The following is a 56424-nucleotide window of genomic DNA, read 5'->3' as shown; positions in this document are numbered from 1 at the left end:
GGTGCTCACCTGCACCGATAACCAGTCGCGTAACCGCCGCTTCGGCATGATGCTCGGCCAGGGTATGGATGTGCAAAGCGCTCAGGAGAAGATTGGCCAGGTGGTTGAAGGCTATCGCAATACCAAAGAGGTTCGCGTTCTGGCGCAGCGTTTAGGCGTCGAAATGCCAATAACCGAGGAAATTTATCAGGTATTGTATTGCGGAAAAATTGCGCGCGAGGCAGCATTGACCTTATTAGGCCGTGCACGCAAGGACGAGCGCAGCAATTAACCGTAATGGAACCTGGATCACCTGAATGACCCGGCCAGCGAAGAACTGGCCGGTCATGATTATATCGTCTGGAGTCAGCAATGCCGTGTGAAGAACTGGATATCGTCTGGAATAACATTAAAGCCGAAGCCCGGGCTTTAGCTGACTGTGAGCCGATGCTCGCCAGTTTTTACCACGCCACGCTACTCAAGCACGAAAATCTCGGCAGCGCCCTGAGCTATATGCTGGCGAACAAGCTGGCTTCTCCGATTATGCCCGCCATCGCAATCCGAGAAGTGGTGGAAGAGGCCTACGCCGCTGACCCGGAAATGATCGCTTCCGCTGCCTGCGATATTCAGGCGGTGCGAACGCGTGACCCGGCGGTGGATAAATACTCGACCCCCCTGCTTTACCTGAAAGGGTTCCACGCGCTGCAGGCCTATCGTATCGGCCACTGGCTATGGAATCAGGGGCGTCGGGCGCTGGCGATCTTCCTGCAAAATCAGGTTTCCGTATCGTTCCAGGTGGATATCCACCCGGCGGCGAAGATTGGTCGCGGGATCATGCTTGACCACGCCACCGGTATTGTCGTCGGCGAAACGGCGGTGATTGAAGACGATGTGTCGATTCTGCAATCCGTGACCCTCGGCGGTACCGGTAAAACCAGCGGCGATCGTCATCCGAAAATTCGTGAAGGGGTGATGATTGGTGCCGGGGCGAAGATCCTTGGCAACATCGAAGTCGGGCGCGGAGCAAAAATCGGCGCGGGTTCGGTGGTGCTGCAGCCGGTGCCGCCGCATACCACCGCCGCAGGCGTACCGGCCCGTATTGTGGGCAAGCCAGAGAGCGATAAGCCCGCAATGGATATGGATCAGCACTTTAATGGCATACACCATACCTTCGAGTACGGTGACGGTATTTGATTGATTTCCCGGAGGCGATGCTGCGCATCTATCCGGGCTACAAAGCCGAGCGCTGTCTGGTAGCCCGGACAGGCGCTACGCGCCGCCTCCGGGAGAAAGCCAGCTCAGCTGCGCAGTACCGCGCCGGGATATCCCAGCTGGCGCCAGGCTTCATAGACCACCACCGACACCGCATTTGACAGGTTCATGCTGCGGCTGTCCGGCATCATCGGAATACGGATTTTTTGTTCTGGCGGCAGAGCATCAAGAATACTGCCCGGCAGTCCGCGAGTTTCCGGGCCAAACATCAGATAATCGCCGTCCTGATAGCTCACCGCGCTGTGCGCCGGCGTGCCTTTGGTGGTCAGGGCGAACAGGCGCTGCGGCTTTGCGCTTTCAACAAACGCGGCGTAATCGCGATGGCGCTGGACGGCGGCGAACTCGTGGTAATCCAGACCGGCGCGGCGCAGGCGCTTATCATCCCAGGCAAACCCCATAGGCTCGATAATATGCAGATTGAAGCCGGTGTTAGCGCACAGGCGGATGATATTCCCGGTATTTGGCGGGATTTCTGGTTCAAATAAGACGATGTTAAGCATGCTGCCCCCTTAATAGCGGGGGCAGAATAGCAGATATTTGGCTAACCCTCACCCCGACCCTCTCGCTGAAAGGGAGCAAACCGACGCCGGCCTGTGAGCCGGATGGCCCGACGAGGACGTTAACCCACCTGCCGGACGGTTCCTTCAGGGTTAGAGGTAACCGCCGCATTCCCCGCCTTAATAACATCAAAAGTCCGCAGCGCATCGGCGTTTTGCACCAGGGATTCACGACTGATTTCGCCGATGGTTTTCGTCCCGGTCAGCGTCATCGCCACCTTCATCTCTTTTTCGATCAGGTTCAGCAGATTGGCGACACCCTGCTTGCCGTGCGTGGCCAGCGCATACAGATAAGCGCGGCCCAGCAGCACGCTATCGGCGCCGAGGGCAATCATGCGCACGACATCGAGGCCGTTGCGGATGCCGCTATCGGCGAGAATCGTAATGTCGCCTTTAACCGCATCGGCAATCGCGGGCAGGGCGCGGGCGGAAGAGAGCACCCCATCAAGCTGGCGGCCGCCGTGGTTAGACACCACGATGCCATCTGCGCCGAAGCGCACCGCGTCGCGGGCATCTTCCGGATCGAGGATCCCCTTGATCACCATCGGGCCATCCCAAAATTCACGGATCCACTCAAGGTCTTTCCAGGAAATCGAGGGATCGAAGTTATTCGCCAGCCAGCCGATGTAATCCTCCAGGCCGGTCGGCTTGCCGAGGTAGGCGGAGATGTTGCCTAAATCATGTGGGCGGCCGTTTAATCCGACGTCCCATGCCCACTGCGGATGGGTCACGGCCTGCCAGTAGCGGCGCATCGCCGCGTTCGGGCCGCTCATCCCGGAGTGAGCATCGCGATAGCGTGCGCCGGGGGTCGGCATATCGACGGTAAAGACCAGCGTTGAACAACCCGCCGCCTTCGCGCGCTCCAGCGCGTTGCGCATAAAGCCGCGGTCGCGCAGAACGTACAGCTGGAACCACATCGGACGCTTAATGGTCGGGGCAACTTCTTCTATCGGGCAGACGGAAACGGTAGAGAGGGTGAAGGGGATGCCTTTCTCATCCGCTGCGCCGGCGGCCTGCACTTCACCACGGCGCGCGTACATCCCGCACAGCCCAACTGGCGCCAGCGCCGTTGGCATCGCCAGCTTCTCATTGAATAAGGTGGTTTCCAGGCTCAGATCCGACATATTGCGCAGAATGCGCTGGCGCAGGGCCACGTCGGAGAGATCCTCAACGTTGCGGCGCAGGGTGTGCTCGGCGTAAGCGCCGCCGTCGATGTAGTGGAACAGGAACGGTGGCAGGATACGCTGTGCGGCGGCGCGGTAGTCGCTGGCGGCGGAAATAATCATCACAAGTTCTCCCTGGAATTGTCGTTATGGTCACCGGGCAGGCGGGTAATTCGCGCCTGGCGGGCCTGGTCTTCATCAAAACGTTTGATGGTGGCGTGAACGAAGCCCAGATGGGCCATCATCGCCTGTCTGGCACCTTCCGGGTCACCGGCGACAATCGCCTCCATGACCGCCAGGTGCTGTTCGGTGAGGCGAGCGAATACCGGCGGGACGAGATACATCCGCTGGCGGCTCTCCTTGACTGAGGATTGTAAGAGATCAAAAAAACCGCGCATGGTTTGCAGGAGCACCACGTTGTGCGAGGCTTCGGCGATCGCCAGGTGGAAGCGGACATCGGCCTGCGAGGCCAGGTCCGGGTCTTCACTTTGGGTGGCTTCAAAGCAGAGGCGGATTTTCTCTTTTTCGGCATCGGTTGCCCGCATTGCCGCATGCCAGGCGGTGCTGGCTTCAATAGCATGACGGGCTTCGAGGATATCAAAGCTGTAATCGGGGTCGTCGGAGAGCAGCGTCTTCAGCGGTTGAACGATGTTTTGCTCCGACCACGCTTCGTGCTGCCAGCGCACGAAGGTGCCGCCGCCGCGACGGCTGAGCAGCACCTCTTCGTTGACTAACATCGCCAGCGCTTCGCGCAGAGAATTGCGCGACACGCCGAGCTGCGTTGCCAGCTGGCGCTCGGCGGGCAATCGCATGCCCGCCTCCAGCTTTTGTTCTTCAATCAGCGCCCGCACGCGACGGGCGACGTCGTCGGCAAGGCGTTTTGGCATCACTATCACGGGATCATCCAGGTTAAGACATACGCCTGCAGCGTGGTGATGACGCCGACCATACAGGTGAAAATCAGGCTGTGTTTGACGGTAAAGCGGAACAGATCGGACTCCTTACCCACCAGGCCGACCGCCGCACAGGCGATGGCGATCGACTGCGGGGAGATCATTTTCCCGGTCACGCCGCCGGTGGTATTTGCTGCGACCAGCAGGATATCGGAGACGCCAATCTGCTGGGCCGCCGTGGCCTGCAGCGCGGCAAACAGCGCGTTAGACGAGGTATCTGAACCGGTCAGGAATACCCCCAGCCAACCGAGGAACGGCGAGAAGAAGGTAAATGCATGGCCGGTGTGCGCCAGCGCCAGCGCCAGCGTTGAGGATAGACCGGAATAGTTGGAAATAAAGGCGAACGCCAGCACCATGCCGATGGAGTAAATCGGCAACGCCAGCTCTCTCAGCGTGCTGCCAAAGGTGGAAATCGCATCTTTTGGCTTCATGCGCAGCCAGACGATGGAAAGCAGCGCGGCGAACAGGATCGCGGTGCCGGTGGCGGAGAGCCAGTCAAATTTATAGACCGCGGCATATGGCGTAGCTTCGCTAACCACCGGCGGCATGCGCGCTACCATCTTGTCGAGGAACGGCACGGAAATATTAATCACAAAATCGTACATTGCGCCGCCGGGAGCGAAGAGCGCTTTGAACGGAGGCACGCTCCACAGGGTCACGGTGGCGGTCAGAAACAGGAACGGTGTCCAGGCGCGAATCACCTGTCCCGGCGTGTAGTGCGTGCGCGCCAGGTTCATATCGACCTGCGATGCGCCCATATCGCCGAAGCGAAAGATGCGTACCGGCTGCCAGCGTTTGAGGAACAGCGTCAGACAGACCAGCGATACCAGCGAAGAGATAATGTCCGGCAGCTCCGGGCCGAGGAAGTTTGAGCTGAGGTACTGAGCGATAGCAAAGGAGCCGCCGGCGACCATGACCGCAGGCCAGGTCTCTTTAATGCCGCGCCAGCCGTCCATAATCGCCATGATCCAGAACAGCACGATGATGGTCAGGAACGGCAGCTGGCGGCCGACCATCTGGCCAATTTCAAAGCTGTCGAGTCCCGTAACCTGCCCGGCGACCAGAATCGGAATGCCCATCGCGCCAAACGCCACCGGCGCGGTATTAACGATCAGGCACAGGCCCGCCGCATACAGCGGGTTAAAGCCGAGTCCTACCAGCAGCGCTGCGGTGATGGCGACCGGCGCGCCAAAACCGGCGGCCCCTTCAAGGAAGGCGCCGAAGGAGAAACCGACGATCAGCATTTGCAGACGCTGGTCCGGAGTAATCGATAAGATTGATGAGCGGATAATGTCGAACTGCCCGGTTTTCACCGAAATTTTATAGACGAAGACCGCGGCGATAATAATCCACGCGATTGGCCACAGGCCGTAGAAGAAGCCGTAGATGACGGAGGCCAGCGCGTGGTCAACCGGCATCTTGTAGAACAGCAGGGCGACGGAGAGCGCAATGACCACGGTCCAGGTCGCGGCGACGTACCCTTTCAGCTTGAGCTTAATCAGGGCAAAAAAGAAAAAAAGAATCGGTAGCGATGCGATAAGACTCGATAGCCAGATGTTGCCGGCCGGATCGTAATTTTGTTGCCAGAGGTTCATGCAGGTCTCCATCGGGCCGCCATGATGCCGTGCTGAGTCTTGTGCTCTTAGCAGGTCACATCATTTGTAAAATTGGCCCAGCCAAATTGCGATTGTAGGATTAACGACAAGGAATGGTTAATCAAATGTTATTGCTGAGCAATATGATTGTGACGGAAAATGATGGATATGTGAACCATTAGGGGGTTTAAGAAATAATTGGTAGGGCCAATTGGGGCGGTGAATAGCGTTAGAATCAGAATAGATCCCGGAGGCGATGCAGCGCATCTGTCCGGGCTACCGTCTCGCAGAGGGCTGTGAACCCGTAGCCCGGTCAGCGCAGCGCCACCGGGAGGCAGCGGCGCCGTTACACCAGGTTCGGCACATTTCCCGGAGGCGATGCAGCGCATCTGTCCGGGCAACCCTCGCGCAGAGGACAGTGAACCCGTAGCCCGGCTAAGCACAGCGCGAGCCGGGAGATTCACGGGATGAAAATATCAGAACTCGGTTTTTGAGAAGCCGGTCATCTCTTTGAGGCCCATTTCGCGTCCCAGCGCGGTCATCGGGTGGACAACGACCAAACCGCGTACGCTTTTCTTAAGCTTGCCCATATCGGCCTGCTCTTTTTTGGTGATGGCGCGGCGATGCGGCATGCTCATCAGCTTTTGCGCTTCTTTGCTCAGCTTCTGGCCCTGAACCTCACGCAGGCGGACGAGCTCCGTCTCAATGGTGGTTTTCTCTTTTTCCAGTTCGGCGTACTTGTCAGCAGCTTCGACCAGTGACAGCTCGGCCTGCTGGTGGCGGATAGCATCAAGACGATCGCTCAGGCGCTTAATTTCGTTTTTTTCGACTTCTTTCATGGTGGTTTAATCTATTAAGAAAGGGGCATTATCAGACTATAGTATGTGCTGTCGCTTGGGTTGTGGGTAGTTATTTATCAAAACGACGCCATTTTTTTACCCTTAACAGGCGTAACGGCACAATATAACTTATTGAAAATTATTCCTGTTTCAAGGCAGATTTGGCGAATACTCATTTCTGTGAAGTCTGTCGGCAGTTAAGCACGTTTTCCTCATCTGAAACGCTATTTTTGGCTAATCCTTAATAGGATCATTCCCCAGCAGAGGAGAGCGTGATGGCGAAAATAGGCGACGGCGTACCGCGTATTATTGATAAAGCCGTAGATTTTATGGCTTCAAGTCAGGCTTTTATGGAATATCTAAAAAAATCTCCGCGTTTGCAGCATATACCGCCGGATATTCCGGCTGATAAAGAAGCGCTGTTTCTGCGACGTCTTGAGTATTATCGTCAGCTTTATCGGCCGACGTGCGACCAGCAAGAGTCAGAATCAGAGCGTTGATTTTTGAAAGGCTTTTTTTAAGCTGATTTTAGAAATCAGCTCGGTCAGAGAAAGCATCATTGTTGAACGTACGACCTGCTGGTAGCGCAGCTTTTGCATTGCCAGCAGCTCCGCATCGCTATCATCGAATTGCGGCGTGGGCGGCAGGGCGGCGACGCAGTGCAGCTCGCCAAACGGTCCGAGGATCTCATCGTCGGTAAAACTGTACTCATTACCATCGTGATTCAACTCTTCGCGCATGGCCATCAGCAGTTCGGCATCTTCATATTCGGCGCGGCTAATCACCCCAAGGCCGTAGATCAGCTTCAGGCGTACGGAAAGGTCGCCCAGCGGCCCGTCGCCGTCCAGCAACGGCTCCACTGCGTATTTCACCGCGTAGTCGTCTTTACGGAATACCTGAAGCACCAGGATATTGACCGCTTCCGTCAGCAGTTCAACGGCAGCGATCAGGAAGCTTCGTACGGTTTTGCCAGCATTCAGACGTTCAAGCACACGGTTTTCAAATGCCTGTGTTTCTTCCATTATTGCCTGCATATCTGACATAAGTAATGGGCGCGGTTCGGACCGCGCCAGGTCTTGCCTCATTTGGTCGCGTTGTAGTCGTTAACGGCTTCCGCCACCACTTCGCTTGCCGCGTCCAGACCAGAAATCTGCGCCAGCGCGGCCTGTGGGCCTTTCTCGGCAATCAGCGCCGCCAGCTCCTGCGCCTGCGGATCGTCTTCGCTGCGGAAGTGCATCGCCGCGGCGATCCCTTTCAGCAGATTCCGGTGCGGCAGGCCGTATTCCAGCGTACCAAGCAGCGGCTTAATTAAACGGTCGCCCGCGCTCAGTTTACGCAGCGGCTGGCGGCCAACGCGCTCAACGTCATCTTTCAAATACGGGTTCTCAAAGCGACCGAGAATTTTCTGGATGTAAGCAGCGTGCTTCTGCGCGTCAAAGGCATAGCGTTTGATCAGCACCGCGCCGCTCTCTTCCATGGCCCCTTTAACCACAGCGCGAATCTTCTCATCAAGAATCGCGTCACGGATGGTCTGATGACCCGCCAGTTTTCCGAGGTAGGCGGTTATAGCATGTCCGGTGTTTAAGGTGAATAGCTTACGTTCGACAAATGCCATCAGGTTATCGGTTAATTCCATACCGGGGATGTTCGGCAGTTCGCCTTTGAACTGGGTCTTGTCGACAATCCACTCGCTGAAGGTTTCCACGGTGACTTCCAGCGGATCGTGAGTAGCGGAAGCCGATGGCGGAACGATGCGGTCAACGGCGGAATCAACGAAGCCGACGTTGGCTTCAACCCAGGCTTTATCTTCTTCGCCCAGGGCGTTAAAGACATGTCCCTTCAGCTGGGTGGTACCGCGGACCATGTTCTCGCAGGCGATGATGTTGAGCGGGGCAGTAACCCCCTGCGCCTTACGTTTGGCCAGGCCTTTGGCAATCGCCGGGGCGATGCGTTCCAGCACGACCGGGCCGACGGCGGTGGTCACCAGATCCACGCTGGCAATCAGCTCGACAACTTCGTCGCCGATGCTGCTGACGGCGTCAACGCCGGAAACGGTATCAACCTGCTCATTCTCGCCGACCACGTGAACCTGATAGCTATGACGGGCATTCAGGGCATCAAGCACGACCTGATTTACATCCGCGAACGTCAGCTGTATCCCCGCGTCCGCCAGCAGTTTGCCGATAAAACCACGACCGATATTACCTGCGCCAAAATGTAATGCTTTCATAGTATTAACCTTCAATTAATGTTTTTACCTGAGAGGGTTCGGGTGAGGCTTTTCCCTCACCCGAACCCTCTCCCCACGTATGAGGAGAGGCGGGCGTTGCCCGGCGCACTGCCGGGCTACAGGCTACGCTTTCAGCAGCGTCAGAACTTCTTCAACGCTGGTGGTTTTCGCCAGACGCTCAATCACCGACTCATCGTCCAGCGCGTTGGTCAGGCTGGTAATCACCTGGATATGCTCGTTATTACGGGCGGCGATACCGATAACCAGGCGAGCCACCTCATCCTCTTCTTCACCAAAGCGCACGCCTTCCGGGTACTGGCAGAAGACGATGCCGGTTTTCAGAACGCGGTCTTTGGCTTCAATGGTGCCGTGCGGTACCGCGATGGACTCACCCAGATAGGTGGAGGTCAGCTTTTCACGATCCAGCATCGCCTGGACGTATTCCGGTTCAACGTAGCCGCCTTTCACCAACTGTTCGCCGGCAAACAGAATCGCTTCTTCTTTCGTCGCCGCTTTACGGCCGAGGAAGATGTTCTCCGCGCCGAGTTTGAACAGGTTGGTGTCAGACGCGTCGAAGCTGTCTTTCAGGCTATCGCGAACTTTCTCTTCGTTATCCGTGTGGCGCTGCGCCGCAACCAGACGTTCGGTCAGGCTGGTGTACAGGCCGCTGTCGAGGAAGTTAGTCAACGAAATATGCTGCGCCTGCGGCACCTGGCGCATCGCACGCTCGGTCAGGTCGCGGTGGGTGATGACCAGGTCAACATCCGGCGGCAGGTTGTTGATCGCACAGTTGGTGACGGAGATATTACTCAGTCCGGCATCGTGCACTTTTTTACGCAGCACGCCTGCGCCCATTGCGCTGGAGCCCATACCGGCATCGCAGGCAACGATGATTTTACGCACGTGGCTCAGGTCGTTAGCCACGTCGCCCGCGGCCAGCGGAGTAGCGCCGCCTTTGGACTGCGCTTTCATATCCTGCATACGGCGGGTTGCGGCCTCGATATCATCTTCTTCTTTAACTTTGCTGGTTTTCAGCAGCACGGCTGAAACCACGAAGGAGACGGCCATGGCGGCAACAATCGCGGCGATGTTAGCGAAGTAGGCGCCTTTCGGCGTCATTGCCAGCACGGCGAGGATGGAGCCCGGAGAGGCCGGAGAAACCAGACCGCCGTTGAGAAGGGTCAGGGTAAACACGCCGGTCATACCGCCGAGGATAACCGCCAGAATCAGGCGCGGGTTCATCAGCACGTACGGGAAGTAAATTTCGTGAATACCGCCGAGGAAGTGGATAATTGCCGCACCGCCCGCAGACTGTTTCGCGCTACCGCGACCAAAGAACATGTACGCCAGCAGGACGCCCATCCCCGGACCCGGGTTGGCTTCAATCAGGAAGAAAATAGATTTGCCGAGATCGTGAGACTGCTGGATACCCAGCGGCGAGAAGATACCGTGGTTGATGGCGTTATTGAGGAACAGGATTTTTGCCGGTTCAACAAAGATAGACGCCAGCGGCAGCATGTCGTGCGCCACCATGAAGTTAACGCCCGCAGCCAGGATTTTCGACAGAACTTCAACCGCCGGGCCAATGCCGAGGAACGCCAGGATAGCGAGGATCATACCGATGATGCCTGCGGAGAAGTTATTCACCAGCATCTCAAAACCGGACTTGATCTTACCGTCTACCCACACGTCGAATTTTTTAATAGCCCAGCCGCCCAGTGGACCGGCGATCATGGAGCCGAGGAACATCGGCATATCCGCGCCGACGATAACGCCCATGGTGGTAATCGCGCCGACTACGCCGCCGCGCTCGCCGCCAACCAGCTTACCGCCGGTATAACCGATCAGCAGCGGCAGCAGATAGGTGATCATCGGACCGACCAGCTTCGCCAGCGTTTCGTTCGGTAACCATCCTGTCGGAATGAATAGTGCGGTGATAATACCCCACGCGATAAACGCGCCGATATTTGGCATCACCATATTGCTGAGGAAACGACCAAAGCTTTGCACTTTGATCTTGATATCGGATGACATAAAACACCCCTTCTTCTGTTTTTGCTATCGGCAGGCTGAAAGCCCGAGGCTTGTTGTTAATAAGGCGGCAGAGGTAGCCGGGCCCTGAGTGATAGTGCGAAATTTGGCACTGAATCGTTAAGCTGTCCAGTCGATGGATTTTTATGTGACTTGTATCACATGAATATAGGGCGGCGAGGGTCTTTTGTAGTGATCTTAGTCACAAAATGGGTGTGTAAAAAAACAACAGACCCGGTTTTAAGGGGGGGTAATGCATTTTTATGTGATTAAAATCACAAATTTACTTTGACGTTTTGTTATTTATTTGTGATGTATATCACAAAATATTTTCACCTGGATTTTCCCTGATGTGATCTCGCGCAGGTTATACTGCGTTCCGCTTGCTGATGCGTCATTCAGCAACGCGAGGGCTTAAAGAACATTTTAGTCGCTAATGGCGAAAATGAAACGGGTGAATTATGCTCAATTTGTCCGCCCTTTTTTTGTCGGGCCCGGCATACATCCTGGAAATAATTAGCGTAAATCCGAGGAAATTATGTTTCTCAATTATTTTGCGCTCGGCGTTCTGATCTTTGTATTTCTGGTGATTTTTTATGGAATCATCATTCTCCATGATATTCCTTATCTGATCGCGAAGAAACGTAACCACCCGCATGCCGATGCCATTCATGTTGCGGGTTGGGTGAGTCTTTTTACTCTGCACGTTATCTGGCCGTTTTTATGGATCTGGGCCACGCTTTATCGGCCTGAACGCGGCTGGGGGATGCAGCACCCGCGGGATGAGATGTCGCCGGAGGCGACGGAAAGCGAGGATGAACTTAGCGAACTGCGGCAACGGGTTATTGCGCTTGAAAAGCAGATAACGGGTATTCAGCCATCTACCCAATCCCCTACGGTGGAGAAATAACTCATGGATCTGCTGATTATTTTAACCTACGTGGCGATAGCCTGGTCGATATTTAAAATATTTAAGATCCCGGTAAATAAATGGACGGTTCCCACCGCGGCGCTGGGCGGCGTATTAATTGTTAGCGCGCTTATTTTATTAATGAACTACAACCATCCTTATACCTTCACTGCGCAGAAGGCGGTGATTTCTATTCCGATTACCCCGCAGGTTACCGGAGTGGTCAGCAGCGTTACGGATAAAGCCAATCAACGAGTTAAAAAGGGAGAGGTGCTGTTTACCATCGACCCGACACGTTATCAGGCGCGGGTCGACAGACTCCAGGCCGATCTTGTGACCGCGCTGCACAGTATCAATACCCTTAAAGCCCAGCTTTCTGAGGCTCAGGCCAACACCACGCGCGTTTCGGCGGAGCGCGACCGTCTGTATAAGGATTATCAGCGCTACCTGAAAGGAAGCCAGGCGCGGGTTAATCCGTTTTCGGAAAGCGATATTGATAATGCCCGGCAAAACTACCTCGCCCAGGATGCGATGGTGAAAGGATCGGTGGCGGAGCAGGCGCAAATTCAGAGTCAGCTCGACAGCATGGTTAACGGCGAGCAGTCTCAGATAGTGAGCCTCCGCGCGCAGCTGGCGGAGGCGAAATATAATCTTGACCAGACCACCGTGCGCGCGCCCAGCGACGGTTATATTACCCAGGTCCTGATTCGTCCCGGTACCTATGCCGCCTCGCTGCCTCTGCGGCCGGTGATGGTCTTTATTCCGCAACAGAAACGCCTCATCGTGGCGCAGTTCCGGCAAAATTCGCTGCTAAGGCTGGAGCAGGGCGACGATGCCGAAGCGGTGTTCAACGCGCTGCCGGGACAGGTCTTTCGCGGCAAGCTGGTGAGTATCCTGCCGGTCGTGCCGGGCGGAACATACCAGGCGCAAGGCACGCTGCAGGCACTGACGGTGACGCCGGGTACCGATGGCGTGCTGGCGACCATTGAGCTGGAGCCCAACGCTGCCGTCGACGCTCTGCCTGACGGGATCTATGCTCAGGTGGCGGTTTACTCCGATCATTTCACCCACGTTTCGGTGATGCGTAAAGTGCTACTGCGCATGACCAGCTGGATGCACTATCTCTATCTGGACCATTAGCGGGGTCAGTCTGGCATGGGGTGATTTCTCTCTCTGCTATTTGCCTGCGCCTGCGCCATACTTATTACTTTGTTGGCGAAAGGAGCAGGCAATGAAACTGATCGGCAGCTACACCAGTCCCTTTGTGCGCAAAATTTCCGTCATACTGCTGGAAAAAGCGATCCCCTTTGAGTTCGTCAACGAATTCCCTTACCACGAGACTAACGGCGTGGCGCAGTATAATCCGCTGGGAAAAGTGCCCGCGCTGGTCACCGATGACGGCGACTGCTGGTACGATTCTCCCATTATTGCTCAATACCTGGAGCTGCTCGGCATCGCCCCGGCTATGCTGCCTGCGGCACCGAAAGCCGCGCTGAAACTGCGTCAAATTGAGGCGCTGGCTGATGGGGTGATGGAGGCCGCGCAAACTCTGGTACGGGAGAAAGCGCGGCCAGCGGCGCAGCAGTCGGAAAGCGAACTACTGCGCCAGCGCGAAAAGGTCGCGCGCGGTCTCGATGCGCTGGAAGGCTATGCGAGTGACGGAACGTTGCGCCCTGATGAGGTTAATCTGGCGACCATCTCCGCAGCCTGCGCCATCGCTTATCTCAATTTCCGCCGCGTCGCGCCAGGCTGGTGCGCCACCCGACCGAAGCTGGTCCGTCTGGTGGATTCCCTCTTTCAGCGCGCCAGCTTTGCGCGCACCGAACCGCCGGTGAGTTGACCCAGGCAGGTAACAGTTTTCTCGTGAAGGGATTACAATTGCTGCTCATTTGTTGACTCCCTCTCCCGTCGGGAGGGGGGAAAATAGGCTCATTCATGACTACCGAGATTCGTGCGCTTTATACCCGGCTTCCGGCCATCGACCGTTTACTCCGCGATCCCGCATTCTCGCCGCTGCTGATGCAATATGGTCACTCCCAGACGGTGGCGCTGCTGCGCCAGATGCTGGACGAGGCGCGGGAAAATATCCGTCAGAACCAGGCGCTGCCGGGCTGGTGCGATGACTGGATGCAGGAAACGACGAGGCGGCTGGCGCTGACGCAGCAGAGCGCGCTGCGTCCGGTTTTTAACCTGACCGGTACCGTGTTGCACACCAATCTTGGCCGGGCGATTCAGGCGGAAGCGGCGGTTGAGGCGGTTGCCCGGGCGATGCGCGCGCCGGTGACGCTGGAATACGATCTTGATGATGCCGGACGCGGCCACCGCGACCGAGCGCTCGCCGACCTCCTGTGCCGTATCACCGGTGCGGAAGACGCCTGTATCGTCAATAACAACGCGGCGGCGGTACTGCTGATGCTGGCGGCGATCGCCGGCGGCAGCGAGGTGGTGGTATCGCGCGGTGAGCTGGTGGAGATCGGCGGCGCGTTCCGTATTCCTGACGTGATGCGCCAGGCGGGCTGCGTTCTGCATGAAGTCGGTACCACTAACCGCACCCACGCGAAAGATTATCGTCAGGCGGTGAACGACAATACCGGCCTGCTGATGAAGGTGCATACCAGCAACTACAGCATTGAGGGCTTCACGAAAGCGGTCGATGAAGCGGAGCTGGCCGAGCTGGGGCGCGAGTTGAATATCCCGGTGGTGGCCGATCTCGGTAGCGGTTCGCTGGTAGATTTAAGCCAGTACGGCCTGCCGAAAGAGCCGATGCCGCAGGAGATGATTGCCGCAGGCGTCAGCCTGGTGAGCTTCTCAGGCGATAAACTGCTGGGGGGCCCGCAGGCGGGAATCATCGTCGGCAAAAAATCGCTAATCGCCCGTTTGCAGAGCCATCCGCTCAAGCGCGCCCTGCGGGCGGATAAAATGACCCTCGCGGCCCTGGAAGCCACGCTGCGCCTCTATCTGCACCCGGAAAAGTTGGCCGCAGAGCTGCCGACTCTACGCCTGCTGACTCGTCAGGCGGATGATATTCGTCAGCAGGCCGAACGTATACGAACGGCTCTGGTCGCGCATTATGCTGATTTTGACCTGCGGGTTGAGCCATGCCTGTCGCAGATCGGCAGCGGCTCGCTGCCGGTGGACCGCTTGCCCAGCGCGGCGTTGACGTTGACTCCGCGCGATGGTCGCGGCAGCCAGCTGGAGGCCCTGGCGGCACGCTGGCGTCTGCTGTCCGTGCCGGTTATTGGCAGGATCTATGATGGCCGCCTGTGGCTGGACCTGCGCTGTCTTGAGGATGAAACCCGGTTTATGGAGATGTTACTGAGATGATTATTGCCACCGCCGGACACGTTGATCACGGCAAAACCACGTTGCTGCAGGCGATAACCGGCATCAACGCCGATCGCCTGCCGGAAGAGAAAGCGCGCGGGATGACAATCGATCTGGGCTACGCCTACTGGCCGCAGCCTGACGGGCGGGTACTGGGGTTTATCGACGTACCCGGTCACGAAAAGTTTTTGTCCAACATGCTGGCCGGTGTCGGCGGTATCGATCACGCGCTGCTGGTGGTGGCCTGCGATGATGGGGTGATGGCGCAGACGCGCGAACATCTGGCGATCCTCCAGCTTACCGGGCAGCCGACGTTAACCGTCGCGCTGACCAAAGCTGACCGCGTAGAAGCAACTCGGATCGAGGAGGTAAAGGCGGAAATCGATGCGGCGCTGGCGGAGTTCGGCTTTACCGGCGCGACCCTGTTTACCGTCGCGGCGACGGAAGGGCGGGGCATTGACGAGCTGCGCGAGCATCTCCTGCGCCTTGCCGCGCGCGCACATCCGCAGCGTCAGCGTTTTCGCCTGGCGATCGACCGGGCATTTACCGTCAAAGGCGCGGGGCTGGTGGTTACCGGGACGGCGCTATCCGGCGAGGTCAACGTTGGCGAGACGCTGTGGCTGACCGGCGTGGATAAACCGATGCGCGTGCGCGGTCTGCACGCGCAAAATCAGCCGGTTGAGCAGGCCCGGGCCGGCCAGCGTATTGCCCTGAATATTGTCGGCGATGCGCAAAAAGAGGACCTCAATCGCGGCGACTGGCTGCTCTCGGTACAGCCCCCGGAAGCCTGTGACCGGGTCATTGTCGAGCTCCAGTGCCACACGCCGCTTAGCCAGTGGCAGCCGCTGCATATCCACCACGCCGCCAGCCATATTACCGGCCGGGTGTCGCTGCTTGAAGGCGCGCTGGCGGAGCTGGTCCTCGATACGCCGCTGCGGCTGGCGGATAATGACCGTCTGGTGCTGCGCGATATTTCCGCGCGCCTGACGCTCGCCGGTGCGCGAGTGGTGACGCTCAATCCGCCGCGCCGGGGCAAGCGTAAGCCGGAGTATTTACAGTGGCTGCACGCGCTGGCTGCTGCGCAAAGCGATGACGTCCAGGCGCTGGATATTCACCTTCAGCGCGATGCGGTGCGTCTCGATGATTTCGCCTGGGCGCGTCAGCTCAGTAGCGATGGCCTCAACGCCCTGATTAACCGCCCTGACTATCTACAGGCGGGAAAGAGCCTGTTGAGCGCCCCGCTCGCCGCGCGCTGGCAGCGCAAGCTGCTTGAAGCCCTCGCGCGCTATCACGATCAGCATCGCGATGAGCCGGGACCGGGCCGCGAACGGCTGCGGCGTATTGCGCTGCCGATGGAAGATGAAGCGCTGGTGCTGCTGCTGATTGAGCAAATGCGAGAAAGCGGTATTGTTCATAGCCACCACGGCTGGCTGCATCTGCCGGAACATAAAGCGGGCTTTACCGACGAGCAGCAGGCCATCTGGCAGCGGGTCGCCGGGCTGTTTGCCGATGAGCCCTGGTGGGTTCGCGATCTGGCGCGGGAAGCCTGCGTGGAAGAGTCGTTAATGCGTGCGGTGCTTCGCCAGGCGGCGCAGCAGGGGATGATTACCGCGATCGTCAAAGATCGCTACTATCGCAACGATCGGATCGTGGAGTTTGCCAAAATGATCCGTGAACTGGATCTGGAAAGGGGTTCAACATGCGCGGCGGATTTCCGCGATACGCTGAACGTCGGGCGCAAGCTGGCGATTCAGATCCTCGAGTATTTTGACCGCATCGGTTTTACTCGCCGTCGCGGTAACGACCATATTCTTCGGGATAAAGCATTGTTCATAAAAGAATAAACAGAAGTTGCCGGAGACGCCTGGCCGGGCTATCAGGTCTGGTCTGATGGCCCGGGCAGCGGGTTGCATTAACCCCGATCGTTGGAAGAGATGCGCAGAGTCAGCGGGCGAAACTGGCCGTAAATCCATAATCCGAGCCAGGCCAGGCTGCCGACGATGCCGGTCAACACCAGCGCCAGGATGAAGCAGAAGATCGGGCTGATAATAATCGCGCTGAAGCCATGGACAGCTTCTCCGTTCCAGCGCAGCGTCAGTAAATTGACGCCAACCGCCGCGAGAATGCCGTTTAAAAGGCCGAGCGGCACTAATGAGCAGGTCAGGCCGATAAGCAGGATTTTATAAATACTGCCCGCGCTCATTTTTTTTAAAGAAACGGTAATGAATTCATCCATAAATCAAAAGATCCTGTTCTAAAACACCGGGAGACATGACGTCGCTTGCGCCATCAGACCCCCGCTAGCAGCGGGGGGCGGGAGAAAGTATGTGGCCTGGAAGCGAGGGGGGTCAATCTGAAAATAGCCCGCTTATTGCTGCTTCTGAGTTCGTTTCTCTGTTGTTACCCTGATTCGCACTGCGCCCTGAAATGGCGGGAGCGAAGCGTTTACTCAAGCCGCTGCGCGAGACGGCAGAGGCGATTTCTCGCGAACTGGGCTTCTCCGTGCGGGAAGGCTAAGGCAGATGACCTAATTGTCCCGGGCATCTGAGAGAAAACGCCGCTGACTCCATTCAGGATCAAGGCGCGGAAGCGGCTTTTTCTGGCACTCTGCATTTTTATCCCTAATGGAGCAAGGATGAACCGGTTTATTATCGCGGATGCGCAAAAGTGCATCGGCTGCCGTACCTGTGAAGTCGCCTGCGTGGTGTCCCATCAGCAGAATCAGGATTGTTCTGGCGTATCCGCTACGCGCTTTGCACCGCGGATCCGCGTGGTAAAGAATGATGAACTTTCGACGGCGACGTTGTGCCGCCAGTGTGAAGATGCGCCCTGCGCCAACGTCTGCCCCGAGGGCGCTATCCGCCGAGAAAATTCGGTCTGGCGCGTGGATCAGCGCCGCTGCATTGGGTGCAAAAGCTGCATGGTGGCGTGCCCCTATGGCGCGATGACGGTGATGCGGGTGGAGGAGGGCGTACAGGCGCTGAAGTGCGATTTGTGCAGCCATCGTGAAGAGGGCCCGGCCTGCGTGGCGGCATGCCCGACGCAGGCGCTACGCTGCATAGAGCCCATGGAGCTGGAAAGAATAGCCGCTGAACGTCGCCAGCGGATGGCGCTGGCGATGTAGCGACGTGTTACCCGGAGGCGGCGCTGGCGCGCCTTGCCGGGCTATGGGACTTGTAGCCCGGCTAAACGCAGTGCGAGCCGGGATAGATCTGGCTTATTCGGGCCTATGACGCGCCCTGTTCGCTCCATGCGCGTTCAACTTCTTCGGCGAGAATCTTCACGCCCGCTTCAATCTTCTCCGGATCCGGCACGTAGTTCATGCGCATGCACTGATGCGTGTGCGGCCACGGCTTATCCAGCCCCGGGAAGAAATAGTCGCCCGGCACCATCAGGACGCCGCGCTTTTTCAGGCGCTGGTACAGCAGCTCGGTAGATATCGGCAAATCTTTAAACCACAGCCAGAGGAAAATGGCCCCTTCCGGCTTATGAATCAAGCAGCGATCTTCCGGCAGGTAGCGGCGAATAATAGCGATAGTCTCCTGAACGCGCTGGTAGTAAAACGGCTTAATCACCGTTTCCGACAGGCGCAGCAGGTCGTTGCGTTTAATCATCTCGCACATCATGGCCGGCCCCATTCCACCGGGGGCGAGGCTGATAATGCCGTTCATATTGCTGATGGCGGTGATGATTTTTTCGTTAGCGATGATAATCCCGCAGCGGCTGCCCGGCAGGCCAAGCTTGGAGAGGCTCATGCACAGGACGATATTCGGATTCCACAGCGGTCGGGCGTCGCTGAAAATAATGCCCGGGAACGGAACGCCGTAGGCATTATCGATAACCAACGGGATGCCGTGCTGATTGGCCAGCGCATCGAGCTTGATCAGCTCATCATCGGTGATCACGTTACCGGTTGGGTTGGTGGGACGGGAAACGCAGATCATTCCCGTTTCGTCCGTGACCTGCAAATGTTCGAAATCCACATGGTATTTAAACTGGCCTTCCGGCAGCAGTTCAATGTTCGGGCGAGTGGCGACAAACAGCTCTTCTTCGAGGCCGGAGTCGGCGTAGCCGATATACTCAGGCGTCAATGGAAACAGCACTTTACGCGTGGTTCCATCCGCGCGACGTCCTGCGAAGAGGTTAAACAAGTAGAAAAACGCGCTCTGACTGCCGTTTGTCAGTGCAATATTCTGCGGCTCGATCTCCCAACCCAGTTCATCACGCAGCATTTGCGCCAGCAGGGTCAGCAGCTCGCTTTTACCCTGCGGGCCGTCATAATTGCAAAGCGCATCAAGGGCTTTGCCGTTATTCAGCATGTCGCTCAGCAGGCTGTGGAAGTAATCATTCATTTCCGGAATCTGTGCGGGATTGCCGCCGCCCAGCATGATGGCGCCTGGCGTACGCAGGCCGTCATTGAGGTCTTCCATCAAGCGGGTGATGCCCGAATGACGGGTAAATTTGTCGCCAAAAAGTGAAAATGTCATCGCGATTAGTCTGTCGGTATCCCAGGAAAGTGGGTAACCATAACGCCAGCGCAGACAGGGTGCAAATCGAGGTATCAGGAAGATAATTCGTTTTTATGCTTTGAGGTAGATGATTTTTGGTCGTTTATCCTGAAAAGGCTCCCGCGATCGCCGGGGGAGCCGCTCATCAAAAAGCTACTGCTGTCCTGCCCACACCACCATGACTTTGTCATCACCGCTCTCGCGGATAAAGCCGTAGCCTGTCGCCATCGATAGCGTGGTTTGTTTACCCATACCAATGGCCGGATGACGGGCGCGGAACTGGCCCAGTTTCTCCCAGTGAGTCACGCTGCGCGCGGCTTTGCCGTTGATGTCCTGCCAGTTCATATCTGAACGCGTTCCCTGAAGCGGGTCGGAGCCGGTCGGACCGAATGGCCGTGAGGATTCATCGCCGTAGTAGATCTGCACTGCGCCAGGCGCAAGCAGCAGCAGTTCCGCCGCCGTGCTACCGCCTTCACGGAACAGGCTGGTATCGTGCGAAGAGAGGTAGCTTAAGACGTTGAAACCCTGGAGCTTCTCCGCCATTTGTTGCCAGGTCAGATCCATATTGGCCAGGCAGCTTGTCGCTTTTGCTGCCTGATCCTGATAATCAAAGTTCAGCATGGCATCAAAGCCGTGACGATAGTAGTCGCTCTGCATCACGCCGTGGCCCCAGGCTTCGCCGGTCATCCAGAACGGGGCGTTATCCAGCGCTTTATCCGGATTGGCTTTTTTCCATTCCGCCAGCGCTTCACTGGCCTGGGTTTTTAGCTGCAGCCAGGCCGCCTGCTCGACGTGTTTGGCGGTATCAACCCGGAAACCGTCGATGCCATAATCGCGTACCCATTGGCTCAGCCAGTGGGTCAAATAATCGCGCGGCGTGTAGCCGGGGATCGCTTTAGCGGCGGTATCCGGCTTATGGCGATAGAAGTTCGGCAAGCCGGAGGGCTCCGTGGATTCGGTTTTCAGATCCGGCAGGAAGGCCAGCGACATGGTCAGATCGTCAAAGCCGGGGTTGTCGTAATCGCCGATATCGGTGCGGATCCATTTTTTACCCCACCATTTCTCCCATCCGGCTTTGTCGCTGAAGTTAATGTAGTCGTTAAAACTGTGCCAGCTCTGTCCCGCGCGAGGCTTCCAGTCGGTCCAGCGCTCTCCGAGCGTCTTTTTCAGTTCGTCACCCTGGATGTACAGCGAGCCAAACTGAAACTCCTGCATATCGGCCAGGGTCGCGTAGCCGGTATGGTTCATCACCACGTCGAACAGAATGCGAATCCCGCGCTTGTGGGCCTCGTCTACGAGACGGCGCAAATCTTCTTCCGTCCCCATATTGGCATCCAGCTTAGTCCAGTCCTGGGTGTAGTAGCCGTGATAGGCATAATGCGGGAAATCACCTTTCGTACCGCCGCCGACCCAGCCGTGGATTTGCTCCAGCGGCGAACTGATCCAGAGCGCGTTAACGCCGAGCTGCTGGATGTAATCAAGTTTGCTGGTCAGGCCCTGCAGGTCGCCGCCGTGGAAGGTGCCGATTTCCTGCATGCCGTCTTTGTGGCGGCCATAGCTATTGTCGTTGGCCGGGTTGCCGTTAACAAAGCGATCGGTCAGAACGAAATAGACGGTGGCGTTGTGCCAGTTGAACGGCGCGGCGGATTCGGTTTCCGCGCGCTCAAGCAGCAGAAGACCATTGCTGTTAAACGCCGGCTGGAGGGTAATTTTACCGCCGCTGACGGTCGCGATATTGCCGCTGTAAAAGTCGCGAACTTTACTGCCTTCGGCAAAGGATTTACTGACGTCAATGGTCAGCGGCTTGCCATCCCATTTCGGACACTGCTTGATCTGCGGCGCGGCGGCAGCGGACTGTTTCTCCTCAAGGGAGACCATCAGGGTTGGCGTACCCGAACGGGTGTCCACTTCCAGGGTATAGCGCCCGTCGCGAAAGATGCGCCACTGCGGCACCGGGTCGCGACAGGGTTCCATCGACAGCATCTGGTTGAGCTTGATCATGCCAGCGGGCTGCCAGCACTGTTGGTCAAAATTAATTCGCAGCGGGCGCGTACCCTTTGCTACCTCGTTTTGACTGATAAATCTGCCGGTGCCCTCTTCGGTGAAGGCGGGGAAGTCTGCGGTAGTCCAGGCGGCGAAGGCCATCCCAGGCAACAGCAGCGACGCAAGCGCAGCGAGTTTCATTGCGGAGTCCTGTAGGCGGTGTTTTGTTCAGTTTGCGCGTCTACCCGCCTGATGAACTCATCCCGGCCGCGCTTTTCCAGGGAGGATGAAAAGGGGTGAGTGATCGCGCTCAAAAAATGCGCAGAAAATGAGACGGCGCTAGCATTTTTGCGCCTTCGCAGGCTGGCAGAAACCGATTTCAGGTGACACCATTTCGGAATTGGACTATTTCTGTGGGTGCGTCATCTGGGTATTTTTGATACTATTCGCGATTCAACTATCGATTTTTTGTGAAAAACAAGGCGTTGGAATGATTGCATCCGACCAGGAGACCTAATGATATCGACTCCCATTCGACGATATGGGGCCGCGATACTCATGTTACTTACCTGCATATTTTCAGGTAGTGTGCTGGCAACAACACACACAGCAACAACGAGTCATAAAGCCCCAATAGTTAAAAAGAAAAGTACCGTTAAAGTAAGCAAGGTAAGCAGTAAACAAGAGTATTCTCGCAATAGTGTAAAGAGCAGTTCACTTCCTGATTTGCGAAAATACCCTTCCGGGACACCAAGGAAAAAAGCGTTTCTCCGGACGGTAATGCCTTATATTACGAAACAGAATCAGGTGATTACTGCCGATCGTAACTGGCTGGTTTCCAAGCAGTACGATGCGCGCTGGTCGCCGAGCGAGCGTACGCGCCTGAAAGAGATCGCCTCGCGCTATAAAGTGAAGTGGTCCGGCAATACTCGCCATATTCCATGGAACTCGTTGCTTGAACGCGTCGATATTATCCCGAACAGCATGGTTGCAACCATGGCGGCGGCGGAAAGCGGCTGGGGAACGTCAAAACTGGCGCGCGTTAACAACAATCTGTTTGGTATGAAGTGTGGTGGTGGAAACTGCCGCGGCGCGGTGAAGGGCTACTCGCAGTTTGATTCGGTGGAAGAGTCCGTTCAGGCCTACGTGAGAAACCTGAATACGCATCCGGCTTATTCATCGTTCCGTAAATCGCGTGCGCAGCTGCGCAAGGCCGATCAGGAAGTGACCGCCAGCACCATGATTCATAAGCTGAAGGGCTATTCGACTAAAGGGTCGAGCTATAACAACTATCTCTTCGCCATGTATCAGGATAACCAGCGGTTGATTGCCGCGCATATGTAATGGCTTATCCATGACATTATTAATGCCCGGCGCGCAAGCCCGGGCATTTTTCTTTGCTCTCTACATCATGACTTCACTGTGCCGATCGCGATACTCCTTCGGCGTCACGTCGTACTCTTTCTTAAACACCGAATAGAAGTACTGCAACGACGGATAGCCGCACATCTGCGAGATTTCATTAATCGACAGGGTGGTTGAAACCAGCAGGCTGCGCGCTTTTTCCAGCTTCTCGCTGTGGATCACCGTATGAATGGTCTCGCCCACTTCCTCTTTGAAGCGTTTTTCCAGATTCGAGCGGGAAATGCCTACGGCGTCCAGTACCTGCTCTACCTTAATCCCTTTACAGGCGTGGTTACGAATATAGTGCATCGCCTGGATAACCGAAGGGTCGGTTAGCGAACGGTAGTCGGTGGAGCGGCGCTCTACTACGCGCATCGGCGGGATAAGCTGTCGTTGAAGCGGCAGCTCTTCATTCTCCAGCAGACGATGCAGCAGCTTTGCCGCCTGATAGCCCATCTGGCGGGTGCCCTGAGCAACGGAAGACAGCGCCACGCGCGACAGATAGCGGGTAAGCTCTTCGTTATCAATGCCAATAACGCACAGCTTTTCCGGAACGGGGATATGCAACAGCTCGCAGGCCTGTAACACATGACGGGCGCGGGCGTCGGTGACGGCGATAATGCCGGTTTGCGGCGGCAGGGTTTGTAGCCAGTCGGCGAGGCGATTTTGCGCATGCTGCCAGTTTTCCGGCGCTGTCTCGAGCCCCTGATAGACCACGCCGCGATATTTCTCTCTGGCGACCAGCTGACAAAAAGCATGCTCGCGCTCTGCGGCCCAGCCTTTACAGCTGGATGTGGGCAGGCCGTAAAAGGCAAAGCGGTTAATGCCCTTTTCCTTCAGATGGAGGAAGGCGCTCTCGACCAGCGCGGCGTTGTCGGTAGCGATGTAGTGAACCGGCGGATAGCACTCCGGGCGGTGGAAGGAGCCGCCGACGCCGACAATTGGAACATTAACGTCGAGCAGCAGGTTTTCAATCTCCGGGTCGTCGTAATCGGCAATAACGCCGTCACCTAACCACTCCTTGATGTTTTCAATTCGCGCCCGAAAATCTTCCTCAATGAAGATATCCCATTCCAATTGCGATGCTTGTAAATATTCGCCGACGCCCTCAACGACCTGGCGGTCATAGGCCTTGTTGGCGTTGAATAACAACGTAATACGGTGACGCTTTTCAAACATAGTGTTGTTCCTGGTCTCTCTTGCAGGCCATACAATACCGGCCAATGCCCGGATTATTTCAAGCTACTTGTGCCTAAGTTTGGCTGTAGCGCAAAGAATTCGGGCATTTTTTTTCAAAGCTCTCAGCTCCGGCGTTTGGTGGCTGAATCCATCCACACCGCGAGTAATAAAATGACCCCTTTAACGATGTACTGCCAGAAGGTGGCGACATCCATCATGCTCATGCCGTTGTCCAGCGCGGACATGATAAACGCGCCCATGACCGCGCCGGCAACGCTGCCGACGCCGCCGGCGAGGCTGGTTCCGCCGATCACGCAGGCGGCGATGGCGTCCAGTTCGGCGATGTTGCCGGCGGAAGGAGAACCGGCGCCCAAGCGCGAACTGAGAATCAACCCGGCAATCGCCACCATCAGGCCATTAATGGCGAACACCGCCAGCTTGGTGCGTTCCACGCTAATGCCGGATAGACGCGCGGCTTCCAGGTTGCCGCCGATGGCGTAGATGCGGCGGCCAAACGCGGTGCGGGTGGCCATAAACATACCCGCCAGCAGCAACGCGGCGAGGATCAGTACCGGCGTCGGGACGCCGCGATAGTCGTTTAATAGCCAGATAGCGCCCAGCACAATAACGGCGGTAATCGTCTGGCGACCTACGGTCGAAGCGGAAGCGGGCGTGGCAAGTCCCAGGGCCTGACGTCGCATACGGCCGCGCCATTGCCAGATAATAAAGGCCGCCATTCCCGCCACGCCGATACCAAAGCCAATACCATCAGGCAGATAGCTCTGGCCGATTTGCGACATCGCCGGGCTGGTGGGAGAGACGGTGGTCCCGTTGGTGATACCTATCAGAATACCGCGGAATGCCAGCATACCGGCGAGCGTCACGATAAATGACGGGACTTTACGGTAGGCGACCCACCAACCGTTCCATGCGCCCAGCAGCAGGCCAAGCGCCAGCGTGACCACAATCGTCAGCGGCAGCGGCCAGCCGAGCCAGACGTCAAATATTGCCGCTGCGCCGCCGAGCAGGCCCATCATCGAGCCGACGGAAAGATCGATCTCGGCGGAAATAATCACAAACACCATGCCGACCGCGAGAATGCCGGTGATGGCGGTCTGGCGCAGCAGGTTAGAGATATTACGCGCGCTCAGATAAGCGCCTTCGGTAGTCCAGGTGAAAAACAGAATAATGGCCACGATAGCGGCGATCATCACGAATACCTGGAGATTCATCCCTTTTAGCCCGGAAAAAGCCCCGGAGACGGGCGGGGTGAGTTTCATTTCAGACGTGTTCTTCGACATGGCGTTCGCTCCTCAGTGCGGCTTCCATCACCTGTTCCTGTGTCAGGCCCTGATTAATCAAATCGGCCTTCAGTTTGCCCTCATGCATCACCAGCACCCGATCGCTTAGCCCCAGTACTTCGGGCAGTTCGGATGAAATGACAATGACGGCGATCCCCTGCTGCACCAGCTGATTAATCAACTTGTAGATTTCGTACTTGGCGCCGATATCAATGCCGCGGGTAGGCTCATCGAGTATCAGAATGCGCGGGTTCAGCAGCAGGCAGCGGGCGAGGATCGCCTTTTGCTGATTGCCGCCGCTCAGGCGACCGATCGCCAGCTCTGGCGATGAGGTTTTGATTTTCAAACGCTGGATGGATTGCTGAATGCAGTGCTGCTCTCCGGCATCGTCAAGGCTGCTCAGCGGGCCGGTAAACTGGTTTAACGCGGCGAGGGTGATATTTTTACCCACCGCCATCACCGGCACGATGCCGTCTTTCTTTCTGTCTTCCGGCACCATGGCGATGCCCTGCGCGATGGCCTGCTGGCAGTTGTGAATCGTCACCTGCTGGCCATCGATGAAAATTTTCCCCTGCCAGCGGCCCGGCCAGACGCCAAACAGGCACTGTACCGCTTCGGTACGACCCGCGCCGACCAGTCCGGCTATCCCCAGAATTTCGCCGCGCCGCAGTGAAAAGGAGACGTCATTGACCCGCTTAATGTGGCGATTGACCGGATGCCAGGCGGTTAAATTTTCTACGCGCAGGATTTCATCGCCGCAGCTATGGGCTTCGTTCGGATAGAGGGCGGTAAGCTCGCGGCCGACCATCATGGTGATGATGTCATCTTCGTTCATGCCGTCAGCGTTACGGGTACCGATATGCTGCCCATCGCGGATCACGCAGATAGTATTGGATATCGCTTTGACTTCATTGAGTTTGTGGGAAATGTAAATACAGGCAATACCGTGATTTTGCAGATCGCGAATAATATTCAGCAGAATGGCCGTTTCTTGTTCCGTTAATGAGGCGGTGGGTTCGTCGAGAATTAACAACCGTACCTGTTTATTTAGCGCTTTCGCTATTTCGACCAGCTGCTGCTGGCCAAGGCCTAAATCGCCGACGCGGGTGTCGGGTGATATGGCTAAATTGACCTGGGCCAGCAGCTTCTCGCAGCGTAAGGTCATGGTTTCGTAATCCAGCAGACCGTGGCGGGAGATCTCCGCGCCGAGAAAAATATTCTCCAGAACGGTCAGGTGTTTTACCAGCGCCAGCTCCTGATGAATGATGGCAATTCCTTTGCGTTCGGTATCGCGAATATGGCCCGGCTGCAAAGTTTCTCCGGAAAAAATAATCTCTCCCTCATAGCTACCGTGCGGGTATATTCCGCAAAGCACCTTCATGAGCGTAGATTTCCCGGAGCCGTTTTCTCCGCATAATGAGACCACTTCCCCGGCGTTCAGCCGCAGGCTGACATTATCAATCGCCTTCACCGCGCCGAAGGTTTTAGTCATGTTTTTCATTTCGAGTAACCAGGACATAGAGGCTCCGCATAAGCGATATCCGGCTGGATGGAGTAACGCCCCCGGCAGAGGGCGTCAGAGATTACAGCTCGCTTTTTTTATGGAAACCGTCTTTGATCACCGTCTGGTCAATGTTGTCTTTATTGACTTCAATGGGCGTCAGCAGACGAGAAGGGACATCTTTCAGGCCGTTGTTGAGCGTGGCGTCAGCCTTCGGCTGTTTGTCGTTGCCCAGTTCGACGGCAATCTCCGCCGCGGTGGTGGCAAGGGTGGCGATCGGTTTGTAGACGGTCATCGTTTGGGTGCCAGCGATAATGCGCTTCACGCCGGCGAGGTCGGCATCCTGACCGGAGATCGCCACTTTGCCTGCGAGCCCCTGGGCGCTCAGGGCCTGAATGGCGCCGCCAGCGGTGGCATCGTTAGAGGCGACAACCGCATCAATTTTGTTATTGTTGGCGGTCAGGGCGTTTTCCATAATTTTCAATGCGTTTTCAGGTAGCCATCCGTCAACCCACTGATCGCCGACGACTTTAATTTTGCCTTCATCAATATAGGGCTTAAGGACTTTCATTTGGCCGGCGCGGAAAAGCTTGGCGTTATTATCAACGGGCGAGCCGCCCATTAAGAAATAGTTACCCTGAGGCACTTTATCGACCAGGCTTTGCGCCTGCATTTCGCCCACTTTCTCATTATTAAAAGAAATATAAAAATCAATGTCGGCATTATTGATGAGACGATCGTAGGCGAGAACTTTAATTCCCTCCTGTTTAGCCTCTTTTATCACATTACTCAGCACTTGACCGTTATAGGGAATAATAACCAGAACGTCGACGCCGCGATTAATCATGTTTTCGATTTGCGACATTTGCGTTTCTTCGTTGCCATTGGCTGACTGGACGAATACTTTTGCACCTAATGATTCAGCTTTATTGGCAAAAATATCGCGATCTTTTTGCCAGCGCTCAAGACGCAGGTCGTCAATCGCCATGCCAATTTTAACTTCTTTCGCAATGCCCGACAGGCTGGTGAGGAGGAGTGAAGCACAGAGCGTTAGGCAAAGGTTCTTTATCTTCATAATAATAACACCTTTTTTGTAAAGTGCAGGATAAGACGAACGATAAAAATAAACGGCCTGATACGTAGCAGATTTTTAACGCGGAAAGGGGCGCTGGCAATTATCTATGCTTATTTTGCCGTTATGAAATTTTGTTTATTTGTTAATTTATGACCGGGATCGTACTTTAATAATTAGTTCTCATCGTATTTCATTGATCTCTCGTGGCGTAAGCAGCGAAGTGAGGGCGTTGTTCTATTGTTTTTGCGACCTGGCGCACGTTTGTGGATTCTCTCAATCACGGTGTGAAATAACGTAATTGAGGAAAGTAAAAAGAGAATTCTATATTGGCTTATGACTTATTACTCGCCGCATCCCTGAATATGGAGTTCATTATGCAGACCTATTTTGATCAACTCGATCGCGTTCGTTATGAAGGCCCGACATCCGCTAACCCACTGGCTTTCCGTCATTACAACCCGGATGAACTGGTGCTGGGCAAACGGATGGAAGAGCACCTGCGCTTTGCGGCCTGCTACTGGCACACCTTCTGCTGGAATGGTGCTGACATGTTTGGCGTGGGCTCCTTTAACCGCCCGTGGCAGCAGCCGGGCGAAGCGCTGGAAATGGCGAAACGCAAAGCGGATGTCGCGTTTGAGTTTTTCCACAAACTGAACGTACCGTACTACTGTTTCCACGACGTTGACGTTTCCCCTGAAGGGGCATCGCTGAAAGAGTATGCCAACAACTTTGCGCAAATGGTTGAAGTGCTGGCGGAAAAACAGCAGCAGAGCGGCGTCAAGCTGCTGTGGGGAACGGCAAACTGCTTTACGAACCCGCGCTATGGCGCCGGGGCGGCAACCAATCCGGATCCGGAAGTGTTCAGCTGGGCGGCGACTCAGGTGGTCACCGCAATGGATGCGACCCACAAGCTGGGCGGCGAAAACTATGTCCTGTGGGGCGGCCGTGAAGGTTATGAAACCCTGCTGAATACCGATCTGCGTCAGGAGCGCGAGCAGATTGGCCGCTTTATGCAGCTGGTCGTTGAGCACAAGCACAAGATTGGCTTCCAGGGTACGCTGCTGATTGAACCCAAACCGCAGGAGCCAACCAAACATCAGTATGATTACGACGCTTCTACCGTCTATGGTTTCCTGAAACAGTTCGGCCTGGAAAAAGAGATCAAACTGAACATCGAAGCGAACCACGCGACGCTGGCCGGTCATACGTTCCATCACGAAATTGCGACTGCCATTGCTCTGGGACTGTTTGGTTCCGTTGACGCTAACCGCGGCGACCCGCAGCTGGGCTGGGATACCGACCAGTTCCCGAACAGCGTTGAAGAAAACGCGCTGGTGATGTACGAAATCCTGAAAGCGGGTGGTTTCACCACCGGCGGCCTGAACTTTGATGCTAAAGTACGTCGTCAGAGCACCGATAAATACGACCTGTTCTACGGCCATATCGGCGCAATGGACACCATGGCGCTGGCGCTGAAAGTTGCCGCGCGCATGATTGAAGGCGGCGAGCTGGATAAACGCGTTGCCAAACGTTATGCCGGCTGGAACGGCGAGCTGGGTCAGCAGATCCTGAAAGGCCAGATGAACCTGGCGGATATTGCTCGCTATGCCACTCAGCATGACCTGGCGCCGCAGCACCAGAGCGGCCATCAGGAACTGCTGGAAAATGTGGTAAACCGCTACCTTTTTGATCGCTAATGAAGGCGATGATGCCCGGCGGGAACGGGCATTGGCTATAACCGATGCTTTATTCGCGCCACGCTTAGCCGTGGCGCGTCAGTAAGGAGAGGCTGTATGTATATCGGGATTGATCTGGGCACCTCGGGCGTCAAAGCTATTCTGCTCAATGAACAGGGCGAGGTCGTGGCTTCGCATACTGAAAAGCTCAACGTGTCACGTCCGCACCCTCTATGGTCTGAACAGGACCCCGAACACTGGTGGCAGGCGACGGAACGCGCGATGAAAGCGCTGGGCGCGCAGCACTCGCTGCGCGAAGTCAAAGCGTTAGGTATTGCGGGCCAGATGCACGGCGCGACGCTGCTGGATAAGCAACAGCGTGTCCTGCGCCCGGCGATTTTATGGAATGATGGCCGCTGCGGTGAAGAGTGCGCGCTGCTGGAAGAGAAAGTCAGCCGCTCGCGGCAGATAACCGGCAACCTGATGATGCCGGGATTCACCGCGCCGAAGCTGCTGTGGGTACAACGCCACGAGCCTGAGATCTTCGAGCGGGTTGATAAAGTCCTGCTGCCTAAAGATTATCTACGTTTACGCATGACCGGCGAGTTTGCCAGCGATATGTCCGATGCCGCTGGAACGATGTGGATGGACGTAGCGCGAAGGGACTGGAGCGATGAGATGCTCGCCGCCTGCGGTCTGAACCGCGACAACATGCCGACGCTGTTCGAAGGATGTGAAGTCACGGGGGCGCTGCGCCCGACGGTTGCGCAGTCGTGGAATATGCCGGAAGCGCTGGTGGTAGCCGGCGGCGGCGATAACGCAGCCGGTGCGGTTGGCGTGGGTATGGCGGATGCGGGGCAGGCGATGCTGTCGCTGGGGACCTCGGGCGTCTACTTTGCGGTCAGCGACGGCTTTCTTAGTAAGCCGGAAAGCGCCGTACACAGTTTCTGCCACGCGCTGCCCGGGCGCTGGCACCTGATGTCGGTGATGCTGAGCGCGGCTTCCTGTCTGGATTGGGCGGCGACATTAACCGGCCTTGGCACGGTTCCGGCGTTGATTGCGGCGGCGGAGTCGGCGAACGAGAGTGCCGATCCTATCTGGTTTCTGCCTTACCTCTCCGGTGAACGTACGCCGCACAACAATCCGCAGGCGAAAGGCGTCTTTTTTGGCCTGACTCATCAACATGGTCCGGCGGAGCTGGCGCGGGCGGTGCTGGAGGGCGTCGGTTATGCGCTGGCGGATGGCATGGATGTGGTGCACTCCTGCGGCGTGAAGCCGGAAAGCGTGACGCTGATTGGCGGCGGCGCGCGCAGCGCGTACTGGCGGCAAATGCTGGCGGATATCAGCGGTCAGCAGCTTGATTTCCGCACCGGCGGCGACGTGGGACCGGCGCTTGGCGCGGCGCGACTGGCGCAGCTGGCGCTGCATAAAAACGTCGCATTCTCCGATCTGCTGCCGCAGCTCCCGCTGGAGCAGGCCCACTGCCCTGATGACGAACGTTTTGCCCGCTACGCCCCCCGTCGGGAGACATTTCGACAGATTTATCAGCAGCTTTTACCGCTGATGTCGTAATATTTTGCCCTCGGTTAACGAGGGCAAATTACATCCATGAATGCATCGTTCGCATTTATCTGTCCTGCGTATTTATATATTCCGAATTTGTCGTTTCTGCTTCCTGAAGCATCAGCAGTAAAGCTTTACCGGTACATAATGGACGCCATCTTTCGCAGGGAGGCTCCATGAAAAATAAGAATATTGCGCCGAAACTGTTGATGGTCATCGGGGCGCTGGTGTATCTGATGGGGATCTGGCACACCTGTCCGTTATTTAGCGGTAAAGGCTATTTCCTCGGCGTACTGGTGATGGGGATGTTCGCCATGCTGGCCCATCAGCGCACGATGCAGGAGGAGCGCAGAAATGACGACGGGTTTGTATCGCTATGCCGACTGGTGCTCCTGCTTTCGCTTGGCCTGTTAATGGTCGGCGCGAGGTTTGTACCTGCCGGTTGGGATGAGAAAAGCATCTACGTGGCGGCCTGGTTTGTGTGCATGTACGGCGCGTCAGCCTTGCCGCATAAAGCACTGGCGGCGGACGTGGCGCCGCAAGACCCCACGGAATAGCCTTAGCTGACGAAACGGCGGCTATCAAACCGCTGAACCAGAGCCGAGAGCAGTAAGCTGCCCAGCAGCGCGGCGCTGAATATCCAGATAATATCCAGTAACGGCCAGCGGCTTAGTTCAAGCCCGCTGGCGCGCAGCGCGTGAATGATCAGCGCATGAAAACCGTAAATCCCTAAAGAATGGCGCGCAATCGGCGCAATAAGCGGCAGCTGACGCCGATTGAGCGTGTTTTTTACCAGCGTCAGCAGAGCGATGGCGCAGACAAAAACCGCAGGACCGCAGTATAAATACCAGGTATCGCCGAAATCGCCGCGCCAGCGCAGCTCGTGCAGCGTGCCGCGTGAGATTACCCACACGCCGGCGATGAACAGCGCGGCGCAGAGGGCGGTCAGCCATTTGTTCTCGGTATCCAGCATGCCGATAGCCCGTCCCAGCACGCCATACATCACGTAGTAAAACGTGTCGCCGTTGATATAAAGATTGAACGGCAGCCATTCAACGCCTCCGGCTTTTACCGGGACCATATTGGGGTTCGCCAGAATGCCCAGTACCAGCATCAGCGCCAGCAGCATCCTGCCGCTTACCTGTTTAACCTGCACCAGCGGCGAAAGCAGATATATCACGACGATGGCGAAGAAAAACCACAGATGGTAGAACACCGGTTTTTGCAGCAAATTCTTCAGCGACAGCTCAACGTTAATATGGGTGAACAGGGTGATATAGAGCAGCGATAGCGTGCTGTAGAAGAGAATGCATAGCGCGATACGCAGAAAATGGCGGGGCTGGGCGCTGCGCTCACCGAAAAACAGATAGCCTGAAATCATGAAAAATAGCGGTACGCTGACGCGGGACGCAGAGTTGAGGATATTGGCCAAATCCCACTCCAGCAGGCTAATCGCGTGCGGGTGCGTAATATACCAGGTAGTGCTATGAATCATGACGACCATCAGGCAGGCAATGCCGCGCAAATTAGTAATCCAGTGTATTTTTTCCTGCATCAGAACCTCAGTTTCACCTTCTCCATCTGGCTCTGACTATCCTTATTCGACCCTGTCGCAGTGGAATAATCTGAGTTTTTCGCCATAGACTTGTCGAGGTGTGGCCCAATTCGCACAATGAGCCGGTTATTTTACGTAAGCTGCACGATAACAATTTACTAACAAGGCGGTCGAGAACAAATGGTGATGAAATATGCGTTTTCTGGACTACTGCTGTGCCTGCTGGCGGGCTGCAGCGCAACGCCGCCTCAGCCTACGCAGAAGGCGCAGAAAGCGCGGATAACGCCGCAGACTACCCTCAATATGGAGCAGCTTTGCAAGGATAATGCCGCCGTCCGTTATAATACAGGCGTGCGCCAGGTGGACGTCAGCCATTTCGAGCAGTTCCAGGGCAGCTTCGAGCTTTCGGGCAAGACTGCGCGGAATGAACGCTTTATCTGTTCTTTTGACCCGGACGGGCAGTTTTTACATCTTTCGATGCGCTAACGACGGCCGCGCTGGCGCTAATTTCCGCAATTTTCCCTAAACAACCCCGTTTCGTACTGTATATCTCGCAGCCAGCGGGTATACTGGCTCCTTCCTTTAAATCCACACGTATCCAGCACGAAATCATATGCAAAAGTTTGATACCAGGACCTTCCAGGGCCTGATCCTGACCTTACAGGATTACTGGGCTCGCCAGGGCTGCACCATTGTTCAACCACTGGACATGGAAGTCGGCGCAGGCACCTCTCACCCGATGACCTGCTTACGCGCATTGGGTCCAGAGCCGATGGCGACCGCCTACGTGCAGCCGTCTCGTCGCCCGACCGATGGCCGTTACGGTGAAAACCCGAACCGCTTACAGCACTACTATCAGTTCCAGGTAGTGATAAAACCCTCCCCGGAGAACATCCAGGAGCTCTACCTTGGCTCGCTGAAAGAGCTGGGTATGGACCCGACCATCCACGACATTCGCTTCGTCGAAGACAACTGGGAAAACCCGACGCTGGGCGCCTGGGGTCTGGGTTGGGAAGTGTGGCTGAACGGTATGGAAGTCACGCAGTTCACCTACTTCCAGCAGGTGGGCGGTCTGGAGTGTAAGCCGGTTACCGGCGAGATCACCTACGGTCTGGAACGTCTGGCGATGTATATCCAGGGTGTCGACAGCGTTTACGATCTGGTCTGGAGCGATGGCCCGCTGGGGAAAACGACCTACGGCGACGTGTTCCATCAGAACGAAGTGGAGCAATCCACCTATAACTTCGAATACGCTGACGTGGACTTCCTGTTCTCCTGCTTCGAGCAGTACGAGAAAGAAGCCCAGCAGCTGCTGGCGCTGGAAAACCCGCTGCCGCTGCCTGCCTACGAGCGCATTCTCAAAGCCGCCCATAGCTTTAACCTGCTGGACGCGCGTAAAGCCATCTCCGTCACCGAGCGTCAGCGCTATATCCTGCGCATTCGCACCCTGACCAAAGCAGTGGCTGAAGCTTACTATGCTTCCCGTGAAGCCCTTGGCTTCCCGATGTGCAACAAGAATAAATAAGAGGCGGCCATGTCTGAGAAAACTTTCCTGGTGGAAATCGGCACTGAAGAACTGCCACCAAAAGCCCTGCGCAGCCTGGCTGAATCCTTTGCTGCGAACGTGACCGCAGAGCTGGATAACGCTGGCCTTGCGCACGGTAAAGTTGAATGGTTTGCCGCGCCGCGCCGTCTGGCGCTGAAAGTGGCGAATCTGGCGGCTGCGCAAGCAGACCGCGAAGTCGAAAAACGCGGTCCGGCGATTGCCCAGGCGTTTGACGCCAGCGGCCACCCGAGTAAAGCGGCCGAAGGCTGGGCGCGCGGCTGCGGTATCACCGTCGATCAGGCGGAACGTCTGACGACCGATAAGGGCGAATGGCTGCTGTATCGTGCTCACGTGAAAGGCGAGAGCACCGAAGCGCTGCTGCCAAACATGATCGCAACCTCGTTGGCGAAGCTGCCGATCCCGAAACTGATGCGCTGGGGCGCGTCCGACGTCCACTTCGTGCGTCCGGTTCATACCGTGACCCTGCTGCTGGGCGACAAAGTCATCCCGGCAACTATTCTGGGCGTCCAGTCCGATCGCGTTATTCGCGGCCACCGCTTTATGGGCGAGGCTGAGTTCACTATCGACAATGCCGATCAGTATCCGCAGATCCTGCTGGAGCGCGGTAAAGTCATCGCCGATTACGAACAGCGTAAAGCCAAAATTAAAGCCGATGCAGAAGAAGCAGCGCGTAAAATTGGCGGCAACGCCGATCTGAGCGAAAGTCTGCTGGAAGAGGTGACTTCACTGGTGGAATGGCCGGTAGTCCTCACCGCGAAGTTCGAAGAGAAATTCCTTGCGGTGCCTGCCGAAGCGCTGGTTTACACCATGAAGGGCGACCAGAAGTACTTCCCGGTTTACGACAACGCGGGCAAGCTGCTGCCGAACTTCATCTTCGTCGCCAACATTGAGTCGAAAGATCCGCAGCAGATTATCTCCGGTAACGAGAAAGTGGTTCGCCCGCGCCTGGCGGATGCTGAGTTCTTCTTCAATACTGACCGTAAAAAACGTCTGGAAGATAACCTTCCGCGTCTGCAAACCGTCCTGTTCCAGCAGCAACTGGGTACGCTGCGCGATAAGACCGATCGTATTCAGGCGCTGGCCGGCTGGATCGCCGAGCAGATTGGCGCTGACGTGAATCATGCCACCCGCGCGGGCCTGCTCTCCAAGTGCGACCTGATGACCAACATGGTCTTCGAGTTCACCGATACGCAGGGCGTGATGGGCATGCACTACGCGCGCCATGATGGCGAAGCGGAAGACGTTGCGGTTGCCCTGAACGAGCAGTATCAGCCGCGCTTTGCCGGCGATGACCTGCCGTCTAACCCGGTAGCCTGCGCGGTTGCGATTGCCGATAAGATGGACACCCTGGCGGGTATCTTTGGCATCGGTCAGCATCCGAAAGGCGATAAGGACCCGTTTGCGCTGCGCCGCGCCGCGCTGGGCGTGCTGCGTATTATCGTTGAGAAGAACCTCAATCTGGACCTGCAGACCCTCACCGAAGAAGCGGTGCGTCTGTACGGCGATAAGCTGACCAACGGCAACGTCGTTGATGATGTTATCGACTTCATGCTGGGGCGCTTCCGCGCCTGGTATCAGGATGAAGGCTATACCGTCGACACGATTCAGGCGGTACTGGCGCGTCGTCCGACCCGTCCGGCAGACTTCGATGCGCGTATGAAGGCGGTTTCCCACTTCCGTACCCTCGAAGAGTCCTCTGCGCTGGCGGCGGCCAACAAGCGTGTTTCTAACATTCTGGCGAAATCAGACGTTACGCTGAACGATATCGTCCATGCTTCGGTATTGAAAGAAGCGGCCGAGATCAAGCTGGCAGGCAATTTAGTCGTGCTGCGCGATAAGCTGCAGCCGTACTTCGCCGAAGGGCGTTACCAGGATGCGCTGATTGAGCTGGCGTCCCTGCGCGAGCCGGTGGATGAGTTCTTTGAGAACGTGATGGTGAACGCAGAAGATCAGGACGTGCGCGTAAACCGACTGACGCTGCTGTCCAAGCTGCGCGATCTGTTCCTGCAGGTAGCGGATATTTCCCTGCTGCAGTAAGTGAATGGGTAATAATAAAAAACCTGCCTGCGGGCAGGTTTTTTTATGCATGGAATATAAATAAATGAACCGTTAATAATTCTCTGAATAATATTTATTTAATTTGCATTGATTGCCAGGAATTATTTTAGGAATATGCCAACGTAATCTGGTCAGATATTTACGGTAGAATGCTGACGGGTGCTTGAGACTGTTTGTCTCAGGCGTTCAGCGGGAGACAGACAGAGAAAAGCCCCACCTGATGATAAATCAAAGTGAGGCTCCCCTATGCATCAACACCATAAGAGTAGCCTCTTACCTGTTGAAAATCAACACGGGAGGCGAGGAATGCCGCAAAAGTATCTGTTGTTTAGCTTAATAGTGATTTGCTTCACTATTTTATTATTTACCTGGATGGTGCGTGATTCGCTGTGTGAATTACAGCTCAGACAGGGGAATATTGAGCTGGTGGCGTTCTTAGCCTGTGGGATTAAAACGTAAGAGACGGTGGCGGAGAGCGATCTCCGCCATTCTTACGGCGTGAAGCATTCTCAAGGCACCCTGTTTTTTTCATCAAATAAATAATTTGCCTCCTGTTTTCAGGAGGCTTTTTTTTACCGTTTTGCCATCCGGTGAAAAAACAGGCTTGAAATTCATATCAGGGTGTGGCTATCCTATGGCCCGACGAATCCCTCGTCTTACTGGAGAGCACGCGCCAAATGAACAAACACGACTGATGAATCTCATGCCTTGCTTAGCGCTATTGGCGAGCAGGGTAAGTATTGATTTCATTCAGGAGTGCTTATGGCTCATTGTGCCCAGATCCCCTCTTTTATTTTGCATCAGGTCACCTGTCACTTTGCGACAGGAGATACCCTTTTTGGTCCGCTGAATTTATCGCTGGACTCCTCTCTTTGCGGCCTTGTCGGGCGCAACGGCGTCGGTAAAACCCGGCTTTTACGCTTGCTGGCGGGCCATGACACACCGTCGAGCGGCCACATCGAGCGCATGGTTTCCGTGAGCTACGTTGCTCAGCTGCGGGATAGGGTTTCAGAGATGACGCTGGCGGAATTGCTGGGCCTGGAGTCCATTTTCGCTGCTCTCGCTCGCCTTGATCGAGGGGAGGGACGAAGTGACGATCTTGAACGTCTTGATGGTTTTTGGGATCTCCCGGATCGTCTGGATACGGCGTTTCTTGTGGCTGGCTTAGGTACATTTTCTCCTGCACGGCCCGCCTCTTCGCTGAGCGGCGGTGAAAGAGTGAAGGCGCAGCTTTGCGGGGCATTCCTGTCCGGCGCCGATTTTCTTCTACTTGATGAACCCACCAACCATCTCGACCGTCCGGGACGCGAGTGGCTGTATCAGCAGCTTAAACAATGGCGCGGCGGGGCGCTAATTGCCAGCCATGACCGGGAGTTATTAGCGGTAATGCCGCGTATCCTTGAGCTGACGCCTGCGACTTTGCGTCGCTACGGCGGCAACTATGCGGATTATCAGCAGCAGCGTGAGCTGGAACAGCAGGCGGCTCGCTCCGCGCTGGATCATGCCGTCGCTGAACGGCGCCGTACCCGCGCGCGGATGCACAAAGAGCACGATGCCTGCCAGCGGCGTTCCGCGCAAACGTTACGCACCGTCGATACGCTAAATATCGCGTCATTCGAGCGGGTTGCCTGGAAAGGCGCAGCAAAAGAACGTCCCGGCAGCCTGCAGCGCCAGCATCGACAGCAAAATGGCGCCCTTAACAACGCGGTAGTACAGGCGCGGGAGAGAGTGGAAGAGGAGAGCCCGGTGATGTTTACGTTACCTGGCAACCGGATAGCCCCGGGAAAACAGGTGCTGGAACTGGATGCGGTGCGGTTGGCGCATACGATGTTGGCACCGCTGAGCTGGCGGATGGATGGGCCAATGCGGGTGGCGCTGCGTGGTCCCAACGGCTGCGGTAAAACCACGTTGCTGAAAACGCTGCTGGGTCTGGAGCTGCCGATCGCTGGACGCTGCCGCTTATCGGTTAACGCGGCGTATCTGGACCAGCATCTGACCCAGCTGGACCTGTCATTATCGGTTATGAAGCACCTGAACCTTGGCGATACGCCCTTAGAAGAAGGCGCGTTGCGTAGCCAGCTGGCGCAGCTACAGCTGGGGGCGGATAAAGTCGATCTGCCGCTATCGGCCCTGAGCGGAGGCGAGAGACTGAAGGCGGCGCTGGCCTGCGTACTCTGGCGGCGTGATGCCACGCAGCTTCTGCTGCTGGACGAGCCCACGAATCATCTCGATTTGGCATCCACTCAGGCGATTGAAAAAGCGCTGGCCCGGTTTCCCGGTGCGATGCTGGTGGTCTCGCATGATGAAGCTTTCTTGCAGGCGCTGAAGCTGTCCCACAGTCTGACATGGCGGGAAGATGGCTGGTGCTTTGAGAGGCTATAAAAGAAATCCGCCATTTACGATGGCGGTGACCTACGCTGCAAATAAAAAAATCCCCGCCGTATGGCAGGGACTTAGAATTTTGAGCTTTTTAAGCTTACAGGCTGGTTACGTTGCCAGCTGCCGGGCCTTTAGCGCCGCTTTCGATGGTGAAGGAAACTTTCTGACCTTCGTCCAGAGATTTGTAGCCATCGTTCTGGATAGCAGAGAAGTGTACGAACACGTCTTTAGAGCCATCGTCAGGAGTGATGAAGCCAAAGCCTTTGTCAGCGTTGAACCATTTTACGATACCAGTCATTTTACCGGACATAGTGAATTACCTTTAAAAAAATAAATGAGCCTTGCGGCGTTACGGTCTGGACTACAGATTTAAAGCGATAAAGGGAAAGTTCACTACCGGGGTATCAACGGATAACCTTTGAAGGACTGCTCTATTCGAATGCTCTGTGGTCTTTACTTCAAACCTGCGAGCATTAACGCATTTTCACGTCGTGATAGCAAACTTTTTTTTCGTTGGCTTGAAAACGGTCCTTTAGCAGGACCGCTAGCCGAAACCTATAAACGCTAAAATTATGAATCAATAAGCTGTCTTGAAAGCTGCGGATTGGCCTGTATCAGGCGCATCAGCTTAAGCTCCGTGGGCGAAGGCCGTACGCGTCTTGACTCCCACTCTTGTACCATTGCTACGCTGACGCCCATGGCGTTGGCAAAATCATCGATTTTCAGCCCGGTACCTTTGCGTAGCTGGTCAAATTCAATGCATGCGGCGGGCTTACGCGTCAGGGAGGCCGCCTGAGCCTGATCTTTAAAAATAATTTGTTCAAGGTTGCTCAGCAGTTCAAATGCAGGATCTTTATATTCCATTGAGGACTCCTCTCTTTCATACGGCGGAGGGTGAATTATGTAGAGCCTCTTAAGAATAGTCGGAAAAAAAGCCCAGGAATGATTACCCTGATAATTATTTATCACCAGAGGTTCTTCAGGTCCGTTGCAGACGCTATAAGGTGCTGAAAAGTAATAGAGAGAGCAGTTAAGCAAATTATTGTAAACAGGTCAGAAGAAAAGCAGAAATGGCCAGCGCGCGCCCGCTGGCCGGTGTATTACGCCTTTTGCAGCTTCTCCACTTCGCCTGGCGCAGCCGCAGGTTGCCGCTGACCCAGCTTATATTTCACCAGCAGGGCGATGGCCGACAGAAATGCCGGGATAGCCAGCAGGGAGAAAATTGTTTCGAAAGAGAGCTGGGCCTGCATCAGGAATGCGCCGCTAAACGCCCCGAGAATGCCGCCAAAGCGGCCAATACCCAGCATCCAGGCCACGCCGGTTGCGCGTCCCTGAGTGGGATAGAAGCCGGCAGCCAGCGCCGGCATCGACGATTGCGCGCCGTTCATAATGCTGCCGGCGATAAATACCATAATCCCCATCAGCAGCAGGTTATGGGTTGAGAAACCGACCAGACAAACAAAGACCCCCGTCAGCAGCCAGCCTACCGCCACGACTTTGTTTGGATTGAGCTTATCCATCAGCGCGCCGAGAATGAGTACGCCAATGCCGCCACCCAGCGGGAACAGCGCGGTGATAATGGAGGCCTGGCTCATCGTCGCCCCGGTTTCGCGGATGAGCAGCGGCAGCCAGCTGGTCAGTAAATAGAAGATCAGCAGGCCCATAAAGTAGGTCAGGCAAAGCATCACGGTGCCGACGGCGTAGCGCGGAGAAAAAATCACGCCGATGGACGATTTCTCTTTTACCTGGCCCGCTTCGCGTAGCTCAAATTCCGCCTGCTCAGGAACAGGTGCGATGCGGCGCAGGATCGCGGCGATACGCTGCGCAGGCTGGCGTTTGACCACCATATAGCGCGCGGATTCCGGTAGAAAAAAGATCAAAACGACCGCCAGCAGCAGCGGCATTACGCCACCGAGCACCAGCACGCTTTGCCAGCCGTAATGGGGGATCATCCAGGCGGAGAGAAAACCGCCCAGCGAGGAGCCCATTGGAAAGCCAACGAACATCAGATTGACCATTAGCGCTCTGCGGCGCTCAGGGGCATATTCGCTCATCAGCGTCGCGGCGTTCGGCATGGCGGCACCCAGCCCAAGGCCGGTGAGAAAACGCAACAGCGTTAGCTGATTAAGGCTGGTAGCAAAGGCGGTCAGCAGGCTGAAGCCGCCGAAAACCACAATGGACAAAATCAGAACTTTTTTGCGCCCAACGCGATCGGCGAGCGGTCCGGCGGTCAGCGCGCCGACGGCGAGCCCGACTAAGGCGGCGCTCATCACCGGGCCTAACGCCGATTTTTCGACGCCCCATTCCTGTACCAGGTCAGAGGCGATAAAGCCGATTATCGCGGTATCGAATCCGTCCATCGCGACGGTGATAAAACATAAGGCCAGAATCATCCACTGGTATTTCGTGAAGGGATGTTCATTGATAAAAGCCTGAATATCGATGGTTGTTTTCTTCATGCGGCATTCCTGGCAGGCAGAGCGGGGGACAGAGATATACCCGTCATACTTCAAGTTGCCTGTGCGTTGGCTTCGCTCGTTCACCCCAGTCACTTACACCAGTAAGCGCCTGGGACTCTCTCACTTGCCGCGTTACGCGGCTTAAGGCCTCGCCCCTTACGGTGCCAGCGCAAGCGCTGTTCAAAACGGTTAACCGCTTTGTCCCGCAACTCGAATTACTTGGGGTATCGATTATTGTTATCTCCCTCGCGGTCGTTGATGTTGTTTGTGCGATTATCGAACAAAGAGCCGTTAATCGCTCATTTAATAAAATCATCGAACGGCGGTTCAGGCAATGCAGGCGAAAAGGGAAGCGTGCGATTATCGTCCACTTTGCGACGTGGGCAGAAAAGAGAATAGATTAATAATAGTAAAATCAAATATTTAAATGTTTCGGTCGAATGCCGGATGATAGCGGTAATTGTGATGAACTTAACAGCCGACGCGACTGGCCGCTAAAACGCTAAAAAGCCGGCTTTCAGGGAGGAAGATTGTGAGGAAAAGGTATCCTGCAAGGCCGACCTGGACTATCCTTGTCAGCGTCTGGCACGTGTGTGTCTGTTTGCGCTTTTTTTGGCTGAAAGGAGTAAAAAAATGGCGACAGGAAAGTCCTGCTCTCGCTGGTTTGCGGCTATTGCGGCCCTGTTAATGGTGGTTAGCCTGAGTGGGTGTTTTGATAAAGAAGGCGATCAGCGCAAAGCGTTCATCGATTTCCTGCAAAATACGGCAATGCGTAGCGGCGAACGTCTGCCGACGCTGACCGCCGATCAGAAAAAACAGTTTGGGCCTTTCGTTTCCGATTATGCGGTGATTTATGGCTATTCACAGCAGGTAAGCCAGGCGATGGATGCGGGTTTGCGTCCGGTGGTGGATAGCGTAAACGCGATCCGCGTACCGCAGGATTATGTCACCCAGCGCGAGCCGCTGCGTCAGGCAAACGGCGCCCTCGGCGTACTGAGCCAGCAGCTGGAGAATGCAAAAATGCAGGCGGATGCCGCTCACGGCGCGCTGAAGCAGGGGGACGATCTCAAGCCGGTCTTCGACCAGGTGTATAATAAAGTCGTGACCGCGCCGGCGAATGCGCTACAGCCGCTTATTCCGGCCGCTCAGGTCTTTACCCAGCAGCTGGTGCAGGTAGGCGATTTTATTGCTCAGCAAGAATCCCAGGTTAGCTTTGCGGCGAACGGTATTCAGTTCCCGACTTCGCAGCAGGCCAGCCAGTACAATACGCTGATTGGGCCGCTGGCCGCTCAGCACCAGGCCTTCAACCAGGCGTGGACGGCAGCTGTTAACGCGACTCGTTAATGGCTCTGATAGCCCGGGCAAGGCTTCACCTTCGCCCGGGTTTTCTTTTTCCCCTTCTCACTTCACCTGCGGATTCACGCAGTTCTTTTCCACTTTACCGTTCAGAGCATTAATCAGGTTATCCACCGCGCAGGCCGCCATGTTATAGCGGGTTTCATGCGTTGCGGAGCCAATATGCGGCACGGCAACAACGTTCGGCATAGTCAGCAGCGGGGAGTCTTTCGCCAGCGGCTCTTGTTCGAAAACGTCCAGTCCGGCGGCGTGAATAACCCCTTCCTGCAGCGCGGCAATCAGCGCCTTTTCGTCCACTACCGGGCCGCGCCCGGCGTTAATAAAGATGGCGCTGGACTTCATTTTGGCGAACTGTTCTTTGCCGAACAGATGATAAGTCTCGTCGGTCAGCGGTAGGATCAGGCAGACAAAATCCGCTTCCTGCAGCAGGGTATCGAGATCGCAATAGCGGGCGTTAAAGCGCTCTTCCGCCTGCGGGTGCTGGCGGCGGGCATTGTAGAGAATCGGCATACCGAAGCCCGCGTGGGCGCGCTGGGCGAGCGCCATTCCGATACGCCCCATACCCACGATGCCGAGGGTTTTATGATGCACATCGTTGCCAAACCAGTCCGGACCGATGCTTTTGGTCCACTCCCCGGCCTTCACGCGGTTGGCCACCTCAACCACCCGACGCGCGGTGCTCAGTACCAGGGCCATTACGGTATCTGCGACGGTTTCGGTCAGCACGGTCGGGGTGTGCATCAGCAGCACCTTACGCGCATTCAGCGCTTCGACGTCGAAGTTATCGTAACCGACGGAAATGGTCGAGGTCGCACGAAGCTTGGGCATTTTCTCCAGTAACGCGGTATCGACTTTTTCGCTGGAACCCAGCAGGCCAACCGCTTCAGCGAACGCGTCGGCGTGCTGCGAAACGGTCTCCGGACGCAGGTTTTTCACCTGAGTGACGGTAAAGTGTTGTTCCAGACGCTGTTGCAGGTCGTCGGGAAGCGTTTTGTAGAGAATAACTGACGGCTTCATGCGGTTCTCCGTTGCGTTAAGGTTTCAGGCGTGACGTGCGCCAAGCGGAAGTTTTTGATTATTAGCAGGCTTAACAATCAAAGTAAGCCATACCGAGACGAAAAGCGCCACTCCCATGAAAATGTACGAGGCTGCGGGGCTGCCGGTTGTGCCGTTCAGGTAACCGACAAACCATGAACCGAAGAACGAACCCAGCGCGCCCATGCTGTTAATCAGCGCCATGGCGCCGCCGGCGACGTTGCGCGGCAGCATCTCAGGAATGATGGCGAAGAACGGCCCGTAGGGGGCGTACATCGCCGCGCCGGCAATCACCAGCAGGGTGTACGAGATCCAGAAATGGTTGGCGCCAACGGCCCAGGAACCAATAAAGGCGAAGGCGGCAATCAGCAGCAGCGGCCAGACGAACAGCTTGCGGTTCTGCATTTTATCAGAGGCCCAGGAGACTACGATCATCGCGATGGTCGCCGCCAGATAGGGAACCGAGGAGAGCCAGCCGACTTCGACCATGCCCATATTCTCGCCGCCGCTGCGGATAATGGACGGCAGCCACAGAACGAAACCGTAAACCCCGATGCTCCAGGCGAAATACTGCATGCACAGCAGGATAACATTGCGCGAGCGGAAGGCTTCGCCGTAGTTGCGCACCGGTTTGATTCCCTGCTGTTCACGCTCCAGCTGCTCCTGTAACGCGGCTTTTTCACTTTCCGCCAGCCAGTTGACCTGCGACGGTTTATCTTTTACCAGCACCCACCAGCAGAAGGCCCAAATTACCGCCGGAACCCCTTCAATAATAAACATTTCCCGCCAGCCGAAAGCCTGGATGAGATAGCCGGATACGACCGACATCCACAGCACCGTCACCGGGTTACCGAGGATCAGGAAGGTATTGGCGCGGGAGCGTTCAGATTTCGTAAACCAGTTGCTGATGTAAATCAGCATCGCCGGCATGACCGCAGCCTCGACAACGCCAAGGATAAAGCGAATCGCCGCCAGCGCGGGGATATTGTGCACCATCCCGGTCAGCGAGGCGCAGGCACCCCACAGGATCAGACAGATAAAAATCAGTTTACGTACGCTGCGGCGTTCGGCGTAAATCGCGCCGGGGATCTGAAAGAAGAAGTAGCCGAGGAAGAACAGCGCTCCCAGCAGGGAGGAGATACCTTTGGTGATCCCCAGGTCTTCGGTAATACCGGCCGCCGAAGCGAAGCTGAAGTTAGCGCGGTCGAGGTATGCCAGGCTATACGTGATAAACACGATAGGCATGATGTACCACCAGCGTTTTGTTGCATTCGTTGAACTATTCATAGGTTTGCCTCTGTAATTGAGGTGACGCTCATCATAGAAAAGATCCGTTACGCCGCGCTGCATGTAGGGTACAGAACGGCCTGACGTTGTGCTGAATCTGTTTACTCGTCCAGCGCCTCGCGCGTGGGTAAGCCTTCGCTATCGCCCTGAACCTGTATGGCCAGGGAGCCAATTTTATTTCCACGTTTTACCGCCTGCTGCAGCGGTTTTCCTTCCAACAGGGCGCTGATGACCCCGACGGCAAAACCATCGCCCGCGCCGACGGTATCGACGACGTTATCCACTTTTATTGCCGCGACGGCCCCCTGTTCGCCGTCGGCGGTTTTATACCAGGCGCCATCGGTTCCGGTTTTAATGATGACCGCGCGAACACCGTGGCGGAGATAAAAGTCCGCAATAGCTTCCGGCGTTTGCTGGCCGGTCAGAATCATGCCTTCTTTTAAACCCGGCAGAACCCAGTCGGCCTGGAAGGCGAGCTGGTTAAGCTTCCCCACCATTTCGGCTTCGCTTTTCCACAGCACAGGCCGCAGATTGGGGTCGAACGAAATGGTTTTTCCCTGCGCCTTCATGGTGCGTGCCGCGCGGTACAGCAGGGCGTATGAACTTTCCGACAGCGCGGCGGCCACGCCGCTTAAGTGCAGGTGGCGGGCGCTGGCGAAGTACGATTCGTTAAAGTCGTCTGGCGAAAGATGGCTGGCGGCGGATCCTTTACGGAAGTATTCCACGATGGGATCGGTTCCATTTTCAACTTTAGATTTCAGCTGAAAGCCGGTAGCGTAGCGGCTATCGGTGCTCACGCCGCAGGCGTCGATCCCCTCCTTCGCCAGCGTATTGAGGACGAAGCGGCCAAAGCTGTCCGCGCCAACGCGGCTTACCCAGCCGACGCTTAAGCCGAGGCGGGCCAGCCCGGTCGCGACGTTCAGCTCCGCGCCCGCCACGCGCTTCATAAAGTGTTCTACATCGGCCAGCTCGCCGGTTTCGGTGGCGACAAACATCGCCATAGCTTCGCCTATCGTGATGACATCTAATGGTTTTTGCATAACTTAATCCTCACGTAACAGCTTGACGTAGCGGCGGGTCACGGCCGTCAGGTCATGGCCAGTCAGCGGAAATTCGATCCCCCGCGGGGCATCGGCGGGCAGGTTGTTGAGCAGCGCCAGCCAGCGTGCGGAGGCCTCATCCGGCGGCACGGCGCGAAACTGCGAATGGTGCGGCTCAGCCGCCTTAACATGAATATAGCTAACGGCCGGGGCCAGGTGGCGAGCAGCCTCTTCCGGCGAGTCGCCGACCCATAGCCAGTTGCCCATATCAAAGGTGAGGGTGATCGGCAGCTGATTAACCCGGCAGGCGGCTTTGAAGCGCTGCATCGGCGCCAGCTGGCCGCAGTCGGTTTGGTCGTTTTCCACCACCAGCGCCATCCCGCTCTCCTGCAGAATTTCGCGCAGAGCTTCGAGGTCATCGTGGTGGCTAAAGTGGCCCAGCGAGAGCTTCAGCCACAGCGCGTTGAGCGTTTGCGCTTCCTGCAAAAAGTCGCTAAGACGCGGGTTGAGCGAGCCGTCTGCGGCAAACAGGGCTTCCGGCGCGGAATAGCAGACCAGCAGGCCGCGCCGCTCAATGTCGGCCGCTAATTCCGCCAGGCGGGACAGTTCATCGGGGGTGAACAGTTCGCGGCGGATCTCTACGCCATCGGCGCCGGAACCGGCGATAAACGGCAGGACGGCGGACTGCCCGCCCAGTGCTTTAACGTGGTCATTCCCGTACGCGGCGGTAACGACAATAATCTTTCTGGCCATCCCAATACTCCCGACGATTATCTGATGCGTTGCTTATTACGCTAAATGGTATCGGTTCCAAAGCAAAGGCCAGCATGTCTGATTTATGATCGCCATCACGAAGGATCGCTAGCGGGAGGTTGAGCCTCTGACGATCAGCTCTCCGGAAAATACCCTTTCGCAGACCGGGTCGGTGCTGCCTTCAATCCGGCGCACCACCTGCTCGACGGCGGCGAAGCCAATCTGCCAGGTCGGCTGTTTGAGCGTAGTAATCCCCACGCCCGCCAGCTCGGCCCACTCCAGTTCATCGAAGCCCAGCAGGCCGATATCGCTGCCCCAAATCAGGCCTACGCGTTTCAGGGAGCGTGCCACCTGCAGCGTCAGCGCGCCGTTGGCGGAAATTACCGCCTTACGCATGCCGCGATGGTGGGAGTGGAAATGACGCAGGACGTTATCCAGCATCGCGCCATCGTTCAACGGCACTTCGGCGTTTTCCGCGACGATGCCGGTATGGCGCTGGAGCGTCTGGCGAAACGCGCTCAGGCGCTCGCGACGGGTATTGACTGAGCCAAGGGGCTCGCTGAGGAACAACAGCGCTTCGAAGCCTTTCTCCACCAGATGTTCGGTGGCCGTGGTGGCGGCCTGGGTATTATCGAGGCCGACGACATCGCAGGCGAATTCCGGAATCTTGCGGTCGATAAGCACCATCGGCAGCGCCGACTGCTGCAGGCGGTTAAGGCCATCCTCGCGCATCCCGACGGCGTTGACCACAATCCCCTCGACCTGGTAGCTGCGCAGCAGGTCGAGATAGTGCAGTTCCTGATCCAGCTCGTTGTTGGTATTACATACCAGTAGGGTGAATCCCTTTTCACGACAGGCCGCTTCAATACCGCTGAGCACGTTGACGGAGTAGGGATTGGTAATATCGGCGATGATCAGGCCGATCAGTCGGGTGCGGCCATGCTTCAGGCCGCGGGCCATCAGGCTGGGACGATAGTCGAGCTCGGCAATGGCTTTTTCAATGCGTCCCAGCAAATCGTCGGAAAGCAGGTGCTTCTCGCCGTTCAGATAGCGTGAAATGCTGGTTTTGCCGGTCTTTGCGGCTTTCGCCACATCGCTAATGGTTGCTCGCGCCGCTTTCGCCATGGTGGCTTCCTTTGCTGAAATCTGCACACACCTTAACGCGAAAATCCGCTATATCAAGCATTTTGCCCGGCGATTCGCCGGGCAAAGGGGGAGGTTACTGCAGCGGGCTGAGGGTAATTTCCACGCGGCGGTTCTGCGCTTTCCCTTCCGCCGTGCTGTTGCTGGCGATGGGGTTCGCCGGACCCATGCCAGTCGTGCGGATGCGACTGGCCGCTACGCCCTGGGTGATAAGCGCGCTGGCGACGCTCTCCGCGCGCTGCTGAGAAAGACGCATATTCAGATCCTGGCTACCGGTACTGTCGGTATAGCCAACTACGTTAACCGCGGTTTTCTCATACTCTTTGAGCACCATTGCCACCCCGGTCAGGGTATTGGCGCCTGCCGGTTTGAGATTGGCGCTGCTGCTGTCGAAGGTCACATTGTTTGGCATATTCAGTACGATATTGTCACCGTTGCGCGTCACGCTTACGCCGGTTCCCTGCATTTTGTCGCGCAGCTTCGCTTCCTGCACGTCCATGTAGTAACCGATGCCGCCGCCCAGCGCTGCACCGGCCGCTGCGCCAATCAGCGCGCCTTTGCCGCGGTCATGTTTGGAAGAGGAGAGCACGCCGACGCCTGCGCCGACCAATGAACCAATGCCCGCGCCGATCCCGGATTTACCTGCTTCGCGTTCGCCAGTGTAGGGGTTGGTGGTACAGCCAGAAATGACCAGTGCGCCGCTAACGATAGCCGCAATCATGAGTACGCGTTTTTTCATCTTAATTCCTTAATCCTTTTTATTCTTTGCCACAGCGACCGTGACGGTTGATTATGACGCCCGAAGCCGGAGAAAATTCCGCAGAGAGCATCTCAATTTGTAAATAACATTGAACGGCTGAATAACTTGTCGTCACTACACCTGCTATCGCTGACCAGGAGCCCGTTTTGCCAACTTCATCTGCCACCAAAACTATTCTGACCGCCGCCCACTGGGGACCCATACTGGTCGAAACCGATGGTGAAAACGTCATCTCGTCGCGCGGAGCGCTTGATACGCCTTTCGCCAACTCCCTGCAAACTGCCGTGCGCGATCAGGTACACAGCAAAACTCGGGTACGTTACCCGATGGTGCGTAAGGGATTTCTCGCCTCGCCAGAAAGCCCACAAGGCGTGCGCGGGCAGGACGAGTTTGTGCGGGTGAGCTGGGAGCAGGCGCTGGATCTGATTCACGCTCAGCATCGACGCATTCGCGACAGCTATGGCCCGAGCGCCATCTTCGCGGGTTCCTACGGCTGGCGTTCTAACGGCGTGCTGCACAAAGCGGCGACGCTGCTCCAGCGCTATATGAGCCTGGCGGGCGGTTATACCGGGCATCTGGGCGATTATTCCACCGGCGCGGCGCAGGCGATCATGCCGTACGTGGTTGGCGGTAATGAGGTTTATCAGCAGCAGACCAGCTGGCCAATGGTGCTGGAACATAGCGATGTGGTGGTGCTGTGGAGCGCTAACCCATTAAATACGCTAAAAATTGCCTGGAACGCTTCCGATGAACAGGGCATCCCGTGGTTCGATCGTCTGCGTCAGAGCGGGAAGCGGGTGATCTGCATCGATCCAATGCGATCGGAAACGGCGGAATTCTTTGGCGACGCGGCGGAGTGGATCGCCCCGCATATGGGCACCGACGTGGCGCTGATGCTCGGTATCGCCCATACGCTGGTGGAAAACGGCTGGCAGGATGAGGCGTTTTTGGCCCGCTGCACCAGCGGCTATGACGTTTTCGCCCGCTATCTGACCGGGGAGAGCGACGGAACGGCCAAAACGGCGGAATGGGCGGCGGCGATCTGCGGCATTAGCGCGGAGAAAATTCGCGAACTGGCACAACTTTTCCACGAAAACACCACCATGTTAATGTCCGGCTGGGGAATGCAGCGCCAGCAGTTTGGCGAACAAAAGCACTGGATGCTGGTGACCCTTGCCGCCATGCTCGGCCAGATTGGCACCGAGGGCGGAGGCTTTGGCCTCTCCTATCACTTTGCCAACGGCGGCAACCCTACGCGCCGCGCGGCGGTGCTGGCCTCAATGCAGGGCAGCGTGGCGGGCGGTACCGATGCAGTGGAAAAAATCCCGGTCGCGCGCATCGTTGAAGCGCTGGAAAACCCCGGGGCGTCTTATCAACATAACGGTATGGAACGCCGCTTCCCGGATATCCGCTTTATCTGGTGGGCGGGCGGCGCCAACTTTACCCATCATCAGGATACCAATCGCCTGATCCGCGCCTGGCAAAAGCCGGAGCTGGTGGTGATTTCCGAATGTTTCTGGACCGCGGCGGCGCGCCATGCCGATATCGTCCTGCCTGCGACAACCTCATTTGAACGCAACGATATGACGATGACCGGCGATTACAGTAACCAGCATCTGGTGCCGATGAAGCGGGTGGTCGCGCCGCGCGATGAAGCGCGCGATGATTTCGAGGTCTTCGCCGATCTCAGCGAGCGCTGGGAAGCGGGCGGGCGGGAGCGCTTCACTGAGGGTAAAAACGATCTGCAGTGGCTGGAGACGTTTTACCAGATTGCCGCCCAGCGCGGGGCGGCGCAGCAGGTTTCCCTGCCGCCGTTCGCCCAGTTCTGGCAGGACAATCAGTTGATTGAAATGCCGGAAAATCCTGAAAACGCGCGTTTCGCCCGCTTTGCCGCCTTCAGGGCCGATCCGCTGGCGAATCCGCTGAAAACCGCCAGCGGAAAAATTGAAATTCACTCGCCGACCATCGCCGGGTTTGCTTATGCGGATTGCCCGCCGCATCCTATGTGGCTGGAGCCGGACGAGTGGCACGGCAATGCGCAGGCAGGCCAGCTTCAGGTGCTTTCCGCGCATCCGGCGCATCGCCTTCATAGCCAGCTCAACCAGACGTCGCTGCGCGAACGGTACGCGGTGGCGGGCCGTGAACCGTTAACCCTTCATCCGCAGGATGCGCAGGCGCGCAATATTGCCGATGGCGATCTGGTGCGGGTATGGAATTCACGCGGTCAGGTGCTGGCCGGCGCAGTGGTAACCGAGGGTATCCGTCCGGGGGTTATCTGCCTGCATGAAGGGGCGTGGCCGGATCTCGACGCTCAGGCGGGTATCTGCAAAAATGGTGCGGTAAACGTGCTCACCAAAGATATTCCCACCTCGCGGCTGGGCAACGGCTGCGCCGGAAATACGGCGCTGGCCTGGCTGGAAAAATATACCGGACCCGAGCTTACGCTGACGGCATTTGATCCGCCGACCAATGCATAATCCAGGTTGGATGCTGGGTTTCATCCTGCCATGCGCAGTCTTCAATGCGGAAGCCTTGCGCATGGTAGAAATTTACCGCCTGAACGTTTTTCTGATATACCTCGAGGCTGAGCCAGCCGTAGTGTTTTTTGACTTCGCTGATTAGCGCGCTGCCGATACCCTGTCTGACGGCGTCCGGCGCAACGAACAGCGCGCCGATGAAGCGGGATTCCATTACGCTGATAAAGCCCTTCAGCATGCCATCCTGTTCCCATACCCAGGTTTGGGCGGCGGGCAGATAAACGTCGCGCACTATCGCCAGGCTATCATGCCAGTAGCTTTCGGCGATAAACGGGTGCGCGTGGATCGTACTTTCCAGCCACAGCTCAAGCAGCGGGCCGGTTTCGCTAGCGTCCCAGTGGCGAATCATCCTGGCCTCCTGTGCGACAGAAACAGCCGGTGACGTGGTCATTGACCAGACCGCAGGCCTGCATAAAGGAGTAGCAGATAGTGGAGCCGACAAACTTAAAGCCGCGTTTTTTCAGCGCTTTCGATAGCGCGTCAGAAGCGGGGGTGGTTGTCGGGATCTCCGCCAGCGTGGCGGCGGTCGTCACCTGCGGTTGATTGTCGACGAACGACCAGACGAAATCTGCGAAAGGTTCGCCATTTTCTTCCATTGCCAGGAAGGCGCGAGCGTTGCCGATGATGGCCTGGATTTTACCGCGGTGGCGAATAATACCGGCGTCGAGAAGCAGACGTTCAATATCTTCTTCACCCATAGCGGCGACGCGAACCGGGTCAAACTGGTGAAAAGCGTTGCGGTAGTTTTCACGCTTTTTCAGCACGGTGATCCACGATAGTCCGGCCTGCTGGCCCTCAAGGCAAATCATCTCAAACAGTTTACGGGGATTCTTTTCCGCAACGCCCCACTCGCTATCGTGATACTCAATGTATAAAGGATCCTGACTGACCCATCCGCAACGTTGCATCTGCCTCTCCCTTTTGTCATAAAAATCAGTCGTTCAACTTGACGGCTGAAAGATAAAGATAATAGTTAATACAGGGTTATTATTCCCACAGCAGGAATAGGGCACCCCATAAAAAAACACAGCAACTTTGCCGTTTCGGCTCTTTTTGGAGTCGCATTAATGATAATAAAGAAATGCAATGGCCTCCGGGGATTCCTGGTCCCGGCGTGCGTATCCGTCTGGGCGTCGTGTGTTGCCGGTGCGAATGCCTGGCAACAGGAATATATCGCTATCGATACAAAAAGTAATACAGCGGAACGCTATACATGGGACAGCGATCACCAACCGCGCTATGAAGATATTCTCGCGGAGCGGATAAATGCGGCCGACGATCCTTCAGGACTGGCATTTAATAAGGCAGTCTCCCCGGCAGATAGCGCCCGCGGGATGAGCGTCGGCTGGAATTTCTCTCTGCTCGAGGGCATGACGTCCGGTCCGGTAGCCAGTTTACATACCGATTTGACTTCGCCGCTGCTTAGCCGAAATGCCGCCGGAGCCGGCTATGTGAATACGCTGGGCTGGCGGGTCGATTACCAGAAATTATGGGGCGTACATCCGTGGGCGCAGGTGAGCTATAACCAGGGATTAACGACGGATTCTGGCGGGCCGAATCGCGCGCAGGATGGCGCCTGGCGGGACGTGACCTTTGGCGCGGATATGTCGCTTAACCCCCATATAGCCGCCTGGGCGGCGCTATCGCAGGCGGATAATGTGCCCTCCGGGGAAAACTATCTCTATTTAATGGGCGTGAGCGCCAATTTTTAATTTATTTGTATCATGTTTTATTTAATTTATTAACGTATCAGTTACAGTAGTGACGCATCTTGCAGCGATAGTGGACACTAACTTTGCAGTAAATATTTAAGGCGTGAATGTTTTGCAATGTCATTCATTCCGTCTTTTATGCATTTCATTCCGCAGTAGCGGCAGCTCATGCCTTTTTTCCCCAGGCTTACAGGGGACTTCGTTATGGTGGCGGCAGTTAATTATTCAGGACAACTGCTATGAACGCTGCAAACCGTCAATACACCCGCTGGCTCACGCTGCTCGGCACTATCATTACGCAATTTGCGCTGGGATCGGTTTATACATGGAGTTTGTTCAATAGTTCCCTTTCCGCCAAGCTGAACGAACCGGTAAGCCAGGTGGCATTCTCATTTGGCCTGCTAAGCCTTGGTCTGGCGCTCTCCTCATCCGTGGCGGGTAAATTACAGGAACGTTTTGGCGTCAAACGCGTCACCATGGCGTCAGGCGTTCTGCTGGGCCTCGGTTTCTTCCTTACCGCTCATTCAAACAGCCTGATGATGCTGTGGCTGAGCGCGGGCCTGCTGGTGGGGCTGGCGGATGGCGCCGGCTATCTGCTCACGCTGTCAAACTGCGTCAAATGGTTCCCGGAACGTAAGGGGCTGATCTCCGCCTTTTCCATCGGTTCTTATGGGCTTGGCAGCCTGGGCTTTAAATTTATTGATTCCCATCTGCTGGCGACGGTCGGCCTTGAGAAAACCTTTATTATCTGGGGCGCTATCGTGCTGGTGATGATTGTGTTCGGCGCGACGCTGATGAAAGACGCACCGAACCATACCGCTACCGCCAACAACGGCGTCGTCGAAAACGACTTCACCCTTGCCGAATCGATGCGTAAACCACAGTACTGGATGCTGGCGGTAATGTTCCTGACCGCCTGCATGAGCGGCCTGTACGTGATTGGCGTGGCGAAAGATATTGCCCAGGGGATGGTGCACCTTGATGTGGCGACGGCAGCTAACGCGGTCACGGTGATCTCTATCGCTAACCTTAGCGGTCGCCTGGTGCTGGGGATCCTGTCTGATAAAATGTCCCGTATTCGAGTGATTACCATCGGGCAGGTTGTTTCGCTTATCGGTATGGCGGCGCTGCTGTTCGCTCCGCTGAACGCCACCACTTTCTTCGCCGCCATTGCCTGCGTGGCCTTTAACTTCGGCGGTACGATTACCGTCTTCCCGTCGCTGGTCAGCGAATTCTTTGGTCTCAATAACCTGGCGAAAAATTACGGCGTGATTTATCTCGGCTTTGGTATCGGCAGCATTTGCGGTTCCCTGATTGCGTCCCTGTTCGGCGGTTTCTACGTGACCTTCTGCGTCATCTTTGCGCTGCTGATTCTCTCCCTGGCGCTATCGACCACCATCCGCCAGCCGAAAAGTGAGATTTATCACGAAGCGCATGCCTGAAGCCGGGCGTTATCGTGGTCTCGATGATTAATCACCTAAGCTAATAGTGCCAATCCAACCAAATGTTTTGTAAATGTTTGGTTGGATCACATTCCCTCCTGATACTTTTCCCTTCCGCTGTGGTCTACTTAGCGCGCATTGTAGAGGTTTCTTATAACCAAGCTAAACGCACTTTATTAACCTGCTTACTTATATTGCTTAAGTCGGGCGGTTTTATCTCTTCGTTTTCCAGGTTTTTTGCATGAAATACATTAAAACGATGACGCAGCTGAAGCTCAGTATCTGGCTGGCGCTGTACATCGGCTGGTTTATGAACGCTGCCGTACTCTTCCGCCGCTTCGAAGGGTACGCTCAGGAATTTACCATCTGGAAAGGACTCTCAGGGGCAGTGGAACTGGTCGGGACTTTCCTGGTCACCTTCTTTCTGCTGCGTATTTTGTCGCTGTTCGGACGCCGGGTCTGGCGTATCCTCGCGACTATCGTCGTTCTATTCTCCGCAGCCGCCAGCTATTACATGACCTTCCTGAACGTGGTGATCGGCTACGGGATTATCGCCTCGGTGATGACCACCGACATCGACTTATCCAGAGAGGTGATCGGCTGGCACCTGATCCTCTGGCTGGTGCTGATGAGCGCGCTGCCGCTGCTGCTTATCTGGAGCAACCGCTGCCGCTTCACGCTGCTGCGGCAAATTCGTACCCCTGGCCAGCGGATGAAGAATATTACGATCGTATTGCTGGCGGGATTGATGGTCTGGGGGCCAATCCGTTTGCTGGAGGTCCGTCAGAAGAACTTCGAGCGGAGCTCAGAGGTCGATCTGCCAAGCTACGGCGGCGTAGTGGCTAACTCCTACCTGCCGTCAAACTGGCTTTCGGCGCTGGGGCTGTACGCGTGGGCGCAGGTTGATGAGTCATCGGATACTAAATCCCTGATTAATCCGGCGAAAAAATTTACCTACGTGGCGCCCGAAGGGCTCGACGATACCTACGTGGTGTTTATCATCGGCGAAACCACCCGCTGGGATCATATGGGGATTCTGGGCTATAGCCGTAATACCACGCCTAAGCTGGCGCAGGAGAAAAACCTGGTCGCTTTTCGCGGATACTCCTGCGATACCGCGACTAAGCTGTCCCTGCGCTGTATGTTCGTCCGTCAGGGCGGGGCGGATGATAATCCGCAGCGGACGCTGAAAGAGCAGAACGTTTTTGCCGTTCTGCATCAGCTTGGCTTTACCGGCGACCTGTATGCCATGCAGAGCGAGATGTGGTTCTACAGCAACACGATGGCGAACAATATCGCCTATCGCGAGCAGATTGGCGCGGAGCCGAGTAACCGCGGCAAGAGCGTTGACGATATGCTGCTGGTGGACGAAATGAAGCGCGGTCTGGCGAAGAATCCCAATGGTAAGCATCTGATTATTCTGCATACCAAAGGGTCGCACTTTAACTATACCCAGCGCTATCCGCGCAGTTTTGCGCAGTGGCAGCCGGAGTGCGTTGGCGTCGATAATAAGTGTTCGAAGGCTGAGCTGATTAACTCGTATGATAACAGCGTGACCTATGTCGATCACTTTATTGTCAGCGTGCTGGATCAGCTGCGGGATAAGAAAGCGATTGTTTTCTATGCCGCCGACCACGGCGAGTCCATTAATGAGCGCGAGCACCTGCACGGTACGCCTCGCAAGATGGCGCCGCCGGAGCAGTTCCGCGTGCCGATGATGGTATGGATGTCGGATAAGTATTTGGCGTCTCCCGATCATGCCGCCTCTTTTGCTCGCCTGAAGCAGCAGGCAGCCATGAAGGTGCCGCGCCGCCACGTAGAGCTGTATGACACCATTATGGGCTGTCTTGGCTATACTTCGCCGGATGGCGGGATTAACCAATATAACAACTGGTGCCACGTTCCTGACGCTGCGGCGAAAAAGCCGTAGCGGAGTGGCGAGTTTCTCGCCGCTTGAGCGACTTTTTCATAATAAGGCATTGACGGGTGTGTATCGCAGCAGTAAGATGCGCCCGCATTCGGTGATTGGCGCAGCCTGGTAGCGCACTTCGTTCGGGACGAAGGGGTCGGAGGTTCGAATCCTCTATCACCGACCAAATTCAAAAGCCTGCTCAACGAGCAGGCTTTTTTGCATCTGTAGTTTGTGAGGATGAGAACCTCCGGGGGAAGAGGTTCGACTCGAGCGGAGCGAGAGAACGTTGCGTCAGCAACGGCCCGTAGGGCGAGCCACGTAGTGGCGAGTTATCCTCTATCACCGACCAAATTCAAAAGCCTGCTCAACGAGCAGGCTTTTTTGCA

The 56424-nt window shown here is 56.2% G+C and carries 50 protein-coding genes, 1 tRNA gene, 1 other RNA gene and 1 pseudogene (1 of these 53 only partly in view); 26 read left to right on the top strand and 27 right to left on the bottom strand.

The genetic code is table 11. The annotated features are described in order from the left end of the window. Window positions 1–271: the end of an NAD(P)H-dependent glycerol-3-phosphate dehydrogenase gene (gene gpsA, locus ABLV12_RS11065; protein WP_064398946.1), read on the top strand. 746 nt of this gene lie to the left of the window's left edge; only the last 271 of its 1017 coding nucleotides appear in the window; the start codon falls outside the window, past its left edge; it ends in the stop codon at window positions 269–271. Window positions 272–351: 80 nt separating this feature from the next. Beyond that, complete coding sequence (cysE, locus tag ABLV12_RS11060; RefSeq protein WP_004106845.1) at window positions 352–1173, top strand: serine O-acetyltransferase; 822 nt, start codon at window positions 352–354, stop codon at window positions 1171–1173. Window positions 1174–1277: 104 nt separating this feature from the next. Here cysE and trmL read toward each other — a convergent pair whose 3' ends face one another. The 5 genes from trmL to ABLV12_RS11035 all read right to left on the bottom strand — a co-directional run bounded on the left by trmL (window position 1278) and on the right by ABLV12_RS11035 (window position 6358). Next, window positions 1278–1751, bottom strand: coding sequence for a tRNA (uridine(34)/cytosine(34)/5-carboxymethylaminomethyluridine(34)-2'-O)-methyltransferase TrmL (gene trmL, locus ABLV12_RS11055; RefSeq protein WP_004106843.1), 474 nt, complete (start codon window positions 1749–1751; stop codon window positions 1278–1280). A gap of 119 nt (window positions 1752–1870) precedes the next feature. Beyond that, window positions 1871–3094, bottom strand: coding sequence for an FMN-dependent L-lactate dehydrogenase LldD (gene lldD, locus ABLV12_RS11050; RefSeq protein WP_064398944.1), 1224 nt, complete (start codon window positions 3092–3094; stop codon window positions 1871–1873). Continuing rightward, a complete protein-coding gene (gene lldR / locus ABLV12_RS11045; protein WP_348867039.1) occupies window positions 3094–3867 on the bottom strand; it encodes a transcriptional regulator LldR in 774 nt (257 codons plus the stop codon). The genes lldD and lldR overlap by 1 nt, the downstream gene beginning before the upstream one ends. Further along, window positions 3864–5519, bottom strand: coding sequence for an L-lactate permease (gene lldP, locus ABLV12_RS11040; RefSeq protein ID WP_004106831.1), 1656 nt, complete (start codon window positions 5517–5519; stop codon window positions 3864–3866). Before lldP ends, lldR begins: the two co-directional genes overlap by 4 nt. Before the next feature lie 476 nt (window positions 5520–5995). Then, window positions 5996–6358: a YibL family ribosome-associated protein gene (locus ABLV12_RS11035; protein ID WP_004106830.1), complete on the bottom strand. Its 363-nt coding sequence runs from the start codon at window positions 6356–6358 to the stop codon at window positions 5996–5998. 275 nt (window positions 6359–6633) lie between these two features. On the opposite strand from ABLV12_RS11035, the gene ABLV12_RS11030 reads away from it, so the two are divergent. After that, window positions 6634–6858 carry a hypothetical protein gene (locus ABLV12_RS11030; protein WP_004106828.1) on the top strand — a complete coding sequence of 75 codons (225 nt, stop codon included), beginning with the start codon at window positions 6634–6636 and terminating at the stop codon, window positions 6856–6858. Here ABLV12_RS11030 and mtlR read toward each other — a convergent pair. The 3 genes from mtlR to mtlA all read right to left on the bottom strand — a co-directional run bounded on the left by mtlR (window position 6847) and on the right by mtlA (window position 10622). Further along, the gene (gene mtlR, locus ABLV12_RS11025) at window positions 6847–7443 is read right to left on the bottom strand and encodes a mannitol operon repressor MtlR (RefSeq protein ID WP_024274809.1); all 597 of its coding nucleotides are present in this window, start codon (window positions 7441–7443) and stop codon (window positions 6847–6849) included. The genes ABLV12_RS11030 and mtlR overlap by 12 nt on opposite strands. Then, on the bottom strand, window positions 7440–8588 hold the full coding sequence (gene mtlD / locus ABLV12_RS11020) for a mannitol-1-phosphate 5-dehydrogenase (protein WP_016807657.1): 1149 nt from the start codon (window positions 8586–8588) through the stop codon (window positions 7440–7442). Before mtlD ends, mtlR begins: the two co-directional genes overlap by 4 nt. Before the next feature lie 123 nt (window positions 8589–8711). Continuing rightward, a complete protein-coding gene (mtlA, locus tag ABLV12_RS11015) occupies window positions 8712–10622 on the bottom strand; it encodes a PTS mannitol transporter subunit IICBA (RefSeq protein WP_004106823.1) in 1911 nt (636 codons plus the stop codon). 535 nt (window positions 10623–11157) lie between these two features. Between mtlA and ABLV12_RS11010 the strand changes: the two genes are divergently transcribed. The 5 genes from ABLV12_RS11010 (at window position 11158) to selB (ending at window position 16697) form a co-directional block, all read left to right on the top strand. Continuing rightward, window positions 11158–11529, top strand: a complete 372-nt coding sequence (locus tag ABLV12_RS11010; protein ID WP_023321767.1) for a DUF3302 domain-containing protein — start codon at window positions 11158–11160, stop codon at window positions 11527–11529. Window positions 11530–11532: 3 nt separating this feature from the next. Continuing rightward, on the top strand, window positions 11533–12669 hold the full coding sequence (locus tag ABLV12_RS11005) for an HlyD family secretion protein (RefSeq protein WP_004106821.1): 1137 nt from the start codon (window positions 11533–11535) through the stop codon (window positions 12667–12669). 91 nt (window positions 12670–12760) lie between these two features. Then, window positions 12761–13369, top strand: a complete 609-nt coding sequence (locus ABLV12_RS11000; protein WP_064398932.1) for a glutathione S-transferase — start codon at window positions 12761–12763, stop codon at window positions 13367–13369. A gap of 95 nt (window positions 13370–13464) precedes the next feature. After that, window positions 13465–14853: an L-seryl-tRNA(Sec) selenium transferase gene (gene selA / locus ABLV12_RS10995; protein ID WP_004106817.1), complete on the top strand. Its 1389-nt coding sequence runs from the start codon at window positions 13465–13467 to the stop codon at window positions 14851–14853. Continuing rightward, on the top strand, window positions 14850–16697 hold the full coding sequence (gene selB, locus ABLV12_RS10990) for a selenocysteine-specific translation elongation factor (RefSeq protein ID WP_064370681.1): 1848 nt from the start codon (window positions 14850–14852) through the stop codon (window positions 16695–16697). The genes selA and selB overlap by 4 nt, the downstream gene beginning before the upstream one ends. Window positions 16698–16765: 68 nt before the next feature. On the opposite strand, the gene ABLV12_RS10985 is transcribed toward selB, so the two are convergent. After that, entirely contained in the window at window positions 16766–17089 is a 324-nt protein-coding gene (locus ABLV12_RS10985; protein WP_142475982.1) for a hypothetical protein, read from the bottom strand. Between the two features lie 197 nt (window positions 17090–17286). On the opposite strand from ABLV12_RS10985, the pseudogene ABLV12_RS10980 reads away from it, so the two are divergent. Both ABLV12_RS10980 and ABLV12_RS10975 read left to right on the top strand, forming a co-directional pair. Beyond that, window positions 17287–17370, top strand: a pseudogene (locus tag ABLV12_RS10980) (IclR family transcriptional regulator); the annotation flags it as partial. A 118-nt stretch (window positions 17371–17488) separates the two neighbouring features. Further along, window positions 17489–17977, top strand: a complete 489-nt coding sequence (locus tag ABLV12_RS10975) for a 4Fe-4S binding protein (protein ID WP_016807718.1) — start codon at window positions 17489–17491, stop codon at window positions 17975–17977. A gap of 103 nt (window positions 17978–18080) precedes the next feature. Here the strand turns inward: ABLV12_RS10975 and avtA are convergent, their stop codons facing one another. After that, window positions 18081–19340 carry a valine--pyruvate transaminase gene (gene avtA, locus ABLV12_RS10970; protein ID WP_004106812.1) on the bottom strand — a complete coding sequence of 420 codons (1260 nt, stop codon included), beginning with the start codon at window positions 19338–19340 and terminating at the stop codon, window positions 18081–18083. 174 nt (window positions 19341–19514) lie between these two features. Then, window positions 19515–21545, bottom strand: a complete 2031-nt coding sequence (locus ABLV12_RS10965; protein WP_064383107.1) for an alpha-amylase — start codon at window positions 21543–21545, stop codon at window positions 19515–19517. A gap of 315 nt (window positions 21546–21860) precedes the next feature. Between ABLV12_RS10965 and ABLV12_RS10960 the strand changes: the two genes are divergently transcribed. Continuing rightward, window positions 21861–22688: a protein bax gene (locus ABLV12_RS10960; RefSeq protein WP_071530269.1), complete on the top strand. Its 828-nt coding sequence runs from the start codon at window positions 21861–21863 to the stop codon at window positions 22686–22688. A 60-nt stretch (window positions 22689–22748) separates the two neighbouring features. On the opposite strand, the gene xylR is transcribed toward ABLV12_RS10960, so the two are convergent. The 4 genes from xylR to xylF all read right to left on the bottom strand — a co-directional run bounded on the left by xylR (window position 22749) and on the right by xylF (window position 27804). After that, window positions 22749–23927, bottom strand: a complete 1179-nt coding sequence (gene xylR, locus ABLV12_RS10955) for a D-xylose utilization transcriptional activator XylR (protein WP_004106805.1) — start codon at window positions 23925–23927, stop codon at window positions 22749–22751. A gap of 122 nt (window positions 23928–24049) precedes the next feature. Then, on the bottom strand, window positions 24050–25228 hold the full coding sequence (gene xylH, locus ABLV12_RS10950) for a xylose ABC transporter permease XylH (protein WP_348867038.1): 1179 nt from the start codon (window positions 25226–25228) through the stop codon (window positions 24050–24052). Further along, window positions 25209–26747, bottom strand: a complete 1539-nt coding sequence (locus tag ABLV12_RS10945) for a xylose ABC transporter ATP-binding protein (protein ID WP_004106801.1) — start codon at window positions 26745–26747, stop codon at window positions 25209–25211. The genes xylH and ABLV12_RS10945 overlap by 20 nt, the downstream gene beginning before the upstream one ends. Window positions 26748–26811: 64 nt before the next feature. Further along, the gene (gene xylF, locus ABLV12_RS10940; protein ID WP_348867037.1) at window positions 26812–27804 is read right to left on the bottom strand and encodes a D-xylose ABC transporter substrate-binding protein; all 993 of its coding nucleotides are present in this window, start codon (window positions 27802–27804) and stop codon (window positions 26812–26814) included. Between the two features lie 374 nt (window positions 27805–28178). On the opposite strand from xylF, the gene xylA reads away from it, so the two are divergent. From xylA to yiaB, 3 genes are all read left to right on the top strand, one after another. Further along, entirely contained in the window at window positions 28179–29501 is a 1323-nt protein-coding gene (gene xylA, locus ABLV12_RS10935; protein WP_004106797.1) for a xylose isomerase, read from the top strand. Window positions 29502–29597: 96 nt separating this feature from the next. Next, window positions 29598–31052, top strand: a complete 1455-nt coding sequence (gene xylB / locus ABLV12_RS10930) for a xylulokinase (protein ID WP_064397753.1) — start codon at window positions 29598–29600, stop codon at window positions 31050–31052. Between the two features lie 167 nt (window positions 31053–31219). Next, window positions 31220–31600 carry an inner membrane protein YiaB gene (gene yiaB / locus ABLV12_RS10925; RefSeq protein ID WP_049095715.1) on the top strand — a complete coding sequence of 127 codons (381 nt, stop codon included), beginning with the start codon at window positions 31220–31222 and terminating at the stop codon, window positions 31598–31600. 2 nt (window positions 31601–31602) lie between these two features. Here the strand turns inward: yiaB and ABLV12_RS10920 are convergent, their stop codons facing one another. Next, window positions 31603–32598 (bottom strand): acyltransferase, encoded by a 996-nt coding sequence (locus tag ABLV12_RS10920; protein ID WP_064397756.1) that lies wholly within the window; start codon window positions 32596–32598, stop codon window positions 31603–31605. A 180-nt stretch (window positions 32599–32778) separates the two neighbouring features. Between ABLV12_RS10920 and ABLV12_RS10915 the strand changes: the two genes are divergently transcribed. The 5 genes from ABLV12_RS10915 to ABLV12_RS10895 all read left to right on the top strand — a co-directional run bounded on the left by ABLV12_RS10915 (window position 32779) and on the right by ABLV12_RS10895 (window position 38605). After that, on the top strand, window positions 32779–33084 hold the full coding sequence (locus ABLV12_RS10915) for a YsaB family lipoprotein (protein WP_004116342.1): 306 nt from the start codon (window positions 32779–32781) through the stop codon (window positions 33082–33084). 127 nt (window positions 33085–33211) lie between these two features. Further along, on the top strand, window positions 33212–34123 hold the full coding sequence (gene glyQ, locus ABLV12_RS10910; RefSeq protein ID WP_004106786.1) for a glycine--tRNA ligase subunit alpha: 912 nt from the start codon (window positions 33212–33214) through the stop codon (window positions 34121–34123). Window positions 34124–34132: 9 nt separating this feature from the next. Next, complete coding sequence (glyS, locus tag ABLV12_RS10905; RefSeq protein WP_004106780.1) at window positions 34133–36202, top strand: glycine--tRNA ligase subunit beta; 2070 nt, start codon at window positions 34133–34135, stop codon at window positions 36200–36202. A 327-nt stretch (window positions 36203–36529) separates the two neighbouring features. Next, entirely contained in the window at window positions 36530–36682 is a 153-nt protein-coding gene (gene hokA / locus ABLV12_RS10900; protein WP_004106778.1) for a type I toxin-antitoxin system toxin HokA, read from the top strand. A gap of 303 nt (window positions 36683–36985) precedes the next feature. Then, the gene (locus ABLV12_RS10895; protein WP_348867036.1) at window positions 36986–38605 is read left to right on the top strand and encodes an ATP-binding cassette domain-containing protein; all 1620 of its coding nucleotides are present in this window, start codon (window positions 36986–36988) and stop codon (window positions 38603–38605) included. A gap of 94 nt (window positions 38606–38699) precedes the next feature. Here ABLV12_RS10895 and cspA read toward each other — a convergent pair whose 3' ends face one another. The 3 genes from cspA to ABLV12_RS10880 form a co-directional block, all read right to left on the bottom strand. After that, window positions 38700–38912, bottom strand: a complete 213-nt coding sequence (gene cspA / locus ABLV12_RS10890; RefSeq protein ID WP_000014594.1) for an RNA chaperone/antiterminator CspA — start codon at window positions 38910–38912, stop codon at window positions 38700–38702. 260 nt (window positions 38913–39172) lie between these two features. Next, entirely contained in the window at window positions 39173–39466 is a 294-nt protein-coding gene (locus ABLV12_RS10885; RefSeq protein ID WP_004106774.1) for an HTH-type transcriptional regulator, read from the bottom strand. 236 nt (window positions 39467–39702) lie between these two features. Continuing rightward, on the bottom strand, window positions 39703–41061 hold the full coding sequence (locus tag ABLV12_RS10880) for an MFS transporter (RefSeq protein ID WP_004106772.1): 1359 nt from the start codon (window positions 41059–41061) through the stop codon (window positions 39703–39705). A gap of 633 nt (window positions 41062–41694) precedes the next feature. Between ABLV12_RS10880 and ABLV12_RS10875 the strand changes: the two genes are divergently transcribed. Continuing rightward, on the top strand, window positions 41695–42405 hold the full coding sequence (locus tag ABLV12_RS10875) for a DUF3053 domain-containing protein (protein ID WP_004106769.1): 711 nt from the start codon (window positions 41695–41697) through the stop codon (window positions 42403–42405). Between the two features lie 57 nt (window positions 42406–42462). On the opposite strand, the gene ghrB is transcribed toward ABLV12_RS10875, so the two are convergent. From ghrB to ABLV12_RS10845, 6 genes are all read right to left on the bottom strand, one after another. Further along, window positions 42463–43434 (bottom strand): glyoxylate/hydroxypyruvate reductase GhrB, encoded by a 972-nt coding sequence (ghrB, locus tag ABLV12_RS10870; protein ID WP_049591475.1) that lies wholly within the window; start codon window positions 43432–43434, stop codon window positions 42463–42465. Window positions 43435–43458: 24 nt separating this feature from the next. Continuing rightward, window positions 43459–44739, bottom strand: a complete 1281-nt coding sequence (locus ABLV12_RS10865) for an MFS transporter (RefSeq protein ID WP_004106766.1) — start codon at window positions 44737–44739, stop codon at window positions 43459–43461. Between the two features lie 101 nt (window positions 44740–44840). After that, window positions 44841–45779, bottom strand: coding sequence for a sugar kinase (locus ABLV12_RS10860; protein ID WP_348867035.1), 939 nt, complete (start codon window positions 45777–45779; stop codon window positions 44841–44843). A gap of 3 nt (window positions 45780–45782) precedes the next feature. Then, on the bottom strand, window positions 45783–46532 hold the full coding sequence (locus tag ABLV12_RS10855; RefSeq protein ID WP_016807725.1) for a sugar phosphate isomerase/epimerase: 750 nt from the start codon (window positions 46530–46532) through the stop codon (window positions 45783–45785). A 108-nt stretch (window positions 46533–46640) separates the two neighbouring features. After that, window positions 46641–47657 (bottom strand): LacI family DNA-binding transcriptional regulator, encoded by a 1017-nt coding sequence (locus ABLV12_RS10850; RefSeq protein ID WP_004106759.1) that lies wholly within the window; start codon window positions 47655–47657, stop codon window positions 46641–46643. Between the two features lie 94 nt (window positions 47658–47751). Continuing rightward, window positions 47752–48414: an OmpA family lipoprotein gene (locus ABLV12_RS10845; RefSeq protein WP_004106757.1), complete on the bottom strand. Its 663-nt coding sequence runs from the start codon at window positions 48412–48414 to the stop codon at window positions 47752–47754. 167 nt (window positions 48415–48581) lie between these two features. Between ABLV12_RS10845 and ABLV12_RS10840 the strand changes: the two genes are divergently transcribed. Beyond that, a complete protein-coding gene (locus ABLV12_RS10840) occupies window positions 48582–50912 on the top strand; it encodes a molybdopterin guanine dinucleotide-containing S/N-oxide reductase (RefSeq protein ID WP_200784386.1) in 2331 nt (776 codons plus the stop codon). Here the strand turns inward: ABLV12_RS10840 and ABLV12_RS10835 are convergent. Together ABLV12_RS10835 and tag are read right to left on the bottom strand one after the other, a co-directional pair. Then, window positions 50875–51321 (bottom strand): N-acetyltransferase, encoded by a 447-nt coding sequence (locus ABLV12_RS10835; RefSeq protein WP_004106753.1) that lies wholly within the window; start codon window positions 51319–51321, stop codon window positions 50875–50877. The genes ABLV12_RS10840 and ABLV12_RS10835 overlap by 38 nt on opposite strands. Beyond that, window positions 51299–51880: a DNA-3-methyladenine glycosylase I gene (tag, locus tag ABLV12_RS10830; protein ID WP_004106751.1), complete on the bottom strand. Its 582-nt coding sequence runs from the start codon at window positions 51878–51880 to the stop codon at window positions 51299–51301. The genes ABLV12_RS10835 and tag overlap by 23 nt, the downstream gene beginning before the upstream one ends. A gap of 159 nt (window positions 51881–52039) precedes the next feature. On the opposite strand from tag, the gene ABLV12_RS10825 reads away from it, so the two are divergent. The 5 genes from ABLV12_RS10825 (at window position 52040) to ABLV12_RS10805 (ending at window position 56387) form a co-directional block, all read left to right on the top strand. Next, complete coding sequence (locus ABLV12_RS10825; protein WP_004116310.1) at window positions 52040–52684, top strand: hypothetical protein; 645 nt, start codon at window positions 52040–52042, stop codon at window positions 52682–52684. Window positions 52685–52923: 239 nt separating this feature from the next. Then, window positions 52924–54126, top strand: a complete 1203-nt coding sequence (locus ABLV12_RS10820; protein ID WP_004116308.1) for an MFS transporter — start codon at window positions 52924–52926, stop codon at window positions 54124–54126. 241 nt (window positions 54127–54367) lie between these two features. Continuing rightward, window positions 54368–56056, top strand: a complete 1689-nt coding sequence (eptB, locus tag ABLV12_RS10815; RefSeq protein WP_004116305.1) for a kdo(2)-lipid A phosphoethanolamine 7''-transferase — start codon at window positions 54368–54370, stop codon at window positions 56054–56056. Between the two features lie 89 nt (window positions 56057–56145). Continuing rightward, window positions 56146–56222, top strand: a tRNA-Pro gene (locus ABLV12_RS10810). 33 nt (window positions 56223–56255) lie between these two features. Beyond that, a non-coding RNA gene (locus ABLV12_RS10805) (RtT sRNA) lies at window positions 56256–56387 on the top strand. The last annotated feature ends 37 nt before the right edge of the window (window positions 56388–56424 follow it).

The organism is Klebsiella sp. CN_Kp100 (assembly GCF_040065315.1).
Classification (GTDB): Bacteria; Pseudomonadota; Gammaproteobacteria; order Enterobacterales; family Enterobacteriaceae; genus Klebsiella; species Klebsiella oxytoca.
The sequence above is the reverse complement of the archived record's forward strand: the minus strand, read 5'-3'. Positions and strand labels throughout refer to the sequence as shown.

What these genes read in the sequence shown, in the direction of transcription:
- cysE (WP_004106845.1), top strand. Translation starts at nt 352, where the DNA reads ATGCCGTGTGAAGAACTGGATATCGTCTGGAATAACATTAAAGCCGAA.
- trmL (WP_004106843.1), bottom strand. Translation starts at nt 1,751, where the DNA reads ATGCTTAACATCGTCTTATTTGAACCAGAAATCCCGCCAAATACCGGG.
- lldD (WP_064398944.1), bottom strand. Translation starts at nt 3,094, where the DNA reads ATGATTATTTCCGCCGCCAGCGACTACCGCGCCGCCGCACAGCGTATC.
- lldP (WP_004106831.1), bottom strand. Translation starts at nt 5,519, where the DNA reads ATGAACCTCTGGCAACAAAATTACGATCCGGCCGGCAACATCTGGCTA.
- ABLV12_RS11035 (WP_004106830.1), bottom strand. Translation starts at nt 6,358, where the DNA reads ATGAAAGAAGTCGAAAAAAACGAAATTAAGCGCCTGAGCGATCGTCTT.
- ABLV12_RS11030 (WP_004106828.1), top strand. Translation starts at nt 6,634, where the DNA reads ATGGCGAAAATAGGCGACGGCGTACCGCGTATTATTGATAAAGCCGTA.
- mtlR (WP_024274809.1), bottom strand. Translation starts at nt 7,443, where the DNA reads ATGAGGCAAGACCTGGCGCGGTCCGAACCGCGCCCATTACTTATGTCA.
- mtlD (WP_016807657.1), bottom strand. Translation starts at nt 8,588, where the DNA reads ATGAAAGCATTACATTTTGGCGCAGGTAATATCGGTCGTGGTTTTATC.
- mtlA (WP_004106823.1), bottom strand. Translation starts at nt 10,622, where the DNA reads ATGTCATCCGATATCAAGATCAAAGTGCAAAGCTTTGGTCGTTTCCTC.
- ABLV12_RS11010 (WP_023321767.1), top strand. Translation starts at nt 11,158, where the DNA reads ATGTTTCTCAATTATTTTGCGCTCGGCGTTCTGATCTTTGTATTTCTG.
- ABLV12_RS11005 (WP_004106821.1), top strand. Translation starts at nt 11,533, where the DNA reads ATGGATCTGCTGATTATTTTAACCTACGTGGCGATAGCCTGGTCGATA.
- ABLV12_RS11000 (WP_064398932.1), top strand. Translation starts at nt 12,761, where the DNA reads ATGAAACTGATCGGCAGCTACACCAGTCCCTTTGTGCGCAAAATTTCC.
- selA (WP_004106817.1), top strand. Translation starts at nt 13,465, where the DNA reads ATGACTACCGAGATTCGTGCGCTTTATACCCGGCTTCCGGCCATCGAC.
- selB (WP_064370681.1), top strand. Translation starts at nt 14,850, where the DNA reads ATGATTATTGCCACCGCCGGACACGTTGATCACGGCAAAACCACGTTG.
- ABLV12_RS10985 (WP_142475982.1), bottom strand. Translation starts at nt 17,089, where the DNA reads ATGGATGAATTCATTACCGTTTCTTTAAAAAAAATGAGCGCGGGCAGT.
- ABLV12_RS10975 (WP_016807718.1), top strand. Translation starts at nt 17,489, where the DNA reads ATGAACCGGTTTATTATCGCGGATGCGCAAAAGTGCATCGGCTGCCGT.
- avtA (WP_004106812.1), bottom strand. Translation starts at nt 19,340, where the DNA reads ATGACATTTTCACTTTTTGGCGACAAATTTACCCGTCATTCGGGCATC.
- ABLV12_RS10965 (WP_064383107.1), bottom strand. Translation starts at nt 21,545, where the DNA reads ATGAAACTCGCTGCGCTTGCGTCGCTGCTGTTGCCTGGGATGGCCTTC.
- ABLV12_RS10960 (WP_071530269.1), top strand. Translation starts at nt 21,861, where the DNA reads ATGATATCGACTCCCATTCGACGATATGGGGCCGCGATACTCATGTTA.
- xylR (WP_004106805.1), bottom strand. Translation starts at nt 23,927, where the DNA reads ATGTTTGAAAAGCGTCACCGTATTACGTTGTTATTCAACGCCAACAAG.
- xylH (WP_348867038.1), bottom strand. Translation starts at nt 25,228, where the DNA reads ATGTCGAAGAACACGTCTGAAATGAAACTCACCCCGCCCGTCTCCGGG.
- ABLV12_RS10945 (WP_004106801.1), bottom strand. Translation starts at nt 26,747, where the DNA reads ATGTCCTGGTTACTCGAAATGAAAAACATGACTAAAACCTTCGGCGCG.
- xylF (WP_348867037.1), bottom strand. Translation starts at nt 27,804, where the DNA reads ATGAAGATAAAGAACCTTTGCCTAACGCTCTGTGCTTCACTCCTCCTC.
- xylA (WP_004106797.1), top strand. Translation starts at nt 28,179, where the DNA reads ATGCAGACCTATTTTGATCAACTCGATCGCGTTCGTTATGAAGGCCCG.
- xylB (WP_064397753.1), top strand. Translation starts at nt 29,598, where the DNA reads ATGTATATCGGGATTGATCTGGGCACCTCGGGCGTCAAAGCTATTCTG.
- yiaB (WP_049095715.1), top strand. Translation starts at nt 31,220, where the DNA reads ATGAAAAATAAGAATATTGCGCCGAAACTGTTGATGGTCATCGGGGCG.
- ABLV12_RS10920 (WP_064397756.1), bottom strand. Translation starts at nt 32,598, where the DNA reads ATGCAGGAAAAAATACACTGGATTACTAATTTGCGCGGCATTGCCTGC.
- ABLV12_RS10915 (WP_004116342.1), top strand. Translation starts at nt 32,779, where the DNA reads ATGGTGATGAAATATGCGTTTTCTGGACTACTGCTGTGCCTGCTGGCG.
- glyQ (WP_004106786.1), top strand. Translation starts at nt 33,212, where the DNA reads ATGCAAAAGTTTGATACCAGGACCTTCCAGGGCCTGATCCTGACCTTA.
- glyS (WP_004106780.1), top strand. Translation starts at nt 34,133, where the DNA reads ATGTCTGAGAAAACTTTCCTGGTGGAAATCGGCACTGAAGAACTGCCA.
- hokA (WP_004106778.1), top strand. Translation starts at nt 36,530, where the DNA reads ATGCCGCAAAAGTATCTGTTGTTTAGCTTAATAGTGATTTGCTTCACT.
- ABLV12_RS10895 (WP_348867036.1), top strand. Translation starts at nt 36,986, where the DNA reads ATGGCTCATTGTGCCCAGATCCCCTCTTTTATTTTGCATCAGGTCACC.
- cspA (WP_000014594.1), bottom strand. Translation starts at nt 38,912, where the DNA reads ATGTCCGGTAAAATGACTGGTATCGTAAAATGGTTCAACGCTGACAAA.
- ABLV12_RS10885 (WP_004106774.1), bottom strand. Translation starts at nt 39,466, where the DNA reads ATGGAATATAAAGATCCTGCATTTGAACTGCTGAGCAACCTTGAACAA.
- ABLV12_RS10880 (WP_004106772.1), bottom strand. Translation starts at nt 41,061, where the DNA reads ATGAAGAAAACAACCATCGATATTCAGGCTTTTATCAATGAACATCCC.
- ABLV12_RS10875 (WP_004106769.1), top strand. Translation starts at nt 41,695, where the DNA reads ATGGCGACAGGAAAGTCCTGCTCTCGCTGGTTTGCGGCTATTGCGGCC.
- ghrB (WP_049591475.1), bottom strand. Translation starts at nt 43,434, where the DNA reads ATGAAGCCGTCAGTTATTCTCTACAAAACGCTTCCCGACGACCTGCAA.
- ABLV12_RS10865 (WP_004106766.1), bottom strand. Translation starts at nt 44,739, where the DNA reads ATGAATAGTTCAACGAATGCAACAAAACGCTGGTGGTACATCATGCCT.
- ABLV12_RS10860 (WP_348867035.1), bottom strand. Translation starts at nt 45,779, where the DNA reads ATGCAAAAACCATTAGATGTCATCACGATAGGCGAAGCTATGGCGATG.
- ABLV12_RS10855 (WP_016807725.1), bottom strand. Translation starts at nt 46,532, where the DNA reads ATGGCCAGAAAGATTATTGTCGTTACCGCCGCGTACGGGAATGACCAC.
- ABLV12_RS10850 (WP_004106759.1), bottom strand. Translation starts at nt 47,657, where the DNA reads ATGGCGAAAGCGGCGCGAGCAACCATTAGCGATGTGGCGAAAGCCGCA.
- ABLV12_RS10845 (WP_004106757.1), bottom strand. Translation starts at nt 48,414, where the DNA reads ATGAAAAAACGCGTACTCATGATTGCGGCTATCGTTAGCGGCGCACTG.
- ABLV12_RS10835 (WP_004106753.1), bottom strand. Translation starts at nt 51,321, where the DNA reads ATGATTCGCCACTGGGACGCTAGCGAAACCGGCCCGCTGCTTGAGCTG.
- tag (WP_004106751.1), bottom strand. Translation starts at nt 51,880, where the DNA reads ATGCAACGTTGCGGATGGGTCAGTCAGGATCCTTTATACATTGAGTAT.
- ABLV12_RS10825 (WP_004116310.1), top strand. Translation starts at nt 52,040, where the DNA reads ATGATAATAAAGAAATGCAATGGCCTCCGGGGATTCCTGGTCCCGGCG.
- ABLV12_RS10820 (WP_004116308.1), top strand. Translation starts at nt 52,924, where the DNA reads ATGAACGCTGCAAACCGTCAATACACCCGCTGGCTCACGCTGCTCGGC.
- eptB (WP_004116305.1), top strand. Translation starts at nt 54,368, where the DNA reads ATGAAATACATTAAAACGATGACGCAGCTGAAGCTCAGTATCTGGCTG.